The organism is Mesorhizobium sp. J8, assembly GCF_016591715.1.
Classification (GTDB): domain Bacteria; phylum Pseudomonadota; class Alphaproteobacteria; order Rhizobiales; family Rhizobiaceae; genus Mesorhizobium.
The window spans coordinates 2606848-2658536 of sequence record NZ_AP024109.1 but is presented as its reverse complement, the minus strand read 5'-3'; the positions used below and the strand labels follow the sequence as shown (position 1 = coordinate 2658536).

Here is a 51689-nt window from a genome sequence, read left to right as displayed (position 1 = left end):
CGCTCGACCCGCATTTCACCATCGGCGGTTGGTCGGAAGCGGTCGGAATTGCGCCTGAAATCATCGACGATGTAACCGGCGCCCTGAGGGCGGCGGGACTGCCGGAATAGCCCATCAGGCATGGAGCCTCGGCCCGACCGAGAAGTTCTTTAGCCGTTGAACGGAAATTCCCAGTGGACTACCGGAATTGGTCCGCATGGCACGGCACGGGCGAATCCTGTCGTGTTTGTGTGGCTCGATGGCTAGTGGAGTTGGAAGATCATGACCCTAACCAATCGCGACCTCATCGAGCTCACGGAATGGCGACGCAAGCTGCACCGGCAGCCGGAAATCTCGAATGAGGAGGAAAAGACCGCGAAGGAGGTGGTGAGCTTCCTCGCCGATACGGGGCCGGACAAGGTGTTGACCGGGCTCGGCGGCCATGGCGTGGCTGCGGTCTATGATAGCGGGAAGGCCGGGCCGACGGTGCTGTTCCGCTCGGAGCTCGACGCGCTGCCGATCGAGGAGCTTTCGGGTGTCGAGCATGCCTCGCAGGTGCCGGGCAAGTCGCATATGTGCGGCCATGACGGGCACACCGCGATCCTGGCGGCGCTCGGCCGGCAGCTTGGGCGCGAGAGGCCGGCGCGCGGGCGCGTCGTCTTGATGTTCCAGCCGGCGGAGGAAACCGGCAATGGCGCGGCCGGGGTCGTCGCCGACCCGCGCTTTGGCGAGATCCAGCCGGACTTTGCCTTCTCGCTGCACAATCTGCCGGGCGTGCCGTTCGGCGAGGTGCGGCTGAAGGCCGGCACCGTCAACTGCGCCTCGCGCGGCATGCGCATCGTGCTCGAAGGCAAGACCGCGCATTCCTCGATGCCGGAGACCGGCATCTCGCCGATGCCGGCGGTGAGCGAGCTGATGCCGGCGCTGCCCGCGCTCGGACGCGGAACCTCCACTGACGAGGATTTCGGCATGGTCACCGTCACCCATTGCGCGATGGGCGAAGCCGTGTTCGGCATTGCGCCCGGCTATGCGGAGGTGTGGGCGACGCTGCGCACCCGCCGCGACGAACGCATGGCCGAGCAGGTCGCCGCCGCGGAAGCGCTTGGCGCGAAGATCGCCGCCAAGCACAGGCTCTCGGTGCGCTTCGACTATCACGAAATCTTCGTCGCCAGCGTCAACGCGCCGGATGCGGTCGAGCACCTCAACCGCGCGCTCGATGAGGAAGGCGTTGCGCGCAGCGAAGAGGCGCTGCCGATGCGCGCCTCCGAGGATTTCGGCATCTTCGGCCACAATGCGAAGTCGGCGATGTTCTTCCTCGGTGCCGGGGAGCGGCATCCGTCGCTTCACAATCCAGACTACGACTTCCCGGACGACCTCATCCCGATCGGCTCCAGAATATTCATGCGCACGGCGCGCAACCTGCTCGGCTGAATGATTCCACGCTGAAGATGGCCCTTCCGATCAGCATCCACCGCCATGCGGCCTAGCGCAGGATCCGGTCCGCTGCGCGATTTTTTTGCGCGCGATGCCACGCTCGTCGCGCGCGAGATGATCGGCGGGGCGCTTGCACTTGCCGGCATCGGCGGCGTCATCGTCGAGACCGAGGCATACCGGCCCGACGACCCCGCCTCGCACAGCTTTCGCGGCCGCACGCCGCGCAACGCGCCGATGTACGGCGCGCCCGGCACGGCCTATGTGTACCGTTCCTACGGCCTGCATTGGTGCCTGAACGCGGTGTGCCTGCCGGGCAGCGCCGTGCTGATCCGGGCCATCCAGCCGCAATCCGGCATCGCCGCGATGCGCGAGCGGCGGGGCACCGAAAATGACCGCCTGCTCTGCTCCGGCCCCGGCAAGCTCTGCCAGGCGCTCGGTATCGACGGCTCGCATAACGGGCTCTCGCTCGCCGCGCCGCCCTTCGAATTCGCGCGCTCGCAGACCGATCCGGCCGCTATCCTCAGCGGACGCAGGATCGGCCTAACAAAAGGCGTGCAAGCCGAGTGGCGCTTCGGTCTCGGCGGGTCGGCCTATCTCAGCCGGAAATTTTGAGCTGCGGCGGGGGCTCAGACTTCCATGCTGTCGAAAAGGAAAATCTGAACACCCGACTCATCGGGTGCGTAAAGCCGGCGATCGGCGCCCGCCGCTTTTCCCTCCGGACTCGCCATTCCTATTTTCATCGCGCCGAGATCGTCGAAATGCAGCACCCCGATCAAGTAGACATCGGATGGTCCGGCGGCCACGGTGACGGGCCCTTGGCTGACCTCATATTTCCTCAGACCCGGGATCTTCTTGGCCAGCGGTATGTGAGTTTCGAAATAATGCTTGTCGAACGCCTTCGCGTCAGCCGGCTGCTTATAGATAACGACCATTCCAGCCATTGCGGCTCTCTCCTTTTGGTGGACGAACCAAGGACGAATGGGCGGGTGGAAACGGAACGGAGCGCAGAAAAGAATCCGAAAATCGGCTCGAAGCGCGGCGATGCGGCTGTCGGTTCTTCCATCCGCTTTCGAGACCTTCTCGCTTGTGCGAAGGTGCGTTCCGTGTAGTCTCCGCTCTAAATTAGCGAGGACTCAAACGATGAGAATTGCGGTGATCGTCGCGCTGAGCGCGGCAGTGGCTGGATGCGTGTCCTCTCCGGTCGACTATGGCGCCTCGCTTTCGCAGCAGGATCCGAAATGGGCGTCGCCGGAATGCCAGCAGGCCCGCACAGCGGCTTCGGACTACGCCGCCCGCGAGAAGGAACACCCCGGCTGGGGCTACGGCGTGCTGGTTGGCCCCTACAGCATGGGACTCGTCGCAGCCGCCAAGGAGCACGAGCAACAGCAGCGACGGCTGCTCGCCCGCCAGATACATCTCCAGTGCTCGAGCCAGCCGCTGCCGAAGGAACTGGATTTCGACCCGTCAACCTACGCGCCGAAGAAGACACATTATCCGTAGACAGGGATGGCGCGTCCCAGTTCTACTCCGGCCGCTCCGCCGCGGCCTTGCCGTCGGATGCATAAAATGAGGATCGCCACGCCCGTGGCGGTCGTAACCTGGCTGGACAGTTTCAGCGCCGAGGCGCCTGTCCGGGCCCGAAAAGGCGGGAGCTGCGGGGCGCTGCCTGGAATTCCCCAGCCGCCATGTCCGAAACCGTAGCGCATGTCTTCATCGGCACGCGCCGGCGCCCGGAAGACGCCGTCGAGCGTCAGATGCTCGATGGCAACGGTCCTTGCCATTTCAGCCTTCGCTCCATGCTTTCAGCAGCGGCCCGTCCCTGCCATAGAGCGGATCCTTGTCGGGCCGGCCCACCGTCGGGATGGTGCGCAGCGCCTCGGCATGCTGCTCCGGACTGCGACATAGGTCGTATGTGCCGAAAGGCGGATAGGCTCCGACCACCAGAAGGTCGGCCGAGCCGGACAGGCGTTGGTGGCCTGTGCCTGCCGGCAGCACCGCCACGTCACCCGCCTTGACCTCCAGCACCTTGCCCTTGTCGCCGCCGAAGCGGACCTCGGCGTAGCCGCGCGCGATGCCCAGCACCTCATGGATGCGCGAGTGATAGTGGACGAAGCCATAGATGCCGTTGCGCCAGCTGCCGCCCCAGCCATTGGCACCGAAAATATCCTCGAAGACGGCAGCCGGATCGACGTCGTCCGGCAGTGGCACCGCGCCGGGATAGACGAGCATCGGCCAGCGCGGATGGTTGGGCACCAGCCCGTCATCGGCGAAGCGGAAGGTAAGGGGTTCCTTTTTGTCGACGGATTGCGCCATCTTTGCCGCTCCTGCAATGTCACCGTCTGGTCTAACGGCTTGTTGCGCGTTTTGCTCCGGTCCGTCCAAGGAGATCACGATGACTGCATTTCGCTTTTCGGCAATCGGCTTTCTTGTGTCGGCCCTTTTCGTTGCCGCTGGCGTCAGCGCGATCGCGGCGCCCGCATCCGCTGCGACGCCGGCCGCGACCACTAACGCGGCGCTCGCGCAGAACCTCTACAAACTCTGCCGCCAAGTGAAGAACGACGACACGGTCCGCCCCTATTCGCATGAGCTTTACGGCGGCACGGCCAAGGCGTTCAAGAAGCTGTTTCCAGACGCAAAGGCCACGCCGGCGGAATCGGAATTGCAGACCCAGGCCAACTATCGCTGCATGAACGGCAAGGTGCTGGTCTGCTTTGTCGGTGCCAACCTCCCTTGCGCCAGGATGAATACCGCGCGCGCCAATCCGGGTGCGGACGAATTCTGCAAGACCAACCCGAACGACGACACCGTGCCGGCCTTCGCGACAGGCCACGACGCCGTCTATTCCTACAAATGTCAAAACGGCAAGGCGGCGGTTGCCGGCAAGTCGTGGCAACTCGACAAGCGCGGGTTTGCGAAGACACTATGGGCGGTGGTCCCCGAGCCCTGAGACGGTTCGGAGCCGGGCCGGCGCCTAGAGCGTTTCACCGTTTCGCGGAAACGGCGAACCGCTCTATCTCTTTGTTTTTACGCAGTTCAGGAAGGAAAACCGCTCACACTTTTCCTGGAATTGCTCTAGACTTCGAGCATCACCTTGATGGCGCGGCGCTCATCCATGGCGCGATAGCCTTCGGCGACCTCGGCCAGCGGCAGCTTGAGATCAAAGACCTTGCCGGGCTTGATCCTGCCCTTGATGACGCGGTCCATCAGGTCGGGCAGGAAGCGGCGCACCGGCGCCGGGCCGCCCAGCATGCGCTTCTGGCCGAAGAACAACCTTTGGCCGTCTAAGCTCACGCCATGCGGCACACCGACATAGCCGATGGTGCCGCCGGGCCGCGAGCAGGCCAGCGCCTGGTCGAAGGATTCTCCCGTGCCGACGCATTCCAGCACCGAATCCGCGCCGACGCCCCTGGTCAGTTCCTTGATGCGCGCAATGCCTTCCTCGCCGCGTTCGGCCACGATGTCGGTGGCGCCGAGCTCGCGGGCGAGCTTCTGGCGGCTGTCGTGCCGGCTCATGGCGATGATGCGTTCGGCGCCCATCTCCCTGGCCGCGAGCACGCCCATCAGGCCGACCGCGCCGTCGCCGACGACGACCACCGTCGATCCCTCGCGGACCTCGGCTGCGTCGGCCGCATACCAGCCGGTGCCGAGCACGTCCGACACGGCCAGCAGGTCAGGGATAAGCTCGGCCGGCGGAACCTCGGACGTCGCCACCAGCGTTCCGTCGGCCAGCGGCACGCGGGCGTAGGGCGCCTGGGCGCCACTCATGAACTCGCGCTGCTCGCAGGAGGACTGGAAGCCGAAGCGGCAATGCGGACAGGTGTTGTCGGAAAGGCAGAAGGAGCCGACGACGAACTGTCCGGGACGAACCGTGCGCACCTCTGCGCCCACCTCGACGACGATGCCGCAATATTCATGGCCCATATGCATCGGCCCGTCGACCGGCTGCAGCCCGCGATAGGGCCAAAGGTCCGAGCCGCAGATGCAGCTTGCCGAGAGCTTGATGATGGCGTCCGTCGGCCGCAAGATTCTCGGGTCGGCGACTTCCTCGCAGCGGATGTCGCCGGGCTTGTTAAGAACGGTTGCGAGCATTTCTTGCTCTCCTTTCGTCGATCGTGTCAGGCGCCGTAATCGGCGTCGCTGACATGTTCCAGCCAGTCCACGACCTTGCCGTCCTTGACCTCCTGGAGGGCAAGGTGGGTCATGGCGGTTTCCGGAGACGCGCCGTGCCAGTGTTTTTCGCCAGGCGCGAACCAGACGACGTCACCGGGCCGGATCTCCTCGACCGGACCGCCTTCGCGCTGCACGCGGCCGAGCCCGGAGACGACGATCAGCGTCTGCCCCAGCGGATGCGTGTGCCAGGCGGTGCGGGCGCCCGGCTCGAAGGTGACCTGCGCGCCCTGCACGCGACCGGGGTCGAAGGGGTTGAAGAGCGGATCGATCCGCACCGTCCCGGTGAACCAACTGGCCGGACCTTTGCCGGAAGGCCTCGAGCCTGCGCGAAGAATGTCCATGATGATCTCCTTTTGCGTCCTCAGATGCGTTCTATGTGAAGCGGGAACTCGCCGCGCATGTGCAGCGCCTGTTCACCGTCGTCGAAGCGGCCGAGCCTGATCAACCCGGGATGGCGATAATCGGCGTAGAACATCGCCAGATTGCCCCAGGGCATGAAATAGCAAAGGGTCGTAGCGCCGCTATTGCCGAACGGACCGCTGCCCTCCTCGGTCAGCCTGCGCGGCAGGTAAGCGACCTTTTCATTGTGTGCGTAGCCGCTGATGGCGAGATGGAGCGGCAGCATGGAAAAGAAATCCCGCCCCGAAGGATAGGTCGTGTCCATGTGCCGCGGCCCGTCGGTCGAGCCCTCCAGTCGTTTCGCTGGCGGCTATATAAATCACCGGCACTATCTGGATTAGCCGTTGCAATCTGCATGGACTTATCCATTCTTGATATGAATTCGCGAGCGGAGGCTACGAACCGCCGCAGCTTGATCGAGCGGCCGAGCCAGGATGGTATCCCATGCAGCGTGAGGATCTGAAGGACTTGCTGTGGTTCCTGACGGTCGCCAGGGAGCGCAGCTTCACCAGGGCGGCGGCCGAGCTTGGCACATCGCAGTCGACGCTCAGCCATACGATCAAGCAACTGGAGGCGCGCCTCGGCGTGCGGCTGCTCACCCGCACGACGCGAAGCGTGGCACCAACGGAAGCGGGAGAGCGGCTCTACCAGTCGCTCGTCCCGCGCTTCGAAGGCATAGAGTCCGACCTTTCGAGCCTTGTGGCCTTCCGCGACAGCCCCGCGGGCACGGTGCGCATCACGCTGTCCGACCATGCGCTGCGCACGATCGTCTGGCCGAAGCTCGAGCCGATGCTGCGCGATTATCCGGATCTGCGCGTCGAGCTCTACAGCGACAACGGCATGCGCAACATCGTCGAGGAGCGCTTCGACGCCGGCGTGCGTCTTGGCGAGAGCGTCGACAAGGACATGATCGCGGTGCGCATCGGCCCCGACTGGCGGCTGGTGGCCGTCGCCTCGCCGGACTATTTTTCGCGCCGTCCGGTTCCGAAAATTCCGCAGGATCTCGTCGGACACGATTGCATCAGCCTGCGGCAGACCACCTTCGGCGGGCTCTATGCCTGGGAGTTCGAGAAGAAGGGCCGCGAGCTCAGGGTCCGGGTAGACGGTCAGCTGACCTTCAACACCACCATTCCCATGGTCGAGGCGGCGCTGAGCGGCCACGGCATCGCCTATGTCCCGGAAGACCTCGTCAGCCAACACGTCGCCGCGGGCAGGCTCAGAATCGTGCTCGACGACTGGAGCCTGCCCTTTCCGGGCTACCACCTCTACTATCCGAGCCGGCGGCAGCTCTCGCCGGCGATGGCGGTGATCGTCGAGGCGCTGCGGCATAGAAATTGATGCGGGCCTGCCGCGGGCCGCCTGCCGCAGGATTCGCCCAGCCGATCTGAATGCCACCGAGAGGCCCTGCCCCTGCAGGCCATAGCGGCCATGGCAATTATCTGTTCGTCATCGACGGTATCTAAGCATTCCCTATTGCAATCCCCGGAAGAAGAGGATTGATTAAAATCCTCGGGGGAGATCAAGATTGTGAATAGGGGTGTGGTACGGCTTCTTCCGAAGCCCAAGGTTTCAATATTCATTTGTGGATGCGGGCATACAGGGTCAACTTTGCTCGCCCGGATACTGGCTTCGCATCCGGAGATTTTTTCCATCCGCCGCGAGACAAGCGCGTTTGTCTCAAACAAAGGGGCGCGATGGACCAAGCTCAGCGTGGTTTTGTTGCAGGCGGCCATTTCGCGCCGCAGCGTCTGGGTCGAAAAGACCCCGAACCATATCCACTATACGAGGCAGATTGCCGAGACGATTCCGGGCGCGCGCTTTATCGTCGTCACGCGCGACGGCAGGGACATCGTGACCTCGCTCGGGCAGCGTTACGAAGGCGATTTCGACAAGGCTTTCCAAAGATGGATGGCCGACAGCAAGGCTTCGATGGCGCGTATCGAAAATGGCGAAAGTATCCTGTGGCGTTACGAGGACTTCATCGAATCGCCCGCGCTTTCCATCGAACGACTATGCCGCTTCATCGGCGTGACCTTCGACCCGGGCATTTTGAATTATCACCACCAGCCTGTCGTGTGGGGGCGGGAAAAGGCGGTGCGCACGCCGCATTCGGCTCGCCGGCACGCCCAGGTGAACCAGCCGATCACCGACTATAGGGGCGGCTGGCGATCCGGGCTGCCGGCGAACGTGGCCTGCCGCTTCGACGCAGGCGAAGCGCGGGAGATCATGGACTATTTCGGATACGCGCAGGGCGAACGTCTGCCGGAGGGTATCGATCTACAGAGCTAAGCGTAGTCGAGAAGCGACTGTTTGCGCGGGGACGGAAGTTGCAACGAGCGGTCCGCCGTTTCCGTGAAACGGCAGACCGCTCTAGCGAGGGACCAACCTTGAGACCTTGGGCCGCGGCGCGAAGAAGCAGCGCAGATAGGGCTGGTTGGTTATGACGTAGTTGTTCTCGCAGATATGGTACCGGCCGTCCGGCGATTCCTGCACGCGCTCTCGCGGGATGTTGAAACTATCGGGCAGATAGAGGTAGCCGCCGTCGGCCCTGGATTGCACCGAGGACTCCGGTATGGGGCGGCAATCCCTGCCGCCGCAGCACTTGAAGTTCGTTACCGGATCGACCTTGTTTTCGTACCAGTCATGGGCTCCAGCGCCTGTCGCGGCGGCGATGCAGATTACCGTGGCGATGACCCTTCGCATGGCATTCCTCGACGAGGCGGAGGCACTGCTCAGTCGAGCGTCATGTATATTAGCGTGCCCCGGGAAACGCCATTGCCCGGAAGGTCTGGAAGGCGACGCCCGGTCCTTGTGGACGGCGAGGAGTGAGGCGGGATCCCCAGCCAGAGGTCCGACCCTGCCCGCTCACACCAGCCGCTGCCCACCGTCGATATGGACGGTCTCGCCGGTCATGAACTCGTTCTGCATGAGATAGAGATAGGCCGGCGCGATGTCGGCGGGCCTGGCGATCCTGCCGGCCGGAATGCGGCCGCCCATCTCGTTGAAATAACCTGTCTTGGCCTCGCCGACGATCTCGTCCCACATCTCGGTGTCGACCCAGCCGGGCGAGACGATGTTGACGCGGGTCGGCGCGAGTTCCAGCGCGAGCGCGCGGGCGAAATAGGTGAAGGAACCGGCGACCGCCGAAACCACCGAGCCGCCAGGCACAGGCGGGCGGTCCTTGTTGATGCCGGAGGTGAAGATCATCGAGCCGCCCTTGTTCAGCGTGCGCAGGGCGTGCTTGGCCAGCATCACCGCGCCGATCAGCTTACCGTCGACGAAGCCGCGCACGAAATCCATGTCGGTTTCGCCGATCGGATCATTGGGCGGCGGCGTGCCGGCGGTCGCCACCAGGTGATCGAAGGAGCCCGCTTGCTCGAACAGGCGGGAGACGTCGGTCTCGTTCGCCATATCGGCGGCGATGGCCGTCACGCGCCCTGCCCCGCCGAGCCTCTTCGCTGCGGCCCTCAGCTTGTCCGCCGAACGGCCGGCGATCACCAGCTCGGCGCCGTTTTCGAGCGCCGCGGCCGCAACGCCGAAACCTAAGCCGGAGCTGCCGCCGACGACGACGATCTTCTTTCCTGCGAGAGTGGTCATGGGTCTTCTCCGTTCTTCAATCGGGACATTGAGCTCAGGCGCGGCCTCCGTGGGCCGCTTGAAGGTCGGCGAGGACGATCTTCCTCATCGAGTACATCGCCTGGCGTGCCCGACCGGCCTTTTCACGGTCCGGGTCGTTCATCAGGCGCAAGGCCTCGCTCGGGATGACCTGCCAGTAGACGCCGAACTTGTCCTTGAGCCAGCCGCAGGGCTGTTCCGAGCCGCCGCCGGCAGTGAGCGCGTTCCAGAAATAATCGGTCTCTGCCTGGTCCTTCGTCTCGATGTAAAGCGAGATGCGCTCGTTGAAGGGCGGCACGCCGCCGGCGTTGAGTGCCGTAAAACGCTGGCCTTCGAGCTCGAAGTCGAAGATCGCGTGCGGCTTGTCGGTGAACTCGATCGCTCCGAGCGTCCGGCTGTTCTTGAAGACCGAGAGATAGAAATCCCGCGCCGCTTCGGCATCGAGGTTGAACCAGAGGAAGGGATGAACGGTGGCCATAGTGTCCTCGCAGGTTTTTAGGTGAGTGTTGATCACAAATTCTGTGAGGATTTTTGGCTGGAAAAAGCTCGACGGACAAACCAAAGTTTGGCAAGTATTTGTTACCATAACTCACAAATGGCTTCGCCATGGCCCGCCGACTGCCGCCTCTCAACGCCTTGCCCGCCTTCGAGGCCGCCGCCCGGCACCTTAATTTTTCCAGAGCCGCCGATGAGCTCAACCTCACGCATGGCGCAATCAGCCGGGCGATAAAACATCTGGAGGATCAGCTCGGCGTGCAGCTCTTCGAGCGCGCGACGCGTTCGGTGCGACTAACCCCGGTCGGCGAGCCTTATGCGATTGCCGTGCGCGAGGCGCTGGACCAACTCGCGCTGGCGACGCAAACCGCGACCTCGCGCCAGTCGGGTTCGACGCTCAACGTCAGCACGTCGGACGGCTTCGCCGGAAAATGGCTGGTGCCGAGGCTCTATCGCTTCCATCGCGCGCATAGCGACATCGATGTGCGCGTCTCGACCACCGGCAGGTTGACCAATTTCCGCGGCGACGGCATCGACGTCGCCATCCGCTACGGCGCCGACCACTATCACGGGCTGACCGCGGAGTTCCTCACCGGCGAGGAGGTGTTTCCGGTCTGCAGCCCGAAGCTGCTGGAAGGCCCGCATCCGCTCAAGCACCCGCAGGATCTCAAGCACCACACGCTGATCCGCGACGGCTATCGCATCGATTGGGCGGCGTGGCTCGCCAGCGCCGGCGTCGAAGGCGTCGACCCGAATAGCGGCCTCACCTTCGATTCCGCCACTTTCGCGGTGGAATCCGCCGTGCAGGGCGAAGGCGTGGTGCTCGGCCGCACCATGCTGGTTTCCGCCGATCTCGCCTCCGGCAGGCTGGTGCGGCCGTTCGATCACGCGCTGAAGGCGGTGTCGAGCTTCTATCTGGTCTATCCGCCGGAAGCGATCCGCCAGCGCAAGGTGAAGGCGTTTCGCGACTGGCTGTTTTCCGAGATTGGGCCGGGCTGACGCGTCGGCTCCAGGAAACCTTCCTTCGGCTCTGCGGTTGATACCGATCCGACAGAGGGTGCTTTCATGGCGAGACAAAAGACGGCAACGGCCAGACCCGCCAATCGGCCGCGCTCACGCCCGCTGAAGGGCGAAGATACGGAAGTGAAGCACGTCGTCGAGACGCAGGGTCTATCAGCCTCGCAGGCGCGGGAACTTGTGCGGCGCTACGGCAACGATTGGCGCAAGATCGAGGAAGCCGCGAAAACCTACAAGAGCGACGACTAGGCCCACGTGACGGCCTGACGCTATCGCGATAGCCCCCGATGTCAGGTCTTAACCTGACCGCATCACACCAGGCTCAGCGGCCTCGTCCGCCCGACCGGGTCGCCGGGCTTCCGACACCAGATCCTGGAATTCGATGGTCGTCACCAGATAGCCGGCCTCGTCGTAGATCTTGGTCACCCAGGATGTCGGGTCCGATCCCGCTGCAATGCCGTCAAGCATGGCTTCCCTGGCAGCCCGTTTGGCCTCGGCTTTCGCGGTTTCGAGATTTTCCATCTCGAGTTGGATCGGCGGCCGCGCCGCGGATTCGAGGAACTCAAAGCGGAATTTCGGCATTCGGCTCTCCGTTTCCAGCGCTGGGCCGCACAGGCGCAATCGACCCGTGATCTTCGCCGCCGTAATCGCGTTGCTCTTCCAGCACGGTCTCGGCGATGTATTCCTTCAGGTCGCCCACTTCCTCGCTGATCTCATCAGGCTCTATGCCTTGGCTTTCAGCGTCAGCGATACATCGCTCCGCCAATTCGGCGGCGACTATCTCCGTCGGCATCGACGCCGTGGGTTCGGCTTTATGTTCATCGATCCACTCTTCCACGAAATGGGCGGTTCTGTTCACGAGCATGTCGGCCTCCGGCGAGGCTTCGGCTACGGCCTGTTCCAGCTTGATGTCCATGCAAGACCATCCTTGAATGATCTTGTTCAACGCCGATTGCTCGCAAAGGATGCACCAGCTCGGTAGATGGCGGCGGCGGGCCAGGGATCGGCTTACCGAGCGCTGGCCGGAGCCCCGCGCAGGCCAGCCGGGAACCTGAATCACGGTCGAACATTCTTGCTGTTGGGAGAAACTGACCGCAGGCGAAAGACGTGAAGGCTCAGGGCTTTAGAGCGCTGCTGGCCAGCAGAACATTCGCTGCCCGGCGCAACGCCGGCTATTGGCTCGACATCCTCAAATATGTCGCCGTAGCCGTCGCCGCCGCGGTTGTCACGTTGGCCGCGGTAAACCTGACCCCCGAGCCTCGTGTCATCCGCACGATCGTTCCGCATCGTTTCTATGCGACCGACCCGCAATTCGTGCGCAGCATGAGCAGCTATTCGCAAGGGCAGATGTTCGAGCGGAACGCTGTGCAAACCCTGGTCAACGGCGATGAGATTTTTCCGGCGATGCTGCAAGCGATCGGCGCGGCCCAAACCAGTGTCGACATGGAGACCTATATTTATTGGTCGGGCTCGGTCGGTTATCAGTTCGCCACCGCCTTGGCCACGAAAGCCCGCGAAGGCGTCGAGGTCCGAGTGCTTGTCGATTGGCTTGGCAGCTTGCCTTTCGACGAGAACCTCATCCACATCATGACGGGCGCCGGGGTGCGGTTCGAGCGCTACCGGCCGATCTACTGGTATACGCTTGACCGTGTGAACAATCGGACCCACCGCAAACTGCTCGTCGTGGACGGTCGGGTCGCGTTCACCGGCGGGGTCGGCATCGCGGACAACTGGCTGGGCGATGCGCGCAATCCGAACGAGTGGCGCGACACCCATTATCGGATTGAAGGGCCATCCGTGGGCGCGTTCCAGGCAGCCTTCGCCGAGAATTGGCTAGAGACCGCGGGCGAAACACTGCAAGGAGAGAAGTTCTATCCACGACCCGAACCCGCAGGTGCGCTTAGCGCCCAGTTGATCCTTTCATCACAACCGAACGGCTCCGAGAACATGGAGCTGATGATGCTGGCCGCGATCGCAGCGGCCAGGGATCATTTGCGCATCGGCATGGCCTATTTCGTGCCGGACGAAATCGCGCTGCAGCAGATACTCGACGCCAGGAAGAGAGGCGTGGCCGTCGACGTCATCGTACCCAATTCATTGACCGACGTGCCCATCGTCCGAAAAGGCTCGCGCCATTTCTGGGGGCAACTGCTCGAAGCGGGCGTGCGCATCTACGAGTTTCAGCCGACGATGTATCATCCCAAACTGCTCATCGTCGACGACGTTTGGGTGAGCTTCGGCTCCACCAATCTGGACGAGCGCTCATTGCGCCTGAACGACGAAGCCAGCCTCAATGTCTACGGCAGGGATTTTGCGCATACGCAAATCGACTTGTTTAACAAGGACCTGAACCGGTCGCGGCAGATCAGCCTGGCGGAGTGGCAGGCGCGCCCACTGACCGAGAAAGTTACTGATTGGCTTGCGAGCAAGCTGCATACGCAGCTTTAGCGCACGAAGAGTTTTCCTGATCCGATTCACCTGGGTTAGAGCGGATCATCTACAAACATGCAGGATGGTCGCGCCAAACGTTGGGGTTGGCAGTCCCGGTCGGCGGCCGTTGTGTCACGAACATGCCCGCCGGCCGGGTATCCTTTGGGCTGGGGCACGGAGGAGGAGACATGCCGATCACGAGATTGTCGAAAGGCGCATTTCTGCCAGACGAGGTGAACTTTCTTGGCCGCGTGCTTGAACTCGGCGCAGGTGTCAATGAAACCGAAGACCAGCGCGAGCGGCGGGCCTTGCGCATCATTGCGAACTACATGGCGGGGATCACCGACGAGCGGGAGCTGGCGGAGCTATCACGTAGACCGCTCGGCAGATAATTTCACCGCGGAGCGGCTAACCAAGCAAAGCCGTGTTGAAACTTTCGATGGTCCTTCTAGTTCGGTTGGAAGGAGGATCTTTGATATGACTGAACCTGGTGAAGGCAGTTCCCATGGTCGAATTGACGACAGGCAGCTCGTCATTCTGCTGAAGCAAAAAACCGGCATCTCGGATGCTCAAGCCAGAAGGCTGATAAAGGCGGTAGGACGCGACCGTCCGTCGCTTCTGCGCGAAGCCCGAATTATAAAGGCGCGTCTGCAAACGTCTGCCTCAAGCCGCGTGTGACCGGCTGAATGCGACGCATGCCTGCCGGATCTCCGCCGGCGTCTTGCGCTGGCGGCTTTGCAGATCGAGCCTGCTGAAGCAAAGCTCATCGAAATTCGCCGCTTGCGAAGACGTGCTTGTTGCGCGATGCTTTGCAAAATGGCTGGCGAGTATCTGGATCACAAACTGGAATGCCCTTTTTGCGGCACCATCCGTCTGCACATCCCGGCCGATGCCCAACCCGCAACGCCGATCCACTGCGCCGAGTGCGGCGCGTATCTCGGCACTTGGGACGAGCTTCAAACCGACTTCGAGCAGCAAGGCGGTACGGACGGCGTGTTCCGGCTGGACAAGGGGCGTATCCAGAAGCTCAACTCCAGTCGGTGAGAAGGCCGCCACCGCCAGTTTGGATGCCGGTTGATCAACCGAGCAGCATCGGACCGGAAATGGGACATGACTGCATCCGCCGAGTCCTTGACGACTTAAACCCATAAACCCATATCGCATGATGGCGCGGACCCGCTGCGATTCCCGCCCTTTTCAACTCTAATTGTTCGTTCGACTTGGAGGATCTTATGAACGATCGGATGTTCGACAGCCCTGTTTTCGTCAAGAGCGGAGACAGCCTCATCCAGGAAATAGCCTGCCTCGAAGACGCCCTGGAATTTCTCTATGAATGGCCCAGGAACCGACGCGGGCCGATCTATGAAACGGCTCTGCGCGCCTGCCAGCGGGCATTCGACAGCGGCTTTCCGCTGACCGCCGCCAGAGAGGCGTTTTGCGGTTTCGCGAAATCCGCCAGAATCCAGGAAGACGTGAGCACCACCTTGCCCTGGATGGTGGGCAAAGGCGGCAAAGGTGGCGGGCTGACCGTCTGATTGCGGATCGAGGAGGATTCGCGATGTTCGCCAAACCGTTTGAAAAGCCGATTCGCGTCTGGGTAGGACTGGGATTTCCGCGTCAGTTGAACACCGTGGCGGACGCCTATCAATTCGTCATCGACTGGTGCGGCAACAGCCCCGAGCAGAAGGCTGCGATCCGGGCCTGCAGGGCCGCCCTGGCCGGGGATGTGGATGCGGAAACAGCGAGGGGTGTTTTCGTCGCCTTCGCTCGCAAGAAGGACATCCTCATCGAAGATGGCGCCATCCCGCCGATTCCGGGAATCGCTCAGCCGAAACATGTCTGATGTGCAGGAGGCGGCCGCCAACGCCGCCTCCTTCGTCTTCAGCCGCGATCGCCGCCGGCAAAGCACTCGCGGCGATCTTCGCTCTGTCCGCTATCGACAGGAACCAGATCAGGACTGCCGCGTCATAGAGACAGGTCCTTGTCGCGGTCGCGGAGTGACGTCGATGATCAGGCTTCTTGTTGCGCTCGCGGTGACGCTGGCACTGGCATGCGGCTTCGCGCAGGCAGCGAGGCTGGAGCCCGACGCCGTCAATCAGGCGCAATTCAGCGAAGGCGAACCAGCGGGCGTCAGTCCCATGGTCCTCAAGGCGCAGGTGCTTCTGGATCGCGCCCGCTTCTCGCCCGGCCTGATCGATGGCCGTTTTTCGCAGAGCTTCACCAAGGCTGTCGCGGCCTTCCAGGCAGCGAACGGACTGCCTTCCGACGGCAAGCTTACGCGGGAGACCTGGGATAAGCTCGCGGCAACCTTCGCCGGCCCAGTGCTGACGACATACGAAGTCACGGCCAAGGATGTGCGCGGCCCCTTCACCAGGCGCATTCCGCTTCGCATGGAGAGCATGGCGCGCTTGAAATACCTCGGCTACCGCAACGCGCGGGAGAAGCTGGCGGAGCGGTTCCATGTCAGCGAACAATTGCTGAGGATGCTCAACCTCCGCGCGGGATTCAGCAGGACCGGCACGACCCTGGTGGTGCCCGATGTCGGCCGCGGCGATCCCCCTTCACAGATTGCCAGCGTCGAGGTCGACAAGGCATCGCGCCAGGTGCGCGCCCTCGATGCCTCGGGCAAGGCGATTGCGGTCTATCCGGCCTCGATCGGCAGCGAGGAGAAGCCGGCGCCGAGCGGCACCGCCGAGGTCAAGCGCGTGGTGCACAATCCGACCTATCACTACAATCCGAAATTCGCCTTCAAGGGAGTGAAGACGAAGCGCCCCTTCACCATCGCCAAGGGGCCCAACAATCCCGTCGGATCGGTGTGGATCGACCTCTCCATCGAGAGCTACGGCATCCACGGCACGCCCGACCCGGGCAAGATCGGCACCACCTACTCGCATGGCTGCATCCGGATGACCAACTGGGACGCCGAGGACCTGGCAGCCATGGTCAAGCCGGGCACGAAGGTCGACTTCAAGGACGAAGCCGCGCAGGAGGGGCAAACCCGATGAGCGCCGCAGACCTAAGCCTTCTTGAAGAACGCTGCATAAGCTCAATTTATCATCACCCCTAATTTTTGAAGACGTTACAGCGCCAACCACCGCCTGTAGCTTTCAGCGGCACTTTTGCTCTGAACAGTCGAAACCGGTGATTTGATGCAGACACATGCGCGGGTGGTGATCGTTGGCGGCGGATGCGTCGGCGCGGGTATTCTTTACGGCCTGGCCAAGCGCGGCTGGACCGACGTGGCGCTGCTGGAGCGCACGCAACTCACCGCCGGCTCGACCTGGCACGCGGCAGGTCTGATCCCCTCCTACGCCCGCAACATCAATGTCGGGCGGATGATCAACAAGACGATCGAGATCTATGAGGGTCTCGAGGCCGAGACCGGGCAGCCGGTCGGCTGGCACAAATGCGGGCAGCTGCGCATCGCCAATTCGCGGGACCGGCTCGACGAATTCAAGAGCTATATGAGTGTCGCCGAGGTGCAGGGCATGCGGGCGCAGCTGCTCACGCCCGACGAGGCGCGAAAGCTCTGGCCACTGCTCGACAACAAAGAAATGCTCGGCGCGCTCTACCATCCCGATGACGGCCATATCGCGCCGGCCGACGTCACCCACGCCATGGCCAAGGGCGCGCGCGATCTCGGCGCGAAAGTCTATCTCAACACCGAGGTCACCGGCTTCAAGCGGACCGCTTCCGGCGAGTGGCTGGTCGAGACCAGCAAGGGCGACATCATCTGCGAGCATGTGATCTGCGCCACCGGCAATTACGCGCGACAGACTGGCGCGCTGCTCGGCCTCGACATCCCGGCGATCCCGATCCTGCATCAGTACTGGATCACCGAAGCGGTGCCGGAAGTGGTGGAGCGCAAACGTGCCGGCCGGCCCGAAATGCCGATCCTGCGCGACGAGGGTTTCGAGGGCTATCTACGTGAGGAAGGCGACGGGCTGATGTTCGGGCCCTACGAGCGCACCGCCAACCTGAAGCTGTTCGCCGAGGACGGCGTTCCCTCCTGGTTCGGCGCCGACCTGCTGGAAGAGGATTTCGAGGCGGTGTCGTGGAACTGGGAACAGGCCTTGCGGCTCGTCCCGGCGCTCGGGCGCGTCGGCATCAAGGCCAATGTGCGCGGTCCCTTCCAGATGACGGCGGACGAACTGCCGCTAATGGGGCCGGCCTGGGGCCTACCCAATGTCTGGCTCGCCGAAGGCGTGCCGGGCGGCATCCTGTGGGGCGGCACGATCGGCTATTATCTGTCGGAGCGGATCGTCGAGGGCGGCAACAGCCTCGACACTTCCGACCTCGATCCGCGCCGCTTCGGCGATTACGCCAATAAGGAATGGACGCGCGAGAAGGTGCGCGAGGCCTGGGGCACGCATGCGGAGCAGAAATATCCCGGGCAGGACATGCCCGCCGCGCGGCCGCAAAAGACCGCGCCTTCCTATGACAGGCTGACCGAGCTCGGCGCAGTCTGGGGCGTGCTCAACGGCTGGGAGATGCCGAACTGGTTCGCGCGCGACGGCGTCGAGGCCAAGGACCAGTACAGCTGGCGCTGGACGCCCAAGGGCAACCTCGTCGGCGAGGAAGTGCTGGCGGTGCGCAACGCCGTCGGCCTGGTCGAGATGACGCCGATGACCAAGTTCGAAGTGTCAGGTCCTGGCGCGGCGGCCTGGCTGGACAGGATCATCGCCAACCGCTTGCCTTCGGTCGGCAAGGTGACGCTGGCGCATCACCTAACCGCGGGCGGTGGCGTGCAGGCGGAATATATGGTGGCGCGGTTGGCGGCCGACTCGTTCTACCTGATCTCGACGCCGCGCGCCGAGCGCTGGAATTTCGACGATTTGTCCAGACTGCTTCCCGCCGACGGCAGCGTGAGACTGAAGAACGTCACCAACGAACGCGGCTGCTTCACGGTGGTCGGACCCAAGGCGCGCGAGGTGCTGCAGCCGCTGACCGAGATCGATCTCTCCAACGAAAGCTTCCCGTGGTTCGGCGTGAAGATCGGCAACGTGGCTCTCGCCAGCGACGTTCGGCTGCTGCGCGTCAATTATGAAGGCGAGTTGGGTTGGGAGCTCTATCATCCCCTGCCCTACCAGCGGCAATTGCTCGAGGCGCTCCTGAGGCAGGGCGAGAAGCACGGCATGCGGCTGGTCGGGCTGCATGCGCTGGAATCGCTCAGGCTCGAGAAATCCTATCGCGCTATGTATCGCGACATGAACCCCGAGCTCAACGCGCTGGAGAGCGGATTGGAGCGCTTCATCCGCCTCGACAAGGGCGATTTCGTCGGGCGCGACGCGGTGCTGAAATACAAGGAGCGCAACGACCAGCGCCGCTCGGTGACGCTCAGGATCGACACTGACGGCGCCAGCACCTTAGCCCATGAAGGGCTCTACAGCGACGGCAAGCTGGTCGGGCGCATCACGTCGGGCGGCTATGGCTATGCGCTGGGACATGACGTGGCGCTGGCGCTGCTGCCCGAGCGGTTTTCCAGGCCCGGCACCAAGCTCGACGTGGCGATCCTCGGCGAATGGAAGACGGCGCAGGTGATCGCGGATTCGCCTTACGATCCGACCTCGGCCAGGGCGCGGATGTAACAGGCGGGGCCTGCAAAGACCCCGTTGCCAAACTGTCCTTCGGAGGGAAGCCCCTATGCGGATCGACCGGATCAACGTCTATTCGGCGCTGCTGCCGGTCAAGAACGGCGTCTACCGCATGGCCAGCGCGGATGTGGATGCGCTGGATTCGACGCTGGTCGAGATCGTCACCGATGACGGTCTCACCGGCTGGGGCGAGACTTGCCCGATCGGGCCGGTCTACCAGCCGCATCATGCGCTCGGCGCCCGCGCCGCGATCGCCGAAATCGCGCCGGCGCTGATCGGTGCGGAAGTCGCCTCGATCAGGCTGCTCGCCAAGCAGATGGACGCTCGGCTCAGCGGGCACGGCTATGCCAAGGCCGCCTTCGATATGGCGTTCCTCGACCTGCTCGGCCAAAAGCTCGGCGTGCCGGTCTCGACGCTGTTGGGCGGCGCGCTGACCGACCGCGTGCCGGCCTATTACTCTCTGATCGTCGGGCCGCCGGACGAGACGGCACGGATCGCCGCCGACAAGGTGAAGGCCGGCTATCCGCGCCTGCAGGTCAAGGTCGGCGGGCGCAATCTCGAGGAGGACGTCGCGGTCGTTCACAAGGTCTGGGAAGCGGTCGGCTACAAGGCTCGGCTGGCGGTCGACGGCAACCGGGGCCTGACGGTGGCCGCGGCGATCCACCTCGACCGGCTCTGTCAGGCGATCCCCTTCGTGTTCGAGCAGCCCTGCAACACCATGGACGAGATCGCGACGCTGAAAGGCCGCGTCACGCATCCGGTCTATCTCGACGAGAGCACCGAGGACCAGAACGCGGTGCTGAGGGCAATCTCCATGGGCATCGCCGACGGCTTCGGCTTCAAGGTGACGCGTCTCGGCGGGCTGACCAAGATGACGACCGTACGCGACCTCTGCGCCATCCGCTCGCTGCCGCACAGTTGCGACGACGCCTGGGGCGGCGACATCATCGCCGCGGCCTGCGTCCATCTGGCCGCAACGGTGGAGCCGCGCCGCATGGAAGGCGCCTGGATCGCCCAGGAATACATCAAGGGCCATTTCGACCAGAAGCATCCGATCGCCATCAAGCAAGGCCACATCCCGGTGCCGCAGCGGCCTGGGCTCGGCGTGAAGCCCGAGCCCGGCATGTTCGGTAAGGCGGTGGCGATATACGGGCCGTAGCGCGACGTGCCAGCCAGCGCAGTCGAGAGCTGGAATTGCGCCGGCGTTCACTTCGCGAACGACGCGGATCGTTCCGCCTCATCCTGCGTTCTTGGGACACGCAAGGAGGAACGGCGATGGACGATGATCGGACCGAGAAGATCAGGCAACGCGCCTATGAGATCTTTCAACGCGAAGGCGGCATCCTCGGCAATCACGAACGGCACTGGCATCAGGCCGAGATGGAGATCGACCGCGAGGCGGCGCTGCAGCTGACGGCTGGCGATGCGCTGCCCGAAACGCGCGAGATCGACAGCGCAGATGTGCTGACAGTGGAGGCGCTTGCCATGCGCACCGGCATTTCGGGCGACGAGGCACAGGAGCTGCTCGACCGGCTGGGCAACGACCGAGCGGCGATCGAGCAAGCGGCGCGGAGCCTGAAGGCAAAGCGGCGCAGCTGACGAGCCGGCAACCAAGCTATCCGAGCTTCACGGAGAACCACGGGCATGCCCAGGGCACGTGCGCCCGCGCCAGTGCTTGGCGTGCGCCCTCCCTCCGGGTTGACAGGGCCGACATCTCGATCTAGCTTTCGCGTTAGTGGCCACTAACGCGAAATACTGGATAGCGCTCGGCGACCCGACGCGACGCACGATCTTCGAACTGCTGGTCGACCGGCCCAGCTCGGTCAGCGGACTGGCCAAACTTTTGCCGGTAACAAGGCCGGCGGTCTCGCAGCACTTGAAGGTGCTCAAGGATGCCGGGCTGGTGGCCGACACGCGTTCGGGCAAGGAACGCATCTATCGCATCGATCCGGATGGCCTCGCGGCGTTTCGGGCGGAGATCGACCAGTTCTGGGTGAAGGCGCTCGCGGCCTACGCGCAAATTGTCGAGCAACCGACGGAGGAAGAAACATGATCAAGCAGCCGGCGCCCGCGCCCGTGAAACACTCAGTCGTCGTCGCCGCGCCGATCGCGCGCGCCTTCAAGGTGTTCACCGAGGATTTCGGCAGCTTCAAACCGCGCGAGCATAACCTGCTCACCGTGCCGATCGCGGAAACGATCTTCGAACGCAAAGTCGGCGGCCATGTCTATGACCGCGGCGTCGATGGTTCGGAATGCCGCTTCGCCCGTGTGCTCGCCTACGAGCCGCCGAACCGACTGCTCTTAAGCTGGGACATCAGCCCGCGCTGGCAGATCGAAACTGACCTTGCCAAGACCAGCGAGTGGGAAGTCCGCTTCACGGCTGAGGCGGAAAACCGCACCCGTGTCGACATCGAGCACCGCCATATCGAGCGGCACGGCCAGGGTTGGGAGAGCGTGCGCGGCGGCGTCGACAGCGATCAGGGCTGGCCGCTTTACCTGCAGCGGTACCAGGCGCTTTTTTCCCAGGCTGCGTGACGGCAGCGGCCTGCTTCGGCGGACGACCGCGGCGACACAGCTACAGCGACGATGAGGAAGAGCGGAACATGGAAACCTATTGGCTGAGCATCCTCGGCGTGTTGGCGCTCTGTCTCATGTCGGTGGCGCTGGCGGTTTATTCCGGTTCATCCAAGGGATTTGCAGGCAAGCTCTCGGGCCCGGTCGTTCCGGCGGACGACGACAACCCGCTCTACCGGATTGACCGCGTCCACATGAACTCGGTCGAGGCGCTCGCGCCCTTCGTCGTGCCTGCGGTGCTGGCGATGATGGCCGGCGTCGGGCCGGTGACGCTCGCCGTACTTGTCTGGGTTCATCTGACGATACGCCTCGTCCACATGGTCATCTACCTGCGCGGCGGAGAGGCCGCCAAGGGCGGCAACGTCAGGACGATCCTCTATGTCTCGGGCGCGCTGGTCACGCTTGTCCTCATCGTTGTGACGGGATGGGCAACGCTTCGCTGAGCAGCGCTCGCATTTCGCTGCTTCGGCGGAACCCTCGGCCCGATCAGCGGTTCATCCCCTGTATAGCCACAGGAGATGCGCCATGGACCATAGCAGCCACGTAAGACTGACCAGCGCCGAGCTCACGCCGGACATTCTCGAAGGCGCGACCATCTACGGCCCGGATGACGAAAAGATCGGCTCGGTCGACCACCTGCACGGCAACCAGGTGGTCATCGATGTCGGCGGCTTCCTCGGCATCGGCGCCAAGCCGGTGGCCGTCACCGCCAGCCAGCTCGATTTCATGCGCGACGAGGACGGCGACGTGCATGCCGTCACCAGTTGGACGAAAGACCAGTTGAAGGCCATGCCGGAACATCGCGACTGAGGCGCTTCGCCATCGTGAATGAAAGAAGAGCCCGGGCTGGACGAGCCGCCGGCCCGGGCTTTCCTGCGCCGGCGCGCCAAAGCTGTTCGCACGCCTGACGAACATATCCGCCAATCTCGCGTTCGTGAGATTGTTCATGTCCTTGTCACAAGCCTCCATTGTATTTTCCGGATCGAAAACCCGAAGGAGGCAGGGCGATGACGTGGAAAGCCGCGGCGGCATTTTGCTTGGCGACAACGGTGACGGGTGGGACGATGTGCGGCCAGGCGCGGGCCTGGGGCCAGGAAGGGCACGCGGTGATCGCCGAGATCGCCCAGCATCGGCTCAGCCAGAACGCCTATGACGTCATTGAGCAGCTTTTGCGCTCGCATCTGAAGCTCAAGCCGCCGGCCACCGTCTCGCTGGCTTCGGTGGCGAGTTGGGCCGACGACTATCGCGCCGACCACAAGGAGACGTCGAATTGGCATTTCATCGACATTCCGCTCGCCTCCAAACCCGGCGATGCGAGCGCAAGCACGACCGCCTACGATCCGATGCGCGACTGCAAGGACAATGCAAGCTTCGGCGTCTGCCTGATGCGGGCGCTGCCGGCGCAGGAGAAGATCCTGGCCGATCCGGCGAGGAGCGACGAGGAACGCTGGCGGGCGCTGGCCTTCGTCATCCATCTGGTCGGCGACCTGTCGCAGCCGCTGCATTGCGTCGAGCGTCTGGATGGCAGTCAGGGCGACCAGGGCGGCAACACGCTGACGGTGAGCTTCAACGTCTACCGGCCGAAGCCGGACGGCTCGACCTATCGCGACCTCACCACCTTTCATGCGGTGTGGGATTCAAGCCTGATCCTGTTCAAATACTATGACTGGGGCAAGGTGGCGCTCGATCTCGAGACCGACGTCATCCCGCATCTGCCCGCCATGCCGGCCACCGACCAGACGCCGGAAAAATGGCTGGCCGAATGCCACGACAAGGCGGAAGACGCCTATCGCGCGCTGCCGAAGGGCACGGTGATCAAGTCCGACAACCCGCACGCGGTGATCCTCGACCAGGCCTATTTCGACAAATTCTCGCCGGTGGCGGTAGAGCAGCTCGCGCTCGGCGGCCTGCATCTAGCCGCCGTGCTCAACGAGACGCTGGCGGCTGACAAGTAGGCGACTGCGGGCTGCGCGGCACCGGACAGGCAACGATCGCCATACACTTCAGCCATTGACGGCCTTCTCGGTCAAAGCCCGCACTTCCGTCGGCGTCATGCCATAGCGCAGCCGGAACTGCCGATAGAAGGTGGATGGCTCATTGAAGCCGACCTCAAAGGCGATGTCGGAGATGCGCCGCAGCAACTGCCGTCGATCGGTGAGGCAGCTATGAACATAGGCGAGCCGCTCGCCGTTGACATAGTCGGAAAAGCTTGTGCCTTCCCCGGCAAACAGTTGGCGGACATAGCGCTCGCTGATCCCGAACTTGCGCGATACCTGCCCGGCGGTGAGCCCGGGATCGGTGAGATTGCGGGCGATGTGCTGCTTGATGCCCGCGAGCCTGGCCGCGCGGACACCGGGGGGATGCGTATGGGCCTCCATGCCACCGAAGGAGACGGCAAGAAGATCGGTGATATGGCGGGAGGCGAGAGGCGTGAGCGTCTCGGGCTCCTCCATGTGCAGCAGCGACCAGAGGTAATCGAACAGCAGCCGGTGGGCCGGCAGCGTGCGGCCGAGACTGTCGGGACGCACATCGTCGAGGTTCTTCACCAGCGGGGCCAGCAGCGAGCGCTTGAACTGAAGCGCCATCGTCCATTGCGAATCCTCGCTGACGACCGAGTAGCGGCGGTCCATCGGGAAGATAGCGGCGGTGCCGGGATCGGTGCTGAAGTCGCCACGCCCAGGCATGGTGAAGCGGTAGCCGCCCTTGTTCCAGGACAGGATGATATCGTCGTTGCCGTCGGCCATCAACGCGCTGTTGCGCTCCCACACCATGGGAGAGACGGTGCCCTTGCTGAGATTCATCTCAGGCAGGATCAGGGTGCGGGCCGAGAATTCGAGAGGTGTGTCGGCGCGCGGCGTGATATCCAACCGCATCTGGATGCGACCGTAGAAATCGCGAATGAACTCATCCCGATGATCTTCGGGAATGTCGTTGGCCGAGAATGTAGCCACCCGATCAGCGCTCGGCATCGTGCTCCCTGTCGAAGACCGCCCGGAGTTGGACGGCGCATGCCCGCAATTGGCATTTGCCTGTCCGCTGGCGCTTGAGACCCTCATTCCCGCCTAGTTCGAGCCCGGTCCAAAATGGTCTCTCAGCTTTCTCAAAGTGAGTTAAGTGTGACAAATTTGCAAGACTGAAATTCCGGAACAACAACTGTTCCGTTATTGCAATTTTGACTTCCGTATTCGCCACACGCACCCGGATTTTCTCTGCTAGCGGTGCGTTGAAGGGGCGGTACTCGATTTTCACGTCCGCAGTGAGCGGACATGTCTTCGCAAATTGGCTGACGGCCCCGGAGACCCGCTCATGCATGAGCGGGATGAATATGGACGCAATTTTGAACTGGCAATCCAACGAGGAACGTATCCGATGAAGATCATACCCACGTCCATGGCCGCCATGGCGATCGTTCTTGCCGCCGGCAGCGCTTTCGCGGCCGATGCGCTCGCCCCGGAAGCAGCCCCGACGCCTCCGGCGGAGGAGCGCTTCAACTGGACGGGGCCCTATTTCGGCGGATTCGGTTCGTTTGCCGTGGGCGACATGAACCTCAATTCGCGGCAGATCTTTGCCGACGGAAACCCGCCGCCGATCAACGGCGCGTTCGAGATTTCCGCGAGCGGCTTCCTCGGCGGCGTCCAGGCCGGCTATGACTGGCAGTTCGACAACAGCTGGGTGATCGGTGCCGTGGCGGACATTGCCGCATCCAGCTACGGCGCTTCGGTCACGGCCTCGGTGGACGGCACCGAGATCTTCAATGGCGAAGTGGACCTCAAATATCTCGGCACCGTGCGCGCGCGGCTTGGGCACGCCTGGGACCGCACGCTAATCTACGGCCATGGCGGCCTTGCCTTCGGCAAGACCGAGCAGACGCTGACCGTTGGCGGGACGACCGTGTTCAACGAGGAGCAGACACGCACCGGCTGGACGATCGGCGCAGGCCTCGAGCACGCCATCACCGATCGTATCTCCTTTGGCACCGAGTACGCCTATGTGGACCTTGGCTCGAAGCAGATACTCGATAATGGCGAGGGACTGACGATCAAGGACGACGTCGCTTTCCACACGCTGAAAGCCTTCGTGAACTTCCGTTTCTAAGCGCGTCGCGACCGTTCAGATACACTCCTCGCTTTAAGTCGTGTTCGATGCATGTCGCTCAGCCAAACCTCGGCGCACTTTGCGCGACATGCGTCGACTCGTAAAAAACGCAGCGATAGGTAGTCCCGGCGAAGAAAAAGCCCGCTCCGGCATGCCGAAGCGGGCGCAGATTTTGGACAGCAAACTTACTTGCAGTCCTTCAGCATCTTCAGCGCCTTTTCGGCATTGGCCTGGGACGTATAGGCCTTCGTCCCGGCGTCGGTCAGTTTCTTGCCGTCGGGCTTCGTGGAAACCACCGAGCATTTCTTGGTGGTGGCGTCCTTTGCCACCCAATACTGCGTGGCCGCGAATGCCGGCACGCTGAAAAGCGCAACAACCGAAGCTGCAACCAAAACCTTGCGAATCATAGCGTTCTCCCAAGTTGAATGCGGCTCGACCCGCTCATCCGGGAGTGCTGTTGCCCAACAAGTGGATGAGCGACCGAGCCGCCGGCCAGCCGTATCGTGAACCGGCCACCAGGGGCAATTTACAAAAATGTAAAGTTCGGCCGAACTGCAGGGCCGTCAGACGAAGCTATCGGCGCACTGCCCCGATGAGACAGGCGCAGAGCCCCACATTGACCGTGGCGGCAACCGCGAGAGCGATCAGGACAAGATTGCCGCCGCCCATGCCCAGGAGCAGCGCTCCGATCGAGGGGGCCGCCGCCTGGACGATGAGGCTGGGCGTCGCGAGCCTGCCCATTAGCGCCGCATATTGCCGCGGGTCGAACAGCACGAGCGGCAGGGCGCCGCGCGCGATCGTGTGGATGCCGTTGCCAGCGCCGTAAAGGATCAAAGCAAGCGCAATGAACGTCTGGCTCGCCAGGAGCAGCCAGATCCCCGCCGCCAGCAACGATACGGATGTCAGCATCGTCCAGATCGGATGGTGGCGGTTGCGGCCGATCAGCAGTTCCGCCACCCTCGCGCCGACCTGTGACGGGCCGACCAATGCGCCAAGGCCGACGGCGGTCGCCAGGCCCAGGCCGCGCAATTGCAACAAAGTCAACAGGTGGACGGAGAGCATGGATGCGATCATCGCGGCCAATGTCAGGATCGAGGCCAGCAGAATGAAGCGTGCCCGCGTCCCGCCCGTGGCCGACGCCTCTGCCGACCTGTCCTTCACCGGCGCGGGCGCCACGGGCGGAGGTGGCGGGATCATCCAAAGATGGAGCGGCAGACAGATCGCCAGATGGATCGCCGCGTAGCAAAGACAGGCGATGCGCCATCCGCCATGCTCGACGAGGAAGGCGCTGAGCGGCCAGCAGACCGTGCTGGCGAAGCCGCCGAAGAGCGTCAGGTTGGTGATGGCGCCGCGCGCGCCCTGACCATAGAGCCGCCCAAGCGCGGCGAAGCCGGCATCGTACAGGCCGCTCGACATGCCAAGGCCCATGAGCAGCCAGGCAATCAGGTAAAGGGGATAGGCGGTTGCAACCGCCAGCAGCGATTGCGAGGCAGCCAGCAGAAGCGAACTCGCGGCGAGTACCGGGCGGCCGCCGTGGCGTTGGATCAGCCGTCCGGTGACGGGTGAGACCAGCCCGGCAAGCAGCAGCCCGCAGGACAGCCCGGCAACGACCGAGGCGAGCGACCAGCCGGTATCCTCGGCAATCGGCGCGGCAAGCACGGCGGGCAGATAATAGGACGATCCCCAGGCAAGGATTTGCGTGATGCCGAGAGCCGCGACGAGAACATGACGGTCGCGCTGGACAGGCGCGGGCGCTTCGGCCTTCACGGATTGCTCAAAGCCCATTATCAATCGAGCCTCGAAGGGGAAGCAAATGCGTATCGCGGTAATCGACGAGGCCGGAGCAAACGCGCAACTCGACACCCTCGCCGGGCTCTTGATACAGAGCATAGAGGATGGGGCGCTCGTCGGCTTCGTCCTGCCGTTCGATGCCGAACAAGCCCGGTCCTATTGGCAAGGCATCTTCCCCTCGCTGGCGGCCGGGGAACGCCTCCTGATCTGCGCTTATCTCGAGGATAACCTCGTCGGCACCGTCCAGCTCTATCTGTCGCCGGAACCGAATGCGCTGCACCGGGCGGAGGTCTACATGCTGCTCGTTCATCGAGACTTCCAGCGGCAAGGCATCGGCTCCGCGCTCATGGCATCAGTCGAAGACGAAGCAACGAAGAGGAAGCGCTCCTTGCTGCTTCTCGACACAGCCGAGGGCGGAGCGAGCGAGCGGCTCTATCGGCGGATGAACTGGCGGGAGGTCGGCGTCGTGCCGCATCATTTTGTCGACCCGTTCGGCAAGCCGAGGGCGTCCATCTACTTCATGAAGCATCTGGCGCCCTAAAGGCCAACTAGTAAGCAACTTTCTCGCCGTCTTCCTTGATGAATTCGCGCACCGGATTGTCGAGCAGCGGCAGCACCGCTTCCGATGGACGGCATAGCCTGGTGCCTTTCGGCGTCTCGACGATCGGCCGGTTGATCAGGATCGGATGGGCGAGCATGAAATCGATCAGTTCGTCATCGCTCCATTTCGGATCGGCGAGACCGAGCTCGGCGTAAGGGGTCCCTTTCTCCCGCAACAAATCGCGCGCAGAGATCCCCATCGCGGCGATCAGTTCGCGCAGCCGTTCGCGGCTAGGCGGCGTCTTCAGATATTCGATCACCACCGGTTCCTCGCCGCTGGCGCGGATCATGGCGAGCGTGTTGCGCGAGGTGCCGCAAGCGGGATTGTGGTAGATCGTGACCGTCATGGTTCTGCTTTCAGTGGGTGGGATTGCTGAACGGTTTCGGACTTGAGCAGCCAGCCCATCAGCGCCAAGGCGATCAGCGCGCCGAGCAGTTCGGCGGCGATGAAGCCTGGCAAATCGACCGGCCTGATGCCGGAGAAGCTGTTGGTGAGCGAGCGCGCCACGGCAACGGCGGGATTGGCGAAGGACGTGGACACGGTGAACCAATAGGCCGCCGTGATATAGAGCCCGACCAGCCACGGCACGGCCCGCCGCTCGAAGCGCAGGCCGGCGAGAATGACGGCGACAAGGCCGAATGCCGCGACGCCTTCGGAGAACCACTGTGCCGGCCCGGTCCGCGGTTTCGTCGCAATCTCCAGAACCGGCCGGGCGAACATGAGATGCGCGCCGATGGTGCCTGCAATGCCGCCGGCAAACTGCGCGACCAGATAGGCAGGGAGATCGCGGGCCGGCAGCGACCGGTTGAGGCAGAACACCAGCGAGACCGCGGGATTGAAATGCGCGCCCGAGATCGGCCCGAGGACGGTGATCAACACCACCAGCATGGCGCCGGTCGCGAGCGTGTTGGCAAGCAGCGCCAGCGCGGTGTCATGCGTCAGCGTCTCGGCCATGATGCCGGAACCGACGACCGTCGCCACCAACAGGGCGGTGCCCAGGGCTTCGGCGGCGAAGCGGCGCGCTGGATCGAAACCGTTCATCGGTTGGCCCTTGGCCGGGCAAGGAGCAAAACAATCATTGCTGGCTCCCCTCGCCCGGCCTGCAGCAAGGTGCGGCAAGCGCCGGCGCGCAGATTTCCGGGCGGCCCGAGCAGCAATCCTCCATCAGGAAGCGGATCAGCCCCGACAGCGCGTCGTATTCGGCGCTGTAGACGATCGAGCGAGCGTCGCGCCGCGCGGTGACGAGACCGGACCGTTCGAGTTCCTTGAGGTGGAAGCTGACATTGGAGGGCGAGACCTCGACCTGCTCGGCGAGCGCGCCGGCGGCTATGCCTTCCGGTCCAGCAACAACCAGCAAGCGCAACAGGCGCAAGCGGGTTTCCTGCGACAGCGCGCCAAAGGCGATCAGGGCTTGACGTTCATCCACGTTTCAATAATCCTTGAAATGTTGAAATGAGGAATAGCCGACATGCTGTCTTCTGACAATCACAAAAACGCTGTCCCGATCGACCCCGCCGACCTGACCATCGGCGACCTGCTGGGCGCGCTGGCCGATCATAAGGACCGGCCGCTGGTGTTCCGCTATGACGGACGGCCGGTTAAACCAGGCTATCATGTCACCGAGGTGAAGGCGGGGCAGTTCTCGGCGCTGGATTGCGAGGCCAATCCGGAATCCTGGTCGGAGATTTTCATCCAGCTATGGGACGTGGACGAAGGCGGGCCTATCCATATGCCGGCCGGCAAGTTCGCGGCGATCATCCGCAAGGTCTCGGATCACGTAGCCCTCGACCAGTCGGCGAAACTGACCTTCGAGGTCAGCGACGGCGTCCGCCCGATGGAACTGCACCGCGCGGCCCAGCCAAGCGTCGTTGGCGGCGCCATCGAGGTCGAGCTTTCGCCACGACCGGCAAGCTGCAAGCCGCGCGACCGCTGGCTGAAGGAACAGGCGGCCGCGGGAAAGCCGTGTTGCGGAGAGAGCCGCTGCTGCTGACCTTGCGAATGGCGACGAGCGGCGCCGCTGCTTCTAGAACCGGATCATGCCGTTGGCCTCCAACAAATAGAGGCCTACGAGAACGATGGCGATCAGCGCCACCCAAACGGCTGTCCTGCTCATACGCGAATCCCAGTTGATCGGCAGCAATGAACGGGCTCGCGGCGGTTGCGTTCCATGCATGCCGGTTGCACGTGCGGCCAGGTGAAGTGACGAATTGGTGAGACGTCCGGGTAGTCAGTTCCTCGGCGCGTTGCTGTAGAGCGCCACGCCGACGCGATCGTTTCGACGCCACCGCACCAAGGCTCGATAGGTCGTATCGTCGGCCGGAACCTCGAGCAGGAAGCGTTCCGGGAGCTCCGTATCGGCGGCGACGCGCAACTCCGCGCCCTGCTCGTGCTGATTCCTGACCGAGCAGCCGATCCTGACGCCACCGGCAATGATCGCGGCTTCCTTGAGCACGAATTCGCGCGCATGAAGACGGCGTTCGGTCTCGGGATAATTGGCCATATCCGGCGGCTCCTAAGGCAAGGCTCTCCTCGCCACGAGGCAGCACCATAGCAGCGAGGCGTTTCCGTTCCGTTAGCGATTGCTGAAACGGCAGGGTTCGTCTTCGCCGGCGGCCGCTCGTCGGCCGACGAGCGCTTTTCCAGCGCTATTTCGCGCGGGCGGCGACCCCGCTCGCATGCAGCGCCCAGCGGCGGCCGTCGCTGCGCAATTCGGTGAGCGACAGCGGTTCGATGTCGATCTTCCAGATCGCGGAGAGAGGCGCGCCCAGCACATGCACGATCGCGGCGCGGATCGGCACGGCATGGGTGAGCGCGATGGTGTGGCCGCTCTCGGCGGCCAAGCGCTCCATCAGCGCGACGCCGCGTCGGGCCACCGCGGCAAGCGACTCGCCGCCGTGGGGTGCGGCGTCCGGATCGGCAAGCCAGGCCGCCATGCCTTTCGGGTCCTCGGCCTGCACCTCCTTGAAGCCTTTGCCGGCCCACCGCCCGAAATCCTGCTCGCCAAGCAGCGGCTCGACCGTCGCGTCCAGGCCGAGCGCCTCGGCCGTTCTGCGCGCGGCAAGCGCCGGACTGGTCCAGACACGGTCGGCCCGGCGCAGCGACGAAGCGAGCACGCTTGCGTGATCGAGTGCCCACGGCTCCGGCGCCTCGTCACTCGGAAAGCGCCCCTTGCGCGTGGCCTGCGTCGCGCCGCTTGCGATCATCGTCAGGCGGGCGAACATCCCAAAACTCCGTGGTCCAGTGAAATTTCGGCCGCGCGAAGCCGCGTTGGCCATTACATGTCGTTGACAGGCGAACGAAGTGCTGACAAGTGTTTTAGCGCTATACGGGATTGGAAGCCGGTGCGAGTCCGGCACGGTCGCGCCACTGTGATCGGCACCAGCCGAAAGTCAGGCCTTATCTCGCAGCATCGTTGGATCAACGGGACGCAGCATCCCACAGGAGGTCAAAATGTCCGACACCACCTTCGCCCCGACCTACGGCCCGGTTGCGATTCCCGTTCGCGAGCTTCTGCCCTGGGCAATCTTCGCCGGCCTGATGCTGATGCTGATGATCTATTTCGTCGGCGCGGAAGAAGGCGCGACGTCGCTGATTAGGGGCACGGCGGTGCACGAGTTCGTGCATGACGGCCGCCACCTGCTCGGCTTCCCCTGCCACTAGGAGCGGTTCAGCGAAGGCTGAACCGTCCTAGGTTTTGGTCTGACGCAATTCCGGACGGAAAACCGTTGCACACTTTTCCTGGAATTGCTCTCGAGCAGTTCGGCATCGCTGATGCCGTTCTGAGTTTTGGTCTAACGCAATTCCGGGCGGAGAAACGCTTCGAATTTCTCCCGGGATTGCTCGAAGGGACTCTGGCATGGTCGGAAAACTGTTGCTGCGCGGCATGCTTGTCGGGCTGGTCGCGGGGATTCTGGCATTCGCCTTCGCCCGCGTCTATGGCGAGCCGCAGGTCGACAAGGCAATCGCCTTCGAGGAACAGCAGGCCCAGGCGGCCGGCGAGGCGCCGGAGCCCGAAATGGTCAGCCGCGCCACGCAGGCCGGCATTGGCCTAGCGACCGGCGTGCTGGTCTATGGCGCCGCTCTCGGCGGGCTGTTCTCGCTGGTCTTTGCCTATGCCTATGGCCGGCTGGGCTCGCTCGGCCCGCGCGGCACCTCGGCGCTCATCGCGCTGCTCGGATTCCTGTCCGTAGTCGTGGTTCCGAGCCTCAAATATCCGGCCAACCCGCCGGCGGTCGGCAATGCCGAAACGATCGCCTACCGCACCGAATTGTTCTTCATCATGATCGTGGTCTCAATCGCGGCGATGGTGGCGGCGGTCGGGCTGGCGCAGCGGCTTTGGAACAGGCTCGGCGCCTGGAATGCCTCGATCGTGGCTGGGCTCGCCTTCCTCGTCGTCTTCGCGCTGGTGAAGGCGGCCCTGCCCGACATCAACGAGGTGCCGGAGAACTTCTCGGCGACGGTGCTTTGGCAGTTCCGGGTCGCATCGCTCGGCATCCAGTTGGTGCTGTGGACCGTCGTCGGGCTCGGCTTCGGCGCGGCTGCCGAGCGCGTGGTCGCGTTGCGCGACCAGCGCGGGCCTGCCCGCCGCTACGCCTGAAATCGCATGCGTCGGCCGCCAAGGTTCCTCGCCCTGGCGGCCAATTTCCTTTTGGCGACCGCCCTGCTGGCAACGCCGGCCACATCCGCGCACGCTCATAGCGGCTCCTCGGCCCCACCTCCGCCCGGCATCCAGATCCCCAGCCTCACCCACGGCCAGATGGCGGTGATCGCGCGCTACCGCGGCGATATCCTCGACCTTGCCCAGCGCCAAACCCTGACCGACCCGACCTTCCGGCGGCTCTACAATCACGGCAATTTGCAATTCACCTACTGCCTGTGGGGGCTGATGCCGGGCAGCCTCGGCGACGAGGAGAGCCCGTTCAACGAATGCAGCCACGCCTATCTCGCCACCGCCAAGGCGCTGCTCGCCTATATGGCGACAATGCCCACAGCCGCAGGCGACGCGAAGGCGCTGATCTCCGACATCGATGCCGACATGGTGCGCAGCGGCGCCTCTTGGATCCTTTGTCAGTATAGCGGCGAGGCCTTCAGCACCGGTGCGGTCGTCGAGCCACGCTGGCGGAATGTGTTCTTGCACCTGCCGAGCCTGGCGGTGCTTCTCGCGACCATCGCAGCGCTGATCGGGGCCAGTTGGGCGGTCTTGGGCGGACCGCGAGCCCGCACAGCCTAGCCGAGGGCCTCGTGCTGGCGTAAGCATCGGCAATTGTCCGGCTCCCGGATTCGCAGTCGCCAGCCATGTTCGCCGCCGAAGCCTTCGCCGTCACCGCCGCCATGTGTAGCGCGCTGAGCTCCATGTTCCTCAGCGAGCTCAAGGGGCGCGTTCCCCTGCTCCAGCTTGCCCGGTGGCAGATGCTCGCGACTTTCGTGATGACCGGCTCGGTGTCGCTGGCGATCGGCGGCTGGCACACGATCGGACCAAGGGAGTTCTGGCTGCTTGCGGGATCGAGCTTCGCCGGCATCAGCATCGCCAGCACGACCTATTTCGCCACCATCTATTCGGTCGGCCCGCGCATCACGGCGCTGCTCTTCTCGCTCACCTCGCCTTTCGCGCTGGCGCTCGGTTATCTGGTGCTCGGCGAAACCGTCAGCCGCTGGCAGGCGCTGGGCGTGGCGCTGGTGCTTGCAGGCATCGTGCTTGCCATCGGCATGCCGCGACGCTTCCTCAAGCGCGGCGACCTGGCGCCGGCCATGCCAGTCGTCACTCCTTCCACAGTGCCCGTCAGCACCGTGCCCGGCCCGCCGCTCACCGGGCGCCTCGGACCAGGCATCGTGCTCGGCGTGACGACGGCGCTCGGCCAGGCGATCGGCACCCTTCTGGCGCGACCGGCAATGGCCGCCGGCGTCGAGCCGTTCACGGCCATGGCGCTGCGCTCGGGCCTCGCCGTGATCCTGTTTATCGCGCTCACGGCAACTCCGTTCGGCAAAGGCAAGCGAGAGGCCGTCCAGTTCGGCACGGTGGGGCTTGCCGTGCTTTCCGCCTTCGTCGGCACCTCGCTCGGCATGTCCTGCCTGATGGCCGCGCTGCGCACCGGCCATGTCGGCATCATCTCGACGCTGTCCTCGATGACGCCGGTCATCATCCTGCCGATGGTGTGGCTGCGCAGCGGGCAAAGGCCGACCGCGGCCGCCTGGGCCGGAGCGCTTCTCGCCATCGCCGGCACCGCGCTGATCAGCGTGCGGTGATCTGATGGCTTCGCCTAGTCACGGCGACCGGACGCGGTGTCTGCCGCGAAATCCTGCTTCACGCGGATCGGCCGGGCCATGCCGGGACGCGGCGCAGAGGCAACCAAAGACTTGTTTTCCCGTTTATTTCAGCAACGGGCGGCAACAGTCATGTCGTCAGCCAATTGGCTCCCGGCCAACAGCCGCACGGAGCAGGAAGGAGGCCGCAATGATACGGCCCGTTGTTGTCGAAATAGGGGATAGGGTAGCGGTGGTCGCGACGGTGACCGAGCGCGTCAAGGACCGTGTGATGCTGACGCTCGACGGCGACAGCCATAGTTACTCGATGGTCGAGCCCAATGCCAAGGTGGGCGACAAGCTCAGGCTTGAGGGCGAGGTTGTCCATGTCGACGAGGATCTCGGACGCACGACCATACAGGTGCTGGGGCGCGTAAGCGTCGACACCAATTCGGTCGAGATGATCACGCGACGTTGCGATCTCGACCATATCGGCTCCAACGTGCCTGGCCACCCGCGCCCGCGCACTCCGCCGACACCGCACGGATGACGCGATCGCCACCCCTTGGCGAAAACTAACTAGTGCCGCTTGAAATATTGCACTTCGCGTTCGTGCTTTTCGGCGGCTTCGCGCGACTTGAAGGTGCCCAGATTGCGGCGCTTGCCGGTCCTGGGATCGATCTTGCGTGAATAGAGCCGGTATTCGCCGGATTTCAGCTTGCGGATCATGGCGGTCTCCTTGTGAACCGGACTCTAACCCGGCCGAGGCCGTCGCGGTTCCAGGCTGCCGGCCCCGCTCCGGAGGCAAGAAAGCGATGCTGTCGGTGAACCATTTCACGGACGCAAACGACCCAATGTCGGAATCGACACCGCAACGACACGATTGGGTCGGATTATTTGCATTCAAATGACTTTCGCGACGTTATGCGGATGTCGCTGAAGTGCCGGATCTGAGGAGGGTGAGATGGTTACGGCGAAACTTCATGGCGTTGAACTCGTCAAGGGCCAGAAGTGGACGGTGCGCGTCACCGCCTATGGCACGACGCTCATTTTCCCCTTCGAAGCCGAGCAGCACGCGCGCTCCTATGCCGACGGCCAGGCCTTCCGCCTCGGCGTCGAGGTCGTGGAATTGAAGGATTGCGCCTGAACGGCTCTCAGATGGCTTGAAGCCCGGCGCACCCGTATATTGGCGGCATGCCTATGCTCGATGCGGCAAAGCAGTGGGCGCGCAACATCAAGCGCGACGTGGTGGCGCTCTGGATTGCCGCCCGCGACCCGCGTGTTCCCTGGTATGCAAAAGCCACCGCGGGCGCTGTCGCGGCCTATGCGCTGAGCCCTGTCGACCTCATCCCGGACTTCATCCCGGTCATCGGTTACCTGGACGACCTGCTGATCGTGCCTGTCGGCATCATGCTCGCCGTCAAGCTGGTCCCGGCCGATCTGATGCGGGAATTCCGCGAAGAAGCCATGCGACGCGAGAAGCCGGTGAGCAAGGCCGGGCTCGCCTTCATGCTCGCGCTCTGGGCGATGGCGGCGGTGGCGCTCACCTGGCTGTTCTGGCCGAAGCCGGCCTAGCTGCTTCAGCCGTTGTGACAGCTCACGCGTCAGCATTCACCCTCCCGGCAGCTAAATTAGCCATGACTTGTAATTGGTGTAAATCAGGACCATGCTAGTGGGAACGCGTGAAGCGACATGCGCAAACGGGCAGGTCAAAAAGGAATCGAGCGTGATGGAGTTCGCAGTCTGCTACGACCACAGCGGGTTCGATCTGGCGTGGTCGATCTTCCTCGATATCACAGCTTTCTTCGCGCTCATTACGCCATGGGCGGTCGCGCGGCTGGTCGAGATATCGCGCGAGGATGGCGCGGCCCGACTACAGGCGACCTGAGGCTGAAAGCCGCAAGGATCTAGCCCTCGCGGACGACCTTTCGAATCGGCAGGTCGCCGAGCAACGCCGAACAGTCGATCTCCTCCTGGAAGTGCGCCTGCGGATCGAGCACCAGCCACGAAGCGTGGATGCGAAGGTCCTTCAGCCTGGCGTTTTTTTGTGCCCGCGCCAAGCGCTCGGCCTCGGCAACCGAGGCCTGGAAAGGCCTTTCGGCCTTATGATGATGAGAGATCCTCGACATCGCGGCGGAAAACGCGCTTGCCCGCTTTTCGTTCCGTCGAGGAAGGACGACCGGACGCAGCCCGTCCTGAAGCGTGTCCCGTCCGCGAGGGGACTCGCTCGCGTTCCCGCGCGGTAATACGCCCGCCACACGCGCGTTCTTTAAATCGCGCCGTGTCTCCAGCGGTGCCGAACATGAAGGATGCCGAAACAGCGGTGGGGTAGCCCGGCCTGCCTTGGCGGTAAAAGAGTACGGCTCTTTGACAGGCAGGCCGGGCTAAAGCGCCGACCATTGGGTTTCCTTGGGGGGAGCCGGCGCGGGGTTAGAGTGTCCATTTCCCGTTGCGCCCGCAATTGTTGCTGAGGTCCTATGCGCCAACGCAATGGTCCGACCGGCCGGAGCGCCCATGAATGCCACCCAGCGTCGGAGCGCCCGACCGTCAAGCCTCCGTAAGACGGCTGCCTTTTTGCACTGTCTTCTTGACGAAAAGCTCGGCGTGCTGCGCCCATTCCGCTTCCACGACATCGTTCTCACGAACAGACTGCCTGAACGCTTCCCGCAGCGCCTCGAGCTCAAAGATCGACAACCGCTGATTTCTTTTTTTCTTGTCTGTGCCGGCGTCCATAATGCCAAGACCCGCAAGGTTTTAGCCCGTTATATATGCGGCGGTTGTTCAGCCCATCAACAGCTTGGCCTGACTTCTTTTGGGTGCAAATCTTACCGCGACCCCAGCGGCTTATGTCGGGATGGAGCGGCCGACGGGACGCGGAGTTCCGAGCGGGCCGGTCGTTATATTTGGAACCACAACGAAGGAACAGACGACGGTGAAACGGCCGACATCTGTCGGCATCGACCTCCGTGTAGCGCTGTATCCGCCGAAGCATATGTTCTTTTGGTGTGGACCTCAGGCCTAATTGGTGATTGTCTCTGCATAGCAGAGCCGCAAGAGATGATCCAAATCCAGGTGGCAACCCGCCCGCGTCTTCCCCGTCGACAGGGGTGGCGCGGGCTTTTGCCGTCGGGAAGCATGAGCCCCCCGGCCGCGAATCGGGGCGCACGCCGCTGCGGGCCGGCAAATCGCCCACCATTAACCTTCCCCATGGGCACGGACCAAGGTCGGTGTCGCAATTGCCTGCCCTCGCCTATACTCTCCCGGACGGGCGGGTGAGCGGTGTCGATGTTTGGGAGGTATTTAAAACGTCTTGCACGAATCTGGAGCGGGCTCTCACTGGCCTGGCAGTTCGTGATCGCGGGTGGCATCGGCCTTCTTGCCGTGATGCTCGTGGTCGGGCTGTGGGTGACATCGCAGATCCGTGACGGCGTGCTGCACAACTCAGCCGCGACCACCGCGCTCTATGTCGACAGCGTGATCGCGCCGCTGCTGCCGGACATGCGCAAGAGCCAGGAACTCGACGACACGGTCAAGCGGGCCTTGGACGAGACGCTCGGCCAGGGTGCGCTTGGGAAAAGGCTGGTGTCGTTCAAGCTGTGGCGGCGCGACGGCACAGTCCTCTACTCAAAGGACGCCGGCCTTATCGGCAGGCAGATCAAGCCCAACGCCAATCTCATCGCCGCATTCGCCGGCAACGTCATGGTCAAATACAACAGGCTCGAAGACGAGGAAGATGACAAGGAGCGGTCGATGGGCGTTCCGCTGCTGGAAATCTACAACCCGGTGCGCGAGCCCTGGTCGGGAGAGGTCGTGGCCGTGACCGAATTCTACGAATTGTCCGGCGACTTCGAGGAATCGCTGCACTCGGCCCTTTTATGGACGTGGCTGGTGGTGGCGGGCGCCACGGCGGCGGCGCTGGCGCTGCTCTCCGGCATTGTCTTCCGCGGCAGCCGCACCATCGTCACTCAGCAGGCCGCGCTCGAGGCCAAGGTTTCCGAACTGCAGGCGGCGCTGGCGCAAAATTCGTCGCTGCGCCAGCGCGTGCAGCGCGCCTCGCGCCGCGCCGCCGCCATCAACGAACGCTATCTGAGGCGCATCGGCGCCGACCTGCATGACGGGCCGGCGCAACTGGTGGCGCTTGCGGCGCTCCGGATGGACAGCCCGTTGCTGGTCGATCCGACCACATCGAGCACGTTGCGCGAGGCAGAGATCGCCGGCATCCACAAGACGCTCGGCGAAGCGATGCGCGAGATACGCGGCATCTGCAACGGTCTGGTGCTGCCGCAGATCGAGACGCAGGCCATCGCCGACATCTTGCGGCTCGCGGTGGCCGAGCACGAACGGCGGACCGACACCAAAGTGTTGCTAACCCTGCCCGAGCGCTTGCCGGAACTCGGCACCTCGGAAAAGATCAGCATCTATCGCTTCGTGCAGGAAGGCCTGAACAACGCCTTCCGGCACGGCAAGGGCAAGGGCCAGCAAGTCAGGGCCACGACAAAGGGCGGCAAGCTCCTCGTCGAGGTCGTGGATACCGGCCCCGGCTTTGATCCGGCCCGAAGCGAGGGCCTTGGACTTGCGGGCCTGAGAGAACGTATCGAAAGCATAGGCGGTCAGTTCGAAACGCTGACCGGCCCGGGAGGAACAAGACTGGTGATCACCTTGTCTGTCGAGGAGCAACCGTGAGCACGTCCATCCGTATCGCAATAGTCGACGACCATCCCCTGTTTCGCGAGGGCGTGGCGCGCAGCCTCGGCGAAATAGGCGGCTTCGAGCTCGTGGGCGAAGGCGCCAGCGCCGAAGACGCCGAAAGGCTGGCGCGCGCCAGCACGCCCGATATCCTCCTGCTCGATATCAGCATGCCGGGCGGCGGCCTCAATGCGCTGGCCGGCATCCTTGCAGCGATGCCCGAGCAGAAGGTCGTCATGCTCACCGTCTCTGAGACCAATGCCGACGTTGCCCAGGCATTGAAGGCGGGCGCGCGCGGCTATGTGCTGAAAGGCGTCGGCTCCAAGGCGCTGGCCGAGATCCTGCGCGATGTCGCCAACGGCCAGAGCTACGTATCGCCGAGCCTCTCTGCCAGGCTGCTTTCCGACCTTCTGCAGCCCACCGGCAGCAAGCCCGACCCGCTAGCCCAGCTCACCGGCCGCGAGGCCGAAATCCTGAAACTGGTCGCGGAGGGGCTGAGCAACAAGGAGGTCGCCGCCCGGCTGTCGCTGCAGGAGAAGACGGTCAAGCATCACATGACCAGGGTGCTCGCCAAGCTCAACGTGCGCAACCGCACCGAAGCGGCGCTGCTGATGCATGAGGCGAGGGAGAGGAATTAGAGGAACTGAGGAAGAATTAACGAAACTGGAGAGCTGAGAGGGACCCCTCTCTTTAATTTTTCGGTTTCTTCAGTTCCTCAATTCTCCAGTTCCTCAGTTCCCATCCCCTCACAAGTTCAGCAGGCGCGACACGTCGTCCTCGGTCGCCTGCCGGTTGATGATGGTGCGGCCTTGCGCGTCCTTCATCTCGAAACGACCGTTCTGGACTTGCTCCTTCATGCCGTTGCGATGAACGACGGTAACCTTATCGCCGTCGATCGAGAGCGTGTCGCCGGTTGCGGCGTTGGTGTAGCTGTTCTTGCTGCCGGGATTGGTATTGCCCTTGCCGTTGTTGTTGCCAGGTCCGGCATTGGGGTTGCCGCCGCCGGCGTTGCTGTTGCCGTTGTCGCCTTGACCATTGCTGTTGCCGTTGTTGCCGCCATTGCTGGAATTCGAGCCGCCGGCGGAACCGGAATTCGAGCCGCCGGCGGAACCCGAATTGCCGCCGCTGCCGTTTCCGCCATTGCCGTTGCCGCCATTGCCGTTGCCGCTTCCATTGCCATTGCCGCCGGCATGGGCCGTGGCGGCAGCAATTCCCGGCACGCCGTCAAAGGTGACGTGCCATGGCGCGAGCGCCAGCGCCAGCGCGCTCGACACGCGCAGGACAAACCAGACCATCCTGAGTGACCTGGCCGCCGTCATGGTCTAGTTAGGCGAGATCAAAGGTGCAGCGGCGCCCTCATCGTTTTCGCCCTGATCATCATTGTCATCGCCCTGATCGTCGGCGGTTTCGCCATGATCGTGTTCGGCGCCGTCGTCGTCATCGCCATCATGACCGCCACCCTGGCCGTCATGGTCGCCACCGTCATGGTCGCCGCCGTCATGGTCGCCACCATCGTGGTCGCCGCCGTCGCCGCCACCGTCGTGGCCGCCGTCACCGCCTCCGTCATGGCCGCCATCGCCGCCGCCGCCATGGCCACCCTCGCCGCCGCCGCCACCTTCGCCCTCTGCATAGGCAGCCGATGGGGCCAGCCTGGCGCCGTCGAGCGTCAGATGATAGGGCGCGATGGTGAGAGCCAGCGCGGTCGAAGCGCGCAAGGCGAGCCAGACGAGCTTGCTGACAGGAAGGTTTTGCATCTTTTCTCCTCGTTCGGTCCCGCTTCGGCACGCCGAAGCTCCGCTCGCGCGCACGGTCGAGGCGCGACCGGTGTCTTCACGCAGGCGAGGATTCACATTCCGGCAGAAGACGAAAGCGGCCCACGACCCATGCCCCGACCGGTCGGACCATTTCCGCCGGCGTGACTGACCAATGTCGCAGGCGGCGGACATCGCCAAGTTTTAAAAAATTACCCCCGCACGAAGGCGGGGGTAAGGTGAGTAGCCAAATTCTACCGCAAGACGATCAGGACCGCAGAGACGAAGCAAAAGGTGGCAACCTGATTTTGCAGCGCTGACCTTCGGTCCCTTAAGATCTAATCCCGATAAAACCTCGCTCTCACAAACTTTGTCTCACAAACTCTTCAGGCGATTGAGATCGGCCATGGTTGCCTTGCGGTCGACGATGGTGCGTCCGTACTTGTCTTCCATCCTGAACCGGCCGTTCTCGATCTTCTCCTTCATTCCATTGCGGTGCGTGACCTCAATTTTGGTGCGGGTGGCTTCAACCTTGTCGCCCGTCAGGGCGTTCACATGATCATCGACATCCGCGGTGCTTGCCGCGCTGGCGTTGCTGTTCTTGCCCTTGTTCCCGTTTCCGTTGTCGCCGCCGCTGTTCCCGTTTCCGTTGTCGCCGCCGCTATTGCCGTTTCCGTTGTTGCCGCCGCTATTGCCGTTTCCGTTGTTGCCGCCATTGCCGGAATTCGAGCCACCGGCCGAACCGGAATTGGAGCCGCCGGCCGAGCCGGAATTGCCGCCATTCCCGCTATTGCCGCCCCCGTTACCGTTTCCACCACCCTTGCCGCCGCCACCGCCATTTCCACCGCCGCCGTTTCCACCGCCACCGCCGCCCTTACCGGCATAGGCCTTGGTCACGACCAAACCATCGACGGAGAGACTGAAAGGCGCGACAACAAGCGCCAACGCAATCAGCGCTCGCAAGACCAGCCTGCAGCCCCTGCGCTCCAAGCGCATTCCGCTCTCCCCATGCCAGCCCTTCAGCCCGTCGGCCGAGCTACCCCACCGGCAATGTCGCAGCATGAGCATCCCCAATCAGCAGGTCATAAGGAAGTGGCCCACGACCCTTGTCTTGTCCACTCGGACTTATTGCGTTTTGCTGTAGGACCTAAGTCTTATTTCAACCACCGGATGTGGTCGGACGCTTCCGTCGCGGGAACATTTTTCCAGGCCGACCAAGCCGTTAACGCGATTCGCGCTCGCGGTATGTTCGCAAGGCGCGCTCAAGCCGGCAACGGCACCGGCCGCCGCGCGGCAACCGCCGCGCCGAAGGCGGCGGCAATGACGGCGGCGATGCCAGCGCATTGCAAAGGACTGAGCTTCTCATGCAAAAACAGGAAGCCGGTCAGCGCGCCGCCAGCCGGCTCCAGGCAGACCAGCATGCCGTAGACCTTGGCGGGCATGCGGGCGAGCACCAGCATTTCCAGATAGAAGGGCAGCGCGCTGGAGAACAGGCCGACCACCGCGGCGCCCGCCATGACATGCGGGTCGGTGAGGTAGGCTTGAGCGGCGTTAAAGCCGAAAGGCAGCGCGAGCACGGCGGCGATCGCCATTCCATAGGCGGAGGTGCGCACGCCGAGCTCGGCACCGGCCTTCTGCGCGAAAATGATGTAGAGCCCCCAGCAGGCGCCCGCCGCCAGCGCCAGCGCCACGCCCAGCAGATCAAGCCCGCGGCTCACACCGGCAAAGGGCGACAAAAGCACGATGCCGACGACGGCCAGCGCCACCCAGACAAGGTCGAGCAGGCGCCTGGAACCGAGCGTGGCGACGAACAGCGGCCCGGTGAATTCGAGCGCCACGCAGATGCCGAGCGGAATGCGCTGGAGCGCGGCATAGAACAGCATGTTCATGGCGCAGACCGTGACGCCATAGGCGGCGAGCCAAGGCAGGTTTTTCCACGAGGGCAGCACCTTCCAGGGCCTCAGCACCACCGCCAGCATCAGCGCGCCGATGGCGAGCCTCAGCATGGTCGTGCCTTCCGAACCCAGGACCGGGAACAGCCCCTTGGCAAAGGCTGCACCCACCTGCACCGACAGCATTGCGCCAAGCAGGCCAAGCACGGGCATGGCACCGAGATGCGTCTCCGGTTTTGCAATCGGCGTCGACGTCACTTGTTCTCCATCCCTCCATATGTTCGGGGGAGATAAAGCCTCGCGGTGGCGCTGTCGTGAGGCACCAGCCGGCGGATGGTGGGGCAAGGCGTCCGCCTGCCGCACCGCACAAAGCCTTGAATCCAACACGCTTTTTGTGGAGTTTCGAATATATTCGGAAGGTACAAAGGCCGACGGTTTCGATGCTTTCAACGTTCTCGTTCTGGTTGCCGGGCCGTTATGCAAACACTACCTACGATAAATCCCTAAAAAAATCAGACTAACTGCCCATAAACACATAGGACTATTGGGCATCTCGGCGAATAACTTCACCGGCATAAATATTACTCCCGCCACGGCCCATCACATATTTATTTCAAAGCCGCGGGCATTTTGTGTTGCGCTGCAATATGGACCGCGAGAAACCCTTGGCGGGTACACAGTGGAGGATGCCGTTACCTTGACCCCGATGGGCATTCCGCTGAGCCGCAACGACAGCGCTCGCGGGGCCATGCACAGCGGATGCCGCTGATGGCGAACGCGCGCGACATTCAGTTGGACGCGTTGCGGGCCGTCGCCGTGACGCTGGTGCTCTACTCGCATTTCTTCGCCCCAGGCGGTTCGTCATTCGTCGGCCATCTCGGGGTCAGGTTGTTCTTCGTGCTCTCCGGCTTCCTTATCACCCGGCTATTGCTCGATGCGCGTGACGCAGAGGCATTCGCCGCAGGGGCGGCGCTGCGTTCCTTCTATGCCAGGCGCATGCTCAGGATATTCCCGCCCTATTTCGCCGTGTTGGGGCTCGTGTGGTTTGCCTCGGAGCAATCCAGGGCCTCGTTCGCCTGGCATGCGCTCTACCTCTCGAATTTCTGGTATGCGCGGCAAAACGACTGGACGCCCTGGCTGCTCTGCCATTTCTGGAGCCTCAGCATCGAGGAGCAGTTCTACCTGGTCTGGCCGCTGATCGTGCTTCTGGCACCGCGCCGACATATCGAGGCGATCACCATCGGCGTCATCGCCTTCTCGCTCGCCTACCGGCTCTACGGGCCGATTGCCGCCAGCCCGGCGCTTGCCCGCGACCTGCTGCCTCCGGCCTCGATGGACGCCCTTGGCTGCGGCGCCCTGCTTGCCGTGCGCCGCGCCAGAGGCGCAGATGCGCCGCAATGGGTGCGGCTCTGCTGGCCGGCCCTGGCGGTGGTGTTCCTGTTGGTGGTCCGGTCCGATCCCGGGCCGGCGAATTCGGCCTGGGAGTGGCCGCGCTGGGCGCTGGTGCAGATGCTGCCGCTGGTGCCGATGCTGGCAATCGTCGCCGCATGCTCGACCGGCCTGCGCGGCACGCTGGGCAGGCTGGCCGAACTCCCCCCGCTGCTGTGGCTCGGCCGCATCAGCTACGGCGTATACCTCTATCATTCGATCCTTCTCGCCTTGACCGTCAGGGCGCAGTCATGGATCCCGGTCAACGTCTCGGAACAGGGGCCGGGGCGGTTCCTTGTCGCGGGAACCGCCACGCTGGCCGTTGCCTCGCTCTCCTGGATGTTTTTCGAGAAACCGCTCAACGGTCTCAAGCGCTATTTCCCCTATGTCGCGCCGTCGCGTCGTCGCGGCGCGCGCGAGGAGCGCGGGTTCGGCGCCCTCCCGCCGCTCGATCTGCGGCCAACGGACCAGAGCCGGCCATGACCGCGGCACCTCTCATCTCCGTGCTCTTGCCGGTCTACAATGCCGAGCCCCATGTGGCCGCTGCGGTGCAGTCGATCCTGCGGCAGGACTACGGCAGGATCGAAGTCATCGCCATCGACGACGGGTCGACCGACCGGTCGCTGGAGATCCTCGAATGCTGCCGCCGGGACGACAGCCGGGTATCCATAATCTCGCGCGAAAACCGCGGGCTTGTCGCCAGCCTCAACGAGGGACTGGAGGTCGCGCGGGGCGAGTTGGTCGCGCGGATGGACGCCGACGACTTCGCCTATCCCTGGCGCCTGTCGCGCCAGGCAGCGCTGTTCGCCGCGCGACCGGAGCTCGGCTTCTGTGGCGCGCTCGTAGACACGCTGCTGCACGGCCGCATCGCCCGGGGCCGGCTCGATCCGGTGTTCCGTCTCAGCCTGCCCGTGCTGTCGAAATTCTTCACCGTCTTCATGCATCCGACAGTGGTCTACAATCGCAAGGTCATCGGCGAGGCCGACCTCCACTACGACGGCTTCTACCGGCATGCCGAGGATTTCGACCTTTTCCGGAGGTTGGCCGAGCGCTATCCGACGGCGCTGATCCCGGAAAGCCTGCTGGTCTACCGCATTCATCCCGGCAGCGTGACCAGCCTGCACAGCAAGGAGATGCGTCGCACGCACCTCAGAATTGTCTGCGAGAATCTGGAGAGCGAGGGACTGACGGAAGATGGCGCGACCCTGCGCGCCATCGGCGACACGGTCACCTCCGACACCGTGGCCCGGGCAGCGGCTTTCATCCGTGCGCTTGAGGAGCGGATCGCCGCCCTTCCCGATACGACGAGGCCGAGCTTCGAGGCCGGCGCGCTCAACTTGTTCTATTTCCTCTACCAGCTCGTCAATGACGAGGAGCGGCCGGCGCTGGCGCATGAATTGCTGACGCTGACGGGGAAGTGGAACGCGATCCGCCGCCGCGAGAAATACGCGCTCCGCCCCGGCGCCTGGGCGCCCTGGCTGAGCCAGGCTTCGATGTGGGCCGGCAAACGCGCCGACTGGGTCGCCTACCGCCTCAAATCCGCCCCGGCCGCATCAGTGCTCGCGCCTTATCGGGTGGAGGCGGCATGAACGTCGAGCGCCATCGGCTGCCGCGCAATGTTCGCCCGGCCCTGCCCGCTCCGCCCTGGCCGCAGCGGCCGGCGGTCTCCTTCATTGTCTGCACGCGCGACCGCCTCGCGGTGCTCGAGGCCTGCATCGATTCGATCCGCGCCGCCTGCCGGGCGCATCCGGCCTTCGCGGCCGAGCTGGTGGTGGTCGACAACGGTTCGCGCGACGGCACGGCCAGCTATCTTTCGTCGACCGCCGCCATCTCTGACATCGCCCTGACCGCAATCTCGGAGCCCCGCCCCGGGCTGGCGGCGGCGCGCAATGCGGGGCTGGCGCGTGCGCGCGGGCAGGTACTGGTGTTCGTCGACGACGACTGCCGCCTCGACGGCAACTACCTCGTCGACCTGGAGCGGCATTATGCGAGCGGCGAGAAATGGCTGATCCGCGGCGGCCGCGTCGAGATCGGCGACGCGCGCGACCTGCCCTTCACCATCAAACGCTGCGACAAGCGCGAAGTGCTGACGCGGGCCGTCCATCCGGGGGGCTTCGTGCTAGGCTGCAACATGACCATGCACCGCGAGGTCGCCGCCTTGATCGGTCCCTTCGACGAGCGCTTCGGCGCCGGCGGGGCGCTGCGCTCGGCCGAGGACACGGACTATCTGGTGCGGGCGATGCTTGCCGGCATGGCGGTGGAATATGTGCCCGACATGACGATCTTCCACCATCATGGCCGGCGCAACCGCGAGGCGATCGACCGTCTACATCGCGACTATCATTTCGGCAACGGTGCGCTCTGCCTCAAGCATCTACGTCGCGCGCCGTGGCTGCTGCGACATTTCTACTGGGCCGCGCGCGCCGCTCTGCGCGAGCTTGCCGGCGGCCCCAGATTCGATGGCGATCTCGGCCTGTCGCATTGGCCGATCGTTCTGATGAACCTCGCGGGCGCGGCAAAATTCGCGTTTCTGGTGCTGGCCAGACATCCGTCGCGACAAGCGCGAAGCGCCCAGCAAACGCCGGAGGCCGGCGTGGAGGCCAGCGCGCCGTGAGCGAGCGGCCGACCCTGTCGATGCTGCGCCAGGCGCTCGGCCGCCGGCAGCTCGGCCTGCTGCCGATCGTCGTCGCGCTCGGGCTTGCAAGCGCGGCGCTCGAAGGTTTCGGCATCGGCCTGATCATCCCGTTGCTCGGCATCATCATGGGGCATGGCGACACAGCCGGCATGGCCGGCTTCTCGGCGCTGCTGCAAAAGGTTGGCGCGGGGCTTGGCGAGCGCGAGCGGTTGATCGCGATTGCGGCCGCGATTCTCGGCTCGATCCTGCTCAAGAACCTGCTTGCCTTCGCCAACTCGGTGCTCACGGCTCACATCTATGGCAAGGCCGGCCAGGCAATCCGCGCGGCGCTCGCCGGGCGGCTGCTCGAGGTCGGCTATCCCTTCTTCCTGAGGGAAAGCCCAGGACGCCTGCTCAACATCATTTCCAATGAATCCTGGCGCGCCTCCGACGCCGTCCAGGCAATGCTGGGCTCGATCGTCAGCGCCTCGGCCGCACTCATCCTGCTAGGCTTCCTTTTGCTGCTCTCCTGGAAGATGACGCTTCTGGTGATGATCGGGCTGGCGCTGGTGCAAGGGGCGCATATGGCGCTGTCGGCGCATCTGAAGGCGCCCAGCCGCAGCGTTACGGCGCGCAACAGCGCCCTGGCCTCGCGGATGCTGCACCTTGTGCATGCCGGCCGGCTGATCCGCATCTTCGGCCAGGAAGAGCGCGAAAAGGCGGCATTCGAGACGGCATCGGACAGCGTGCGCCGGGCGGCCTTCCAGCTCGCCAACCGCCAGGGGGCGCTGGGACCGCTCACGGAAGTGCTGCACGCCATGCTGTTCCTGGCGGTGGTGATCGGCGCCTGGCTCGCGGGCTTGAGCTTCCCCCTGGTCGCCGCCTTCCTCATCCTGCTCTACCGGTTGCAGCCGCATGTCAGGGCGCTGCAGATGACCTGGAGCCAATTGCAGGGGCTTTCCGGCTCGCTGGACGAGGTGAACTGGCTGCTCGATCCGACGGGAAAGCCGGCGCCGCCGCAAGGCAGCCGGCCCTTCGCCACTTTAAGAGAAAGAATCGCCTTCCAGGGCGTTAGCTTCAGCTATGCCAATGAGGAGCAGCGCGCGGCGGTGCTGCATGCGGTGAGCTTCGACATAAGAAGCGGCCGCTCCACCGCGCTGATCGGCCGCTCCGGCGCCGGAAAGACGACCATCGTCAACCTGCTGTGCCGCTTCGTCGAGCCGGACGGCGGACAAATCCTCGTCGACGGCACCGCGCTCGGCGAGATCGACCCGGTCGCCTGGCGGGCGCATATCGCCTTGGCCAGCCAGGAGCTGGAACTGGTGGACGGCACCATCCTGGACAACATCACCTATGGCAAGGACAGGGCGAGCATGGAGGAAGCGCGGCGCGCGGCCGAGCTCGCCGAGGCGCATGAATTCATCGAACGCCTGCCGCAGGGCTACCAGACGGTCGTCGGCTATCGCGGCGTCAACCTGTCGGCCGGGCAAAGGCAGCGCATCGCGCTCGCCCGCGCGCTGGTGCGCGATCCGGATATCCTGATCCTCGACGAGGCCACCAACGCGGTCGACGGGCTTTCGGAGGCGGCGATCGTGGAAACGCTGAAGTCACGCGCCGGACGCCGCACCACGATCGTCATCAGCCACCACCACTCGACGATCTCGTTCTGCGACGACCTGGTTATCCTGGACCATGGAAGAGTGAAGAAGCAGGCACCTTTCGCGGAGCTCGCGGCGCGCAGCATGGATGAGCTGTACCGGCCGGAGTGAGGGGGACGGCGGCCTTGCGCCTTCGTCATCCTAAGGCGGAGCAAGGAGCGAAGCGACGCGCGCAAACCCTAGGATGACGAAGGGTTGGCGCAGCCCCCTCCCCGATCCGCTTTGCGGATCGACCCTCCCCACAAGGGGGAGGGTAAAAGATCACCCCGCCATGGCGAGCGGCACGGCGCTCTTGTTGGGGATCTGGATGTCGATCTCCAGCGTCGACATGGTAGCACCCCGGTCCATCGAGACCTGGAGATAGTCCTGGTCGATCTGCACATGCTTGGCAATGACCGCCATGATCTCCTCGCGCAGGATGGAGACGAGATCCGGCTGGCCGCGGCTCTGGCGCTCATAGGCGAGCAGCAGCTGCAGCCGCTCGCGCGCCACGGGCGCGCTGGTGCGCCGCTTGAAGAGGTCGAGGATGCTCATGCGGCCCTCCTTCCGAGAAGCCGGTCGAGGAAGCCCTTGCGTTCGAAGGGGACGACCACCGGCAGGTCCTCGCCCTCCAGGCGTCTTGCCGCTTCGAGATAGGCTTTCGCGGCGGAATTGATCGGCTCCGAGAGCGTCACAGGGGAGCCGAGGTTAGAGGCGCGCAGCACATCCTGGCTTTCCGGGATGATGCCGAGCAGCGGGGTGGAGAGAATCTCCAGCACGTCGTCGATCGACAGCATCTCGCCGCGCGAGGCGCGCGCCGCGTCGTAGCGGGTGACCAGCACGTGCTTCTGGATCAGCTCGCCCTGCTCAGCCTTCATGGTGCGGGCGTCGAGCAGGCCGATGATGCGATCGGAGTCGCGCACCGACGACACTTCCGGGTTGGTGACGATGACGGCCTCGTCGGCGAAGCGCATGGCAAGCTGGGCGCCGCGCTCGATGCCGGCCGGGCTGTCGCAGAAGACATAGTCGAACACCGAGCGCAGCCGGGCGATGACTTCCGCCACGCCCTCCTCCGTCAGCGCGTCCTTGTCGCGGGTCTGCGAGGCAGGCAGCAGATAGAGCGTCTCCAGCCGCTTGTCGCGGATCAGCGCCTGCGAGAGCTTCGCGGTGCCCTGGATGACGTTGACGAGGTCGAACACCACGCGGCGCTCGGCGCCCATGATGAGGTCGAGGTTGCGCAGGCCGACGTCGAAATCGACCAGCGCCACCTTCTTGCCGGTCTTGGCCACGGCGGCGCCGAGCGCAGCCGTCGAGGTCGTCTTGCCGACGCCCCCCTTGCCCGATGTGACCACGACTACCTTGCCCATATTCATCCAGCCTCCGTTGGCGGTTTTTATTCTCTGGTCCGTGCATGGCACGGCGGGATTGTCATTTCTTGGTGCATGCCGTTCTCCCAAAACCGCTGGGCACTTTTGGGCGACATGCACTGTCAGCCTCGCACGCGAAGCCGGTCCGAAGCTTGCGCGTCAGCCCAGCGGCACCACGCACAGCGCATCATTGTCGAGGAAGGCCTGCACGGCCTTGCCGCGCGAGACGCCTTCCATTTCCTCGGCCGTCGTGTACCAGCCGTCGACGGCGAGCAGCTCGGCCTCGTTCTTGCGGCAGAAGATGCGTGCCGAAACATTGCCTTCCGAGCCGGCGATCGCGCGGCCGCGCAGCGTGCCATAGACATGGATCGAGCCGCCGGCGACGATTTCGGAACCGGACGCGACCGAGCCCAGCACGATGACGTCGCCATGCGGATGGAAGACCGACTGTCCCGAGCGGATCGGCGCCTTGATCATCAGCGTGCCGGCCGAAGGCAGCGCCGGCTCGGCGCCAGTGCTTGCGGCTTGCGCAGGTTCGATCCTGACCGCTTCCAGCCGCGCCAGCTCGGGATCCACCGGCTCGTCGCCGGACATCTCGATATGGGAAACGTCCGCCGGCGCCGGCTCCGCGGCGGGTTGGGCCGCCTGCTCTGCCTCCGCCCGCTCCACCGCGGCGGCTTCGAGTTCCTCGGCCCGCGCCTTGCGCGCGGCCCGACCCAGCAATCCTTCGGCGGTCGCTTCCTTGGCGCCGGCGAGCAGCGGCGGCAGCTCGGGCCCGAGCTCGGCGCCCTCCAGCTCGATGGCATAGACGCGGATGCCGCGCGAGCCGAGCACGCCGACCAGCGCGCCAATCTCCTCCGGCCCCGGCTGCAGGAGGTTGAGATCCAGCACCACCGGGCGCCCGTTGAAATAGCCCGGCGAGTTGGCGATCCAGCGATCCAGCCCCTCCAGCCAGTCGGCGATCGGCGCCTCCGGCGTCAGCGTGAAGGCGACGAAGGAACGGGCGCGAAAGCGGATGGATTTGTTGTGCAGGGGGGCGGCGAAGGTCACGTCCGGGCGAATCCTTACTCAATGGTTAAAGGGTGCCGGGCGAATGGTTAACAAAAGGTTAATTTTGGGGATCGAGGCCGTTAAGGAAGTGGCGCGGCTAAGTTCTGTGGCAACGCGGTGACAGGGCCCGCCGATGCCGCTATCGTCCCACCACAGCCTGGCGGAAAGCAAGGGAGATCATGTCATGGAGATCAGCAGACCTGAGGACGTTGCGGCCGCGTTCGCCGATGCCTGGAACAGGCATGACATGGACGACTTCGCGGCACTGTTTTGCGAGGACGCCAATTTCGTCAATGTCGTGGGCATGTGGTGGAAGAACCGGGCCGAGATCGAAGCGGCGCACCGTGCGACGCATGAGACCATGTTTCGCGACAGCCGGCTGGAGGGCGCCGCCGCATCCGTCGTCGAGCTGTCTCCGGGCCTGGCATCGGTGCACTACAGATGGACCCTGACCGGCGCGTCCGCCCCCGACGGCTCGCCAGCCGGAACGCGGGAGGGCATCCTGCTTCTGGTGGTGAAGAAGGAACAGTCCGGCTGGCGTATCAAGGTGGCCCAGAACACCGACATCGTCCCAGGCGCGATCGCTCCCCCTGCCCGCGCAAGCAGATAGAACGGTCAAGCCTCGCTCCAGTCGCGCATGTGAAGCGGCTAATATACCGGAGATGCCAAGCCAAGCACCATCCCGTCCGGGACTTTCCACTTTTTCGGGACAAGGAGACGGGCATGGGCATCGATCGGGAAGACTGCAAGCGAGCAGGCAAGGCGGGCACGACACTGGCAGCGCTGATGCTGCTTGCGGGCTGCATGACGCACCAGCAGGCAGGCATAGA

The 51689-nt window shown here is 64.1% G+C and carries 71 protein-coding genes, 1 pseudogene and 1 riboswitch (2 of these 73 only partly in view); of the genes and pseudogenes, 43 read left to right on the top strand and 29 right to left on the bottom strand.

Features of this window, described 5'->3' with window-relative positions; genetic code table 11:
- The 3 genes from MJ8_RS12455 to MJ8_RS12445 form a co-directional block, all read left to right on the top strand.
- Window positions 1-110, top strand: the end of a protein-coding gene (locus tag MJ8_RS12455; RefSeq protein ID WP_201414641.1) for a winged helix-turn-helix domain-containing tetratricopeptide repeat protein. The gene continues 1441 nt to the left of window position 1, outside the view; 110 of the gene's 1551 nt are visible here — the last part of the coding sequence; its start codon lies off the left edge, out of view; the stop codon is at window positions 108-110.
- 151 nt (window positions 111-261) lie between these two features.
- A complete protein-coding gene (locus MJ8_RS12450) occupies window positions 262-1410 on the top strand; it encodes an amidohydrolase (RefSeq protein WP_201414640.1) in 1149 nt (382 codons plus the stop codon).
- 45 nt (window positions 1411-1455) lie between these two features.
- A complete protein-coding gene (locus tag MJ8_RS12445; RefSeq protein ID WP_201414639.1) occupies window positions 1456-2025 on the top strand; it encodes a DNA-3-methyladenine glycosylase in 570 nt (189 codons plus the stop codon).
- Window positions 2026-2039: 14 nt separating this feature from the next.
- Here the strand turns inward: MJ8_RS12445 and MJ8_RS12440 are convergent, their stop codons facing one another.
- Window positions 2040-2354, bottom strand: a complete 315-nt coding sequence (locus tag MJ8_RS12440; protein ID WP_201414638.1) for an EthD family reductase — start codon at window positions 2352-2354, stop codon at window positions 2040-2042.
- A 199-nt stretch (window positions 2355-2553) separates the two neighbouring features.
- Here MJ8_RS12440 and MJ8_RS12435 point away from each other — a divergent pair, with 199 nt between their 5' ends.
- Entirely contained in the window at window positions 2554-2913 is a 360-nt protein-coding gene (locus MJ8_RS12435; RefSeq protein ID WP_201414637.1) for a hypothetical protein, read from the top strand.
- Here the strand turns inward: MJ8_RS12435 and MJ8_RS12430 are convergent.
- Both MJ8_RS12430 and MJ8_RS12425 read right to left on the bottom strand, forming a co-directional pair.
- Complete coding sequence (locus MJ8_RS12430) at window positions 2904-3194, bottom strand: hypothetical protein (protein ID WP_201414636.1); 291 nt, start codon at window positions 3192-3194, stop codon at window positions 2904-2906. The genes MJ8_RS12435 and MJ8_RS12430 overlap by 10 nt on opposite strands.
- Window position 3195: 1 nt before the next feature.
- The gene (locus MJ8_RS12425; protein WP_201414635.1) at window positions 3196-3726 is read right to left on the bottom strand and encodes a cupin; all 531 of its coding nucleotides are present in this window, start codon (window positions 3724-3726) and stop codon (window positions 3196-3198) included.
- Between the two features lie 79 nt (window positions 3727-3805).
- On the opposite strand from MJ8_RS12425, the gene MJ8_RS12420 reads away from it, so the two are divergent.
- Complete coding sequence (locus tag MJ8_RS12420; protein WP_201414634.1) at window positions 3806-4360, top strand: hypothetical protein; 555 nt, start codon at window positions 3806-3808, stop codon at window positions 4358-4360.
- Between the two features lie 125 nt (window positions 4361-4485).
- On the opposite strand, the gene MJ8_RS12415 is transcribed toward MJ8_RS12420, so the two are convergent.
- The 3 genes and pseudogenes from MJ8_RS12415 to MJ8_RS12405 form a co-directional block, all read right to left on the bottom strand.
- The gene (locus MJ8_RS12415) at window positions 4486-5502 is read right to left on the bottom strand and encodes a zinc-dependent alcohol dehydrogenase family protein (RefSeq protein ID WP_201414633.1); all 1017 of its coding nucleotides are present in this window, start codon (window positions 5500-5502) and stop codon (window positions 4486-4488) included.
- Between the two features lie 26 nt (window positions 5503-5528).
- Entirely contained in the window at window positions 5529-5924 is a 396-nt protein-coding gene (locus MJ8_RS12410; protein ID WP_201414632.1) for a cupin domain-containing protein, read from the bottom strand.
- 20 nt (window positions 5925-5944) lie between these two features.
- Window positions 5945-6232: pseudogene (locus MJ8_RS12405) on the bottom strand (cyclophilin-like fold protein); the annotation flags it as partial.
- Window positions 6233-6426: 194 nt separating this feature from the next.
- Between MJ8_RS12405 and MJ8_RS12400 the strand changes: the two are divergent.
- Together MJ8_RS12400 and MJ8_RS12395 are read left to right on the top strand one after the other, a co-directional pair.
- Entirely contained in the window at window positions 6427-7320 is an 894-nt protein-coding gene (locus MJ8_RS12400; RefSeq protein ID WP_201414630.1) for a LysR family transcriptional regulator, read from the top strand.
- Between the two features lie 201 nt (window positions 7321-7521).
- Window positions 7522-8271 (top strand): sulfotransferase family protein, encoded by a 750-nt coding sequence (locus MJ8_RS12395; RefSeq protein ID WP_201414629.1) that lies wholly within the window; start codon window positions 7522-7524, stop codon window positions 8269-8271.
- 81 nt (window positions 8272-8352) lie between these two features.
- On the opposite strand, the gene MJ8_RS12390 is transcribed toward MJ8_RS12395, so the two are convergent.
- The 3 genes from MJ8_RS12390 to MJ8_RS12380 form a co-directional block, all read right to left on the bottom strand.
- A complete protein-coding gene (locus tag MJ8_RS12390) occupies window positions 8353-8685 on the bottom strand; it encodes a hypothetical protein (protein ID WP_201414628.1) in 333 nt (110 codons plus the stop codon).
- A 162-nt stretch (window positions 8686-8847) separates the two neighbouring features.
- Window positions 8848-9579, bottom strand: a complete 732-nt coding sequence (locus MJ8_RS12385; RefSeq protein WP_201414627.1) for an SDR family oxidoreductase — start codon at window positions 9577-9579, stop codon at window positions 8848-8850.
- Window positions 9580-9613: 34 nt separating this feature from the next.
- The gene (locus MJ8_RS12380) at window positions 9614-10075 is read right to left on the bottom strand and encodes a VOC family protein (RefSeq protein WP_201414626.1); all 462 of its coding nucleotides are present in this window, start codon (window positions 10073-10075) and stop codon (window positions 9614-9616) included.
- Window positions 10076-10203: 128 nt separating this feature from the next.
- Here MJ8_RS12380 and MJ8_RS12375 point away from each other — a divergent pair, with 128 nt between their 5' ends.
- Complete coding sequence (locus MJ8_RS12375) at window positions 10204-11091, top strand: transcriptional regulator GcvA (protein ID WP_201414625.1); 888 nt, start codon at window positions 10204-10206, stop codon at window positions 11089-11091.
- A gap of 66 nt (window positions 11092-11157) precedes the next feature.
- Complete coding sequence (locus MJ8_RS12370; RefSeq protein WP_201415647.1) at window positions 11158-11358, top strand: hypothetical protein; 201 nt, start codon at window positions 11158-11160, stop codon at window positions 11356-11358.
- A 48-nt stretch (window positions 11359-11406) separates the two neighbouring features.
- Here MJ8_RS12370 and MJ8_RS12365 read toward each other — a convergent pair whose 3' ends face one another.
- Both MJ8_RS12365 and MJ8_RS12360 read right to left on the bottom strand, forming a co-directional pair.
- Window positions 11407-11691 (bottom strand): DUF6894 family protein, encoded by a 285-nt coding sequence (locus MJ8_RS12365; RefSeq protein WP_201414624.1) that lies wholly within the window; start codon window positions 11689-11691, stop codon window positions 11407-11409.
- Window positions 11672-12025 (bottom strand): DUF768 domain-containing protein, encoded by a 354-nt coding sequence (locus MJ8_RS12360; RefSeq protein ID WP_201414623.1) that lies wholly within the window; start codon window positions 12023-12025, stop codon window positions 11672-11674. The genes MJ8_RS12365 and MJ8_RS12360 overlap by 20 nt, the downstream gene beginning before the upstream one ends.
- Window positions 12026-12216: 191 nt before the next feature.
- On the opposite strand from MJ8_RS12360, the gene MJ8_RS12355 reads away from it, so the two are divergent.
- From MJ8_RS12355 to MJ8_RS12285, 15 genes are all read left to right on the top strand, one after another.
- On the top strand, window positions 12217-13557 hold the full coding sequence (locus tag MJ8_RS12355) for a phospholipase D-like domain-containing protein (protein ID WP_201414622.1): 1341 nt from the start codon (window positions 12217-12219) through the stop codon (window positions 13555-13557).
- Between the two features lie 170 nt (window positions 13558-13727).
- Entirely contained in the window at window positions 13728-13931 is a 204-nt protein-coding gene (locus MJ8_RS12350) for a hypothetical protein (protein WP_201414621.1), read from the top strand.
- A gap of 85 nt (window positions 13932-14016) precedes the next feature.
- Window positions 14017-14217, top strand: a complete 201-nt coding sequence (locus tag MJ8_RS12345) for a hypothetical protein (protein WP_201414620.1) — start codon at window positions 14017-14019, stop codon at window positions 14215-14217.
- A gap of 57 nt (window positions 14218-14274) precedes the next feature.
- Window positions 14275-14583, top strand: a complete 309-nt coding sequence (locus MJ8_RS12340; RefSeq protein ID WP_225248231.1) for a hypothetical protein — start codon at window positions 14275-14277, stop codon at window positions 14581-14583.
- 188 nt (window positions 14584-14771) lie between these two features.
- On the top strand, window positions 14772-15074 hold the full coding sequence (locus MJ8_RS12335; protein ID WP_201414619.1) for a DUF982 domain-containing protein: 303 nt from the start codon (window positions 14772-14774) through the stop codon (window positions 15072-15074).
- A 23-nt stretch (window positions 15075-15097) separates the two neighbouring features.
- Complete coding sequence (locus MJ8_RS12330; protein WP_201414618.1) at window positions 15098-15382, top strand: DUF982 domain-containing protein; 285 nt, start codon at window positions 15098-15100, stop codon at window positions 15380-15382.
- A gap of 163 nt (window positions 15383-15545) precedes the next feature.
- Window positions 15546-16544 (top strand): L,D-transpeptidase family protein, encoded by a 999-nt coding sequence (locus MJ8_RS12325; protein ID WP_201414617.1) that lies wholly within the window; start codon window positions 15546-15548, stop codon window positions 16542-16544.
- A gap of 144 nt (window positions 16545-16688) precedes the next feature.
- Entirely contained in the window at window positions 16689-19127 is a 2439-nt protein-coding gene (locus MJ8_RS12320) for a GcvT family protein (protein ID WP_201414616.1), read from the top strand.
- A gap of 55 nt (window positions 19128-19182) precedes the next feature.
- Window positions 19183-20292 carry a mandelate racemase/muconate lactonizing enzyme family protein gene (locus tag MJ8_RS12315; protein ID WP_201414615.1) on the top strand — a complete coding sequence of 370 codons (1110 nt, stop codon included), beginning with the start codon at window positions 19183-19185 and terminating at the stop codon, window positions 20290-20292.
- 116 nt (window positions 20293-20408) lie between these two features.
- Window positions 20409-20732 carry a DUF2934 domain-containing protein gene (locus MJ8_RS12310; protein ID WP_201414614.1) on the top strand — a complete coding sequence of 108 codons (324 nt, stop codon included), beginning with the start codon at window positions 20409-20411 and terminating at the stop codon, window positions 20730-20732.
- A 136-nt stretch (window positions 20733-20868) separates the two neighbouring features.
- Window positions 20869-21186, top strand: coding sequence for an ArsR/SmtB family transcription factor (locus MJ8_RS12305; protein ID WP_201414613.1), 318 nt, complete (start codon window positions 20869-20871; stop codon window positions 21184-21186).
- Window positions 21183-21668: an SRPBCC family protein gene (locus tag MJ8_RS12300; protein ID WP_201414612.1), complete on the top strand. Its 486-nt coding sequence runs from the start codon at window positions 21183-21185 to the stop codon at window positions 21666-21668. Before MJ8_RS12305 ends, MJ8_RS12300 begins: the two co-directional genes overlap by 4 nt.
- 68 nt (window positions 21669-21736) lie before the next feature.
- The gene (locus MJ8_RS12295; RefSeq protein ID WP_201414611.1) at window positions 21737-22150 is read left to right on the top strand and encodes an MAPEG family protein; all 414 of its coding nucleotides are present in this window, start codon (window positions 21737-21739) and stop codon (window positions 22148-22150) included.
- 82 nt (window positions 22151-22232) lie between these two features.
- Window positions 22233-22517, top strand: a complete 285-nt coding sequence (locus MJ8_RS12290; RefSeq protein ID WP_201414610.1) for a PRC-barrel domain containing protein — start codon at window positions 22233-22235, stop codon at window positions 22515-22517.
- Between the two features lie 197 nt (window positions 22518-22714).
- Window positions 22715-23662: a S1/P1 nuclease gene (locus MJ8_RS12285; protein ID WP_201414609.1), complete on the top strand. Its 948-nt coding sequence runs from the start codon at window positions 22715-22717 to the stop codon at window positions 23660-23662.
- A 48-nt stretch (window positions 23663-23710) separates the two neighbouring features.
- Here MJ8_RS12285 and MJ8_RS12280 read toward each other — a convergent pair whose 3' ends face one another.
- Window positions 23711-24676, bottom strand: coding sequence for an AraC family transcriptional regulator (locus MJ8_RS12280; protein ID WP_201414608.1), 966 nt, complete (start codon window positions 24674-24676; stop codon window positions 23711-23713).
- A gap of 400 nt (window positions 24677-25076) precedes the next feature.
- On the opposite strand from MJ8_RS12280, the gene MJ8_RS12275 reads away from it, so the two are divergent.
- Complete coding sequence (locus MJ8_RS12275) at window positions 25077-25802, top strand: outer membrane protein (RefSeq protein ID WP_201414607.1); 726 nt, start codon at window positions 25077-25079, stop codon at window positions 25800-25802.
- A gap of 185 nt (window positions 25803-25987) precedes the next feature.
- Here MJ8_RS12275 and MJ8_RS12270 read toward each other — a convergent pair whose 3' ends face one another.
- Both MJ8_RS12270 and MJ8_RS12265 read right to left on the bottom strand, forming a co-directional pair.
- Complete coding sequence (locus tag MJ8_RS12270) at window positions 25988-26209, bottom strand: hypothetical protein (RefSeq protein ID WP_073987382.1); 222 nt, start codon at window positions 26207-26209, stop codon at window positions 25988-25990.
- A gap of 166 nt (window positions 26210-26375) precedes the next feature.
- Window positions 26376-27569 carry an MFS transporter gene (locus MJ8_RS12265; RefSeq protein WP_225248230.1) on the bottom strand — a complete coding sequence of 398 codons (1194 nt, stop codon included), beginning with the start codon at window positions 27567-27569 and terminating at the stop codon, window positions 26376-26378.
- A gap of 46 nt (window positions 27570-27615) precedes the next feature.
- Here MJ8_RS12265 and MJ8_RS12260 point away from each other — a divergent pair, with 46 nt between their 5' ends.
- Window positions 27616-28134, top strand: a complete 519-nt coding sequence (locus MJ8_RS12260; RefSeq protein ID WP_201414605.1) for a GNAT family N-acetyltransferase — start codon at window positions 27616-27618, stop codon at window positions 28132-28134.
- Window positions 28135-28141: 7 nt separating this feature from the next.
- Here the strand turns inward: MJ8_RS12260 and arsC are convergent, their stop codons facing one another.
- From arsC to MJ8_RS12245, 3 genes are read right to left on the bottom strand one after another with little or no spacing between them, the layout of a single operon-like run.
- Window positions 28142-28540, bottom strand: coding sequence for an arsenate reductase (glutaredoxin) (arsC, locus tag MJ8_RS12255; protein WP_201414604.1), 399 nt, complete (start codon window positions 28538-28540; stop codon window positions 28142-28144).
- On the bottom strand, window positions 28537-29235 hold the full coding sequence (locus MJ8_RS12250) for an aquaporin (RefSeq protein WP_201414603.1): 699 nt from the start codon (window positions 29233-29235) through the stop codon (window positions 28537-28539). The genes arsC and MJ8_RS12250 overlap by 4 nt, the downstream gene beginning before the upstream one ends.
- Before the next feature lie 34 nt (window positions 29236-29269).
- Window positions 29270-29620 carry an ArsR/SmtB family transcription factor gene (locus MJ8_RS12245; RefSeq protein ID WP_201414602.1) on the bottom strand — a complete coding sequence of 117 codons (351 nt, stop codon included), beginning with the start codon at window positions 29618-29620 and terminating at the stop codon, window positions 29270-29272.
- 42 nt (window positions 29621-29662) lie between these two features.
- Between MJ8_RS12245 and MJ8_RS12240 the strand changes: the two genes are divergently transcribed.
- The gene (locus tag MJ8_RS12240; protein WP_201414601.1) at window positions 29663-30184 is read left to right on the top strand and encodes a DUF6428 family protein; all 522 of its coding nucleotides are present in this window, start codon (window positions 29663-29665) and stop codon (window positions 30182-30184) included.
- A gap of 237 nt (window positions 30185-30421) precedes the next feature.
- Here the strand turns inward: MJ8_RS12240 and MJ8_RS12235 are convergent, their stop codons facing one another.
- Together MJ8_RS12235 and MJ8_RS12230 are read right to left on the bottom strand one after the other, a co-directional pair.
- Window positions 30422-30694, bottom strand: a complete 273-nt coding sequence (locus MJ8_RS12235) for a PilZ domain-containing protein (protein ID WP_201414600.1) — start codon at window positions 30692-30694, stop codon at window positions 30422-30424.
- Between the two features lie 145 nt (window positions 30695-30839).
- Window positions 30840-31415 carry a histidine phosphatase family protein gene (locus MJ8_RS12230; RefSeq protein WP_201414599.1) on the bottom strand — a complete coding sequence of 192 codons (576 nt, stop codon included), beginning with the start codon at window positions 31413-31415 and terminating at the stop codon, window positions 30840-30842.
- An 85-nt stretch (window positions 31416-31500) separates the two neighbouring features.
- Window positions 31501-31644: riboswitch (adenosylcobalamin (AdoCbl) riboswitch) on the top strand.
- Here MJ8_RS12230 and MJ8_RS12225 point away from each other — a divergent pair.
- The 5 genes from MJ8_RS12225 to MJ8_RS12205 all read left to right on the top strand — a co-directional run bounded on the left by MJ8_RS12225 (window position 31645) and on the right by MJ8_RS12205 (window position 34984).
- Window positions 31645-31854 (top strand): CbtB domain-containing protein, encoded by a 210-nt coding sequence (locus tag MJ8_RS12225; protein WP_128260795.1) that lies wholly within the window; start codon window positions 31645-31647, stop codon window positions 31852-31854.
- Window positions 31855-32050: 196 nt separating this feature from the next.
- Complete coding sequence (locus MJ8_RS12220) at window positions 32051-32791, top strand: CbtA family protein (protein ID WP_201414598.1); 741 nt, start codon at window positions 32051-32053, stop codon at window positions 32789-32791.
- Between the two features lie 6 nt (window positions 32792-32797).
- Window positions 32798-33424 (top strand): hypothetical protein, encoded by a 627-nt coding sequence (locus tag MJ8_RS12215; protein WP_201414597.1) that lies wholly within the window; start codon window positions 32798-32800, stop codon window positions 33422-33424.
- A gap of 65 nt (window positions 33425-33489) precedes the next feature.
- On the top strand, window positions 33490-34437 hold the full coding sequence (locus tag MJ8_RS12210) for a DMT family transporter (protein WP_201414596.1): 948 nt from the start codon (window positions 33490-33492) through the stop codon (window positions 34435-34437).
- Between the two features lie 208 nt (window positions 34438-34645).
- Window positions 34646-34984, top strand: a complete 339-nt coding sequence (locus MJ8_RS12205) for a hypothetical protein (protein WP_201414595.1) — start codon at window positions 34646-34648, stop codon at window positions 34982-34984.
- A gap of 29 nt (window positions 34985-35013) precedes the next feature.
- Here MJ8_RS12205 and MJ8_RS12200 read toward each other — a convergent pair whose 3' ends face one another.
- The gene (locus tag MJ8_RS12200; RefSeq protein WP_112100506.1) at window positions 35014-35163 is read right to left on the bottom strand and encodes a hypothetical protein; all 150 of its coding nucleotides are present in this window, start codon (window positions 35161-35163) and stop codon (window positions 35014-35016) included.
- 235 nt (window positions 35164-35398) lie between these two features.
- On the opposite strand from MJ8_RS12200, the gene MJ8_RS12195 reads away from it, so the two are divergent.
- The 3 genes from MJ8_RS12195 to MJ8_RS12185 all read left to right on the top strand — a co-directional run bounded on the left by MJ8_RS12195 (window position 35399) and on the right by MJ8_RS12185 (window position 36322).
- Window positions 35399-35581, top strand: coding sequence for a hypothetical protein (locus MJ8_RS12195; RefSeq protein ID WP_201414594.1), 183 nt, complete (start codon window positions 35399-35401; stop codon window positions 35579-35581).
- A 47-nt stretch (window positions 35582-35628) separates the two neighbouring features.
- A complete protein-coding gene (locus MJ8_RS12190; RefSeq protein ID WP_201414593.1) occupies window positions 35629-36009 on the top strand; it encodes a YkvA family protein in 381 nt (126 codons plus the stop codon).
- 151 nt (window positions 36010-36160) lie between these two features.
- Window positions 36161-36322 (top strand): hypothetical protein, encoded by a 162-nt coding sequence (locus tag MJ8_RS12185; RefSeq protein ID WP_201415646.1) that lies wholly within the window; start codon window positions 36161-36163, stop codon window positions 36320-36322.
- A gap of 19 nt (window positions 36323-36341) precedes the next feature.
- On the opposite strand, the gene MJ8_RS12180 is transcribed toward MJ8_RS12185, so the two are convergent.
- Together MJ8_RS12180 and MJ8_RS12175 are read right to left on the bottom strand one after the other, a co-directional pair.
- Entirely contained in the window at window positions 36342-36692 is a 351-nt protein-coding gene (locus tag MJ8_RS12180) for a hypothetical protein (RefSeq protein WP_201414592.1), read from the bottom strand.
- Between the two features lie 289 nt (window positions 36693-36981).
- Window positions 36982-37167, bottom strand: a complete 186-nt coding sequence (locus tag MJ8_RS12175) for a hypothetical protein (protein WP_201414591.1) — start codon at window positions 37165-37167, stop codon at window positions 36982-36984.
- A 552-nt stretch (window positions 37168-37719) separates the two neighbouring features.
- On the opposite strand from MJ8_RS12175, the gene MJ8_RS12170 reads away from it, so the two are divergent.
- Complete coding sequence (locus MJ8_RS12170; protein WP_201414590.1) at window positions 37720-39117, top strand: sensor histidine kinase; 1398 nt, start codon at window positions 37720-37722, stop codon at window positions 39115-39117.
- A complete protein-coding gene (locus MJ8_RS12165) occupies window positions 39114-39758 on the top strand; it encodes a response regulator (protein ID WP_201414589.1) in 645 nt (214 codons plus the stop codon). The genes MJ8_RS12170 and MJ8_RS12165 overlap by 4 nt, the downstream gene beginning before the upstream one ends.
- 108 nt (window positions 39759-39866) lie before the next feature.
- Here MJ8_RS12165 and MJ8_RS12160 read toward each other — a convergent pair whose 3' ends face one another.
- The 4 genes from MJ8_RS12160 to MJ8_RS12145 form a co-directional block, all read right to left on the bottom strand.
- Window positions 39867-40415, bottom strand: coding sequence for a hypothetical protein (locus MJ8_RS12160; protein ID WP_201414588.1), 549 nt, complete (start codon window positions 40413-40415; stop codon window positions 39867-39869).
- A gap of 27 nt (window positions 40416-40442) precedes the next feature.
- Window positions 40443-40874: a hypothetical protein gene (locus MJ8_RS12155; RefSeq protein ID WP_201414587.1), complete on the bottom strand. Its 432-nt coding sequence runs from the start codon at window positions 40872-40874 to the stop codon at window positions 40443-40445.
- A gap of 372 nt (window positions 40875-41246) precedes the next feature.
- A complete protein-coding gene (locus MJ8_RS12150) occupies window positions 41247-41867 on the bottom strand; it encodes a hypothetical protein (protein WP_201414586.1) in 621 nt (206 codons plus the stop codon).
- A 266-nt stretch (window positions 41868-42133) separates the two neighbouring features.
- Window positions 42134-43021: an EamA family transporter gene (locus MJ8_RS12145; protein WP_201414585.1), complete on the bottom strand. Its 888-nt coding sequence runs from the start codon at window positions 43019-43021 to the stop codon at window positions 42134-42136.
- Window positions 43022-43531: 510 nt separating this feature from the next.
- Here MJ8_RS12145 and MJ8_RS12140 point away from each other — a divergent pair.
- From MJ8_RS12140 to MJ8_RS12125, 4 genes are read left to right on the top strand one after another with little or no spacing between them, the layout of a single operon-like run.
- Window positions 43532-44674, top strand: a complete 1143-nt coding sequence (locus MJ8_RS12140) for an acyltransferase family protein (protein WP_201414584.1) — start codon at window positions 43532-43534, stop codon at window positions 44672-44674.
- Window positions 44671-45780 (top strand): glycosyltransferase family 2 protein, encoded by a 1110-nt coding sequence (locus MJ8_RS12135; RefSeq protein ID WP_201414583.1) that lies wholly within the window; start codon window positions 44671-44673, stop codon window positions 45778-45780. Before MJ8_RS12140 ends, MJ8_RS12135 begins: the two co-directional genes overlap by 4 nt.
- Window positions 45777-46805: a glycosyltransferase family 2 protein gene (locus tag MJ8_RS12130; protein ID WP_201414582.1), complete on the top strand. Its 1029-nt coding sequence runs from the start codon at window positions 45777-45779 to the stop codon at window positions 46803-46805. Before MJ8_RS12135 ends, MJ8_RS12130 begins: the two co-directional genes overlap by 4 nt.
- Before the next feature lie 20 nt (window positions 46806-46825).
- Window positions 46826-48574 (top strand): ABC transporter ATP-binding protein, encoded by a 1749-nt coding sequence (locus MJ8_RS12125; RefSeq protein ID WP_201415402.1) that lies wholly within the window; start codon window positions 46826-46828, stop codon window positions 48572-48574.
- A gap of 150 nt (window positions 48575-48724) precedes the next feature.
- Here the strand turns inward: MJ8_RS12125 and minE are convergent, their stop codons facing one another.
- The 3 genes from minE to minC form a co-directional block, all read right to left on the bottom strand.
- Window positions 48725-48997, bottom strand: a complete 273-nt coding sequence (gene minE / locus MJ8_RS12120; protein ID WP_040973218.1) for a cell division topological specificity factor MinE — start codon at window positions 48995-48997, stop codon at window positions 48725-48727.
- Window positions 48994-49809 carry a septum site-determining protein MinD gene (minD, locus tag MJ8_RS12115; RefSeq protein WP_201414581.1) on the bottom strand — a complete coding sequence of 272 codons (816 nt, stop codon included), beginning with the start codon at window positions 49807-49809 and terminating at the stop codon, window positions 48994-48996. The genes minE and minD overlap by 4 nt, the downstream gene beginning before the upstream one ends.
- A gap of 159 nt (window positions 49810-49968) precedes the next feature.
- Window positions 49969-50859 carry a septum site-determining protein MinC gene (gene minC / locus MJ8_RS12110; protein ID WP_201414580.1) on the bottom strand — a complete coding sequence of 297 codons (891 nt, stop codon included), beginning with the start codon at window positions 50857-50859 and terminating at the stop codon, window positions 49969-49971.
- Between the two features lie 184 nt (window positions 50860-51043).
- Here minC and MJ8_RS12105 point away from each other — a divergent pair, with 184 nt between their 5' ends.
- Window positions 51044-51469 carry an SgcJ/EcaC family oxidoreductase gene (locus MJ8_RS12105; protein WP_201414579.1) on the top strand — a complete coding sequence of 142 codons (426 nt, stop codon included), beginning with the start codon at window positions 51044-51046 and terminating at the stop codon, window positions 51467-51469.
- Between the two features lie 113 nt (window positions 51470-51582).
- Window positions 51583-51689, top strand: partial view of a hypothetical protein gene (locus MJ8_RS12100; RefSeq protein ID WP_201414578.1) — the 5' end (the start) only. The gene runs 328 nt beyond the window's last position; 107 of the gene's 435 nt are visible here — the first part of the coding sequence; its start codon is at window positions 51583-51585; its stop codon lies beyond the right edge, outside the window.

Excerpts from the sequence above, each read along its gene's own strand:
- MJ8_RS12450 (WP_201414640.1), top strand. The coding sequence starts at position 262 with ATGACCCTAACCAATCGCGACCTCATCGAGCTCACGGAATGGCGACGC.
- MJ8_RS12445 (WP_201414639.1), top strand. The coding sequence starts at position 1,456 with ATGCGGCCTAGCGCAGGATCCGGTCCGCTGCGCGATTTTTTTGCGCGC.
- MJ8_RS12440 (WP_201414638.1), bottom strand. The coding sequence starts at position 2,354 with ATGGCTGGAATGGTCGTTATCTATAAGCAGCCGGCTGACGCGAAGGCG.
- MJ8_RS12435 (WP_201414637.1), top strand. The coding sequence starts at position 2,554 with ATGAGAATTGCGGTGATCGTCGCGCTGAGCGCGGCAGTGGCTGGATGC.
- MJ8_RS12430 (WP_201414636.1), bottom strand. The coding sequence starts at position 3,194 with ATGGCAAGGACCGTTGCCATCGAGCATCTGACGCTCGACGGCGTCTTC.
- MJ8_RS12425 (WP_201414635.1), bottom strand. The coding sequence starts at position 3,726 with ATGGCGCAATCCGTCGACAAAAAGGAACCCCTTACCTTCCGCTTCGCC.
- MJ8_RS12420 (WP_201414634.1), top strand. The coding sequence starts at position 3,806 with ATGACTGCATTTCGCTTTTCGGCAATCGGCTTTCTTGTGTCGGCCCTT.
- MJ8_RS12415 (WP_201414633.1), bottom strand. The coding sequence starts at position 5,502 with ATGCTCGCAACCGTTCTTAACAAGCCCGGCGACATCCGCTGCGAGGAA.
- MJ8_RS12410 (WP_201414632.1), bottom strand. The coding sequence starts at position 5,924 with ATGGACATTCTTCGCGCAGGCTCGAGGCCTTCCGGCAAAGGTCCGGCC.
- MJ8_RS12400 (WP_201414630.1), top strand. The coding sequence starts at position 6,427 with ATGCAGCGTGAGGATCTGAAGGACTTGCTGTGGTTCCTGACGGTCGCC.
- MJ8_RS12390 (WP_201414628.1), bottom strand. The coding sequence starts at position 8,685 with ATGCGAAGGGTCATCGCCACGGTAATCTGCATCGCCGCCGCGACAGGC.
- MJ8_RS12385 (WP_201414627.1), bottom strand. The coding sequence starts at position 9,579 with ATGACCACTCTCGCAGGAAAGAAGATCGTCGTCGTCGGCGGCAGCTCC.
- MJ8_RS12380 (WP_201414626.1), bottom strand. The coding sequence starts at position 10,075 with ATGGCCACCGTTCATCCCTTCCTCTGGTTCAACCTCGATGCCGAAGCG.
- MJ8_RS12375 (WP_201414625.1), top strand. The coding sequence starts at position 10,204 with ATGGCCCGCCGACTGCCGCCTCTCAACGCCTTGCCCGCCTTCGAGGCC.
- MJ8_RS12370 (WP_201415647.1), top strand. The coding sequence starts at position 11,158 with ATGGCGAGACAAAAGACGGCAACGGCCAGACCCGCCAATCGGCCGCGC.
- MJ8_RS12365 (WP_201414624.1), bottom strand. The coding sequence starts at position 11,691 with ATGCCGAAATTCCGCTTTGAGTTCCTCGAATCCGCGGCGCGGCCGCCG.
- MJ8_RS12360 (WP_201414623.1), bottom strand. The coding sequence starts at position 12,025 with ATGGACATCAAGCTGGAACAGGCCGTAGCCGAAGCCTCGCCGGAGGCC.
- MJ8_RS12350 (WP_201414621.1), top strand. The coding sequence starts at position 13,728 with ATGCCGATCACGAGATTGTCGAAAGGCGCATTTCTGCCAGACGAGGTG.
- MJ8_RS12345 (WP_201414620.1), top strand. The coding sequence starts at position 14,017 with ATGACTGAACCTGGTGAAGGCAGTTCCCATGGTCGAATTGACGACAGG.
- MJ8_RS12335 (WP_201414619.1), top strand. The coding sequence starts at position 14,772 with ATGAACGATCGGATGTTCGACAGCCCTGTTTTCGTCAAGAGCGGAGAC.
- MJ8_RS12330 (WP_201414618.1), top strand. The coding sequence starts at position 15,098 with ATGTTCGCCAAACCGTTTGAAAAGCCGATTCGCGTCTGGGTAGGACTG.
- MJ8_RS12325 (WP_201414617.1), top strand. The coding sequence starts at position 15,546 with ATGATCAGGCTTCTTGTTGCGCTCGCGGTGACGCTGGCACTGGCATGC.
- MJ8_RS12320 (WP_201414616.1), top strand. The coding sequence starts at position 16,689 with ATGCAGACACATGCGCGGGTGGTGATCGTTGGCGGCGGATGCGTCGGC.
- MJ8_RS12315 (WP_201414615.1), top strand. The coding sequence starts at position 19,183 with ATGCGGATCGACCGGATCAACGTCTATTCGGCGCTGCTGCCGGTCAAG.
- MJ8_RS12310 (WP_201414614.1), top strand. The coding sequence starts at position 20,409 with ATGGACGATGATCGGACCGAGAAGATCAGGCAACGCGCCTATGAGATC.
- MJ8_RS12300 (WP_201414612.1), top strand. The coding sequence starts at position 21,183 with ATGATCAAGCAGCCGGCGCCCGCGCCCGTGAAACACTCAGTCGTCGTC.
- MJ8_RS12295 (WP_201414611.1), top strand. The coding sequence starts at position 21,737 with ATGGAAACCTATTGGCTGAGCATCCTCGGCGTGTTGGCGCTCTGTCTC.
- MJ8_RS12290 (WP_201414610.1), top strand. The coding sequence starts at position 22,233 with ATGGACCATAGCAGCCACGTAAGACTGACCAGCGCCGAGCTCACGCCG.
- MJ8_RS12285 (WP_201414609.1), top strand. The coding sequence starts at position 22,715 with ATGACGTGGAAAGCCGCGGCGGCATTTTGCTTGGCGACAACGGTGACG.
- MJ8_RS12280 (WP_201414608.1), bottom strand. The coding sequence starts at position 24,676 with ATGCCGAGCGCTGATCGGGTGGCTACATTCTCGGCCAACGACATTCCC.
- MJ8_RS12275 (WP_201414607.1), top strand. The coding sequence starts at position 25,077 with ATGAAGATCATACCCACGTCCATGGCCGCCATGGCGATCGTTCTTGCC.
- MJ8_RS12270 (WP_073987382.1), bottom strand. The coding sequence starts at position 26,209 with ATGATTCGCAAGGTTTTGGTTGCAGCTTCGGTTGTTGCGCTTTTCAGC.
- MJ8_RS12260 (WP_201414605.1), top strand. The coding sequence starts at position 27,616 with ATGCGTATCGCGGTAATCGACGAGGCCGGAGCAAACGCGCAACTCGAC.
- arsC (WP_201414604.1), bottom strand. The coding sequence starts at position 28,540 with ATGACGGTCACGATCTACCACAATCCCGCTTGCGGCACCTCGCGCAAC.
- MJ8_RS12250 (WP_201414603.1), bottom strand. The coding sequence starts at position 29,235 with ATGAACGGTTTCGATCCAGCGCGCCGCTTCGCCGCCGAAGCCCTGGGC.
- MJ8_RS12240 (WP_201414601.1), top strand. The coding sequence starts at position 29,663 with ATGCTGTCTTCTGACAATCACAAAAACGCTGTCCCGATCGACCCCGCC.
- MJ8_RS12235 (WP_201414600.1), bottom strand. The coding sequence starts at position 30,694 with ATGGCCAATTATCCCGAGACCGAACGCCGTCTTCATGCGCGCGAATTC.
- MJ8_RS12230 (WP_201414599.1), bottom strand. The coding sequence starts at position 31,415 with ATGTTCGCCCGCCTGACGATGATCGCAAGCGGCGCGACGCAGGCCACG.
- MJ8_RS12225 (WP_128260795.1), top strand. The coding sequence starts at position 31,645 with ATGTCCGACACCACCTTCGCCCCGACCTACGGCCCGGTTGCGATTCCC.
- MJ8_RS12220 (WP_201414598.1), top strand. The coding sequence starts at position 32,051 with ATGGTCGGAAAACTGTTGCTGCGCGGCATGCTTGTCGGGCTGGTCGCG.
- MJ8_RS12215 (WP_201414597.1), top strand. The coding sequence starts at position 32,798 with ATGCGTCGGCCGCCAAGGTTCCTCGCCCTGGCGGCCAATTTCCTTTTG.
- MJ8_RS12210 (WP_201414596.1), top strand. The coding sequence starts at position 33,490 with ATGTTCGCCGCCGAAGCCTTCGCCGTCACCGCCGCCATGTGTAGCGCG.
- MJ8_RS12205 (WP_201414595.1), top strand. The coding sequence starts at position 34,646 with ATGATACGGCCCGTTGTTGTCGAAATAGGGGATAGGGTAGCGGTGGTC.
- MJ8_RS12200 (WP_112100506.1), bottom strand. The coding sequence starts at position 35,163 with ATGATCCGCAAGCTGAAATCCGGCGAATACCGGCTCTATTCACGCAAG.
- MJ8_RS12195 (WP_201414594.1), top strand. The coding sequence starts at position 35,399 with ATGGTTACGGCGAAACTTCATGGCGTTGAACTCGTCAAGGGCCAGAAG.
- MJ8_RS12190 (WP_201414593.1), top strand. The coding sequence starts at position 35,629 with ATGCCTATGCTCGATGCGGCAAAGCAGTGGGCGCGCAACATCAAGCGC.
- MJ8_RS12175 (WP_201414591.1), bottom strand. The coding sequence starts at position 37,167 with ATGGACGCCGGCACAGACAAGAAAAAAAGAAATCAGCGGTTGTCGATC.
- MJ8_RS12170 (WP_201414590.1), top strand. The coding sequence starts at position 37,720 with ATGTTTGGGAGGTATTTAAAACGTCTTGCACGAATCTGGAGCGGGCTC.
- MJ8_RS12160 (WP_201414588.1), bottom strand. The coding sequence starts at position 40,415 with ATGGTCTGGTTTGTCCTGCGCGTGTCGAGCGCGCTGGCGCTGGCGCTC.
- MJ8_RS12155 (WP_201414587.1), bottom strand. The coding sequence starts at position 40,874 with ATGCAAAACCTTCCTGTCAGCAAGCTCGTCTGGCTCGCCTTGCGCGCT.
- MJ8_RS12150 (WP_201414586.1), bottom strand. The coding sequence starts at position 41,867 with ATGCGCTTGGAGCGCAGGGGCTGCAGGCTGGTCTTGCGAGCGCTGATT.
- MJ8_RS12140 (WP_201414584.1), top strand. The coding sequence starts at position 43,532 with ATGGCGAACGCGCGCGACATTCAGTTGGACGCGTTGCGGGCCGTCGCC.
- MJ8_RS12135 (WP_201414583.1), top strand. The coding sequence starts at position 44,671 with ATGACCGCGGCACCTCTCATCTCCGTGCTCTTGCCGGTCTACAATGCC.
- MJ8_RS12130 (WP_201414582.1), top strand. The coding sequence starts at position 45,777 with ATGAACGTCGAGCGCCATCGGCTGCCGCGCAATGTTCGCCCGGCCCTG.
- MJ8_RS12125 (WP_201415402.1), top strand. The coding sequence starts at position 46,826 with ATGCTGCGCCAGGCGCTCGGCCGCCGGCAGCTCGGCCTGCTGCCGATC.
- minE (WP_040973218.1), bottom strand. The coding sequence starts at position 48,997 with ATGAGCATCCTCGACCTCTTCAAGCGGCGCACCAGCGCGCCCGTGGCG.
- minD (WP_201414581.1), bottom strand. The coding sequence starts at position 49,809 with ATGGGCAAGGTAGTCGTGGTCACATCGGGCAAGGGGGGCGTCGGCAAG.
- MJ8_RS12105 (WP_201414579.1), top strand. The coding sequence starts at position 51,044 with ATGGAGATCAGCAGACCTGAGGACGTTGCGGCCGCGTTCGCCGATGCC.